Origin of the sequence: Nocardia panacis (assembly GCF_003598715.1) — a bacterium.
Classification (GTDB): domain Bacteria; phylum Actinomycetota; class Actinomycetes; order Mycobacteriales; family Mycobacteriaceae; genus Nocardia; species Nocardia panacis.
Window position 1 is genome coordinate 1 of sequence record NZ_QZFU01000044.1, and the last position, 55,349, is coordinate 55,349.

General features: G+C 68.2%; 51 protein-coding genes. 24 read left to right on the forward strand and 27 right to left on the reverse strand.

The window, feature by feature from the left end; translation table 11 throughout:
• Positions 1-326 precede the first annotated feature (326 nt).
• Positions 327-791 carry a transcriptional regulator NrdR gene (nrdR, locus tag D5S18_RS30260; protein WP_120044552.1) on the forward strand — a complete coding sequence of 155 codons (465 nt, stop codon included), beginning with the start codon at positions 327-329 and terminating at the stop codon, positions 789-791.
• 21 nt (positions 792-812) lie between these two features.
• On the opposite strand, the gene hrpA is transcribed toward nrdR, so the two are convergent.
• The gene (gene hrpA, locus D5S18_RS30265; RefSeq protein WP_120044553.1) at positions 813-4,886 is read right to left on the reverse strand and encodes an ATP-dependent RNA helicase HrpA; all 4,074 of its coding nucleotides are present in this window, start codon (positions 4,884-4,886) and stop codon (positions 813-815) included.
• A 366-nt stretch (positions 4,887-5,252) separates the two neighbouring features.
• Here hrpA and D5S18_RS30270 point away from each other — a divergent pair, with 366 nt between their 5' ends.
• Complete coding sequence (locus D5S18_RS30270) at positions 5,253-6,476, forward strand: aminotransferase family protein (RefSeq protein WP_120044554.1); 1,224 nt, start codon at positions 5,253-5,255, stop codon at positions 6,474-6,476.
• A 105-nt stretch (positions 6,477-6,581) separates the two neighbouring features.
• On the opposite strand, the gene D5S18_RS30275 is transcribed toward D5S18_RS30270, so the two are convergent.
• Positions 6,582-7,316 carry an SDR family NAD(P)-dependent oxidoreductase gene (locus D5S18_RS30275; protein WP_158608034.1) on the reverse strand — a complete coding sequence of 245 codons (735 nt, stop codon included), beginning with the start codon at positions 7,314-7,316 and terminating at the stop codon, positions 6,582-6,584.
• A 196-nt stretch (positions 7,317-7,512) separates the two neighbouring features.
• Here D5S18_RS30275 and D5S18_RS30280 point away from each other — a divergent pair, with 196 nt between their 5' ends.
• The 4 genes from D5S18_RS30280 to D5S18_RS30295 all read left to right on the forward strand — a co-directional run bounded on the left by D5S18_RS30280 (position 7,513) and on the right by D5S18_RS30295 (position 10,282).
• Positions 7,513-8,535, forward strand: coding sequence for an AraC family transcriptional regulator (locus D5S18_RS30280; protein ID WP_239004095.1), 1,023 nt, complete (start codon positions 7,513-7,515; stop codon positions 8,533-8,535).
• A 97-nt stretch (positions 8,536-8,632) separates the two neighbouring features.
• Entirely contained in the window at positions 8,633-9,223 is a 591-nt protein-coding gene (locus tag D5S18_RS30285) for a DUF5134 domain-containing protein (protein WP_158608035.1), read from the forward strand.
• A 221-nt stretch (positions 9,224-9,444) separates the two neighbouring features.
• Positions 9,445-9,987: a sigma factor gene (locus tag D5S18_RS30290; RefSeq protein WP_158608036.1), complete on the forward strand. Its 543-nt coding sequence runs from the start codon at positions 9,445-9,447 to the stop codon at positions 9,985-9,987.
• Complete coding sequence (locus D5S18_RS30295) at positions 9,980-10,282, forward strand: RskA family anti-sigma factor (protein WP_120044558.1); 303 nt, start codon at positions 9,980-9,982, stop codon at positions 10,280-10,282. Before D5S18_RS30290 ends, D5S18_RS30295 begins: the two co-directional genes overlap by 8 nt.
• A 33-nt stretch (positions 10,283-10,315) precedes the next feature.
• Here D5S18_RS30295 and D5S18_RS30300 read toward each other — a convergent pair whose 3' ends face one another.
• Positions 10,316-10,990, reverse strand: coding sequence for a PhzF family phenazine biosynthesis protein (locus D5S18_RS30300; protein ID WP_120044559.1), 675 nt, complete (start codon positions 10,988-10,990; stop codon positions 10,316-10,318).
• A gap of 157 nt (positions 10,991-11,147) precedes the next feature.
• Here D5S18_RS30300 and D5S18_RS30305 point away from each other — a divergent pair, with 157 nt between their 5' ends.
• The 3 genes from D5S18_RS30305 to D5S18_RS30315 are packed head-to-tail and all read left to right on the forward strand — an operon-like array spanning position 11,148 to position 14,410.
• The gene (locus D5S18_RS30305) at positions 11,148-11,594 is read left to right on the forward strand and encodes a helix-turn-helix transcriptional regulator (RefSeq protein ID WP_120044591.1); all 447 of its coding nucleotides are present in this window, start codon (positions 11,148-11,150) and stop codon (positions 11,592-11,594) included.
• A 5-nt stretch (positions 11,595-11,599) separates the two neighbouring features.
• The gene (locus D5S18_RS30310; RefSeq protein ID WP_120044592.1) at positions 11,600-12,010 is read left to right on the forward strand and encodes a VOC family protein; all 411 of its coding nucleotides are present in this window, start codon (positions 11,600-11,602) and stop codon (positions 12,008-12,010) included.
• Between the two features lie 33 nt (positions 12,011-12,043).
• Positions 12,044-14,410, forward strand: coding sequence for an ATP-binding cassette domain-containing protein (locus tag D5S18_RS30315; RefSeq protein WP_120044560.1), 2,367 nt, complete (start codon positions 12,044-12,046; stop codon positions 14,408-14,410).
• An 8-nt stretch (positions 14,411-14,418) separates the two neighbouring features.
• Here D5S18_RS30315 and D5S18_RS30320 read toward each other — a convergent pair whose 3' ends face one another.
• From D5S18_RS30320 to D5S18_RS30330, 3 genes are all read right to left on the reverse strand, one after another.
• A complete protein-coding gene (locus D5S18_RS30320) occupies positions 14,419-15,960 on the reverse strand; it encodes a S10 family peptidase (RefSeq protein WP_203236993.1) in 1,542 nt (513 codons plus the stop codon).
• A 155-nt stretch (positions 15,961-16,115) separates the two neighbouring features.
• Positions 16,116-16,655, reverse strand: coding sequence for an alkylhydroperoxidase, AhpD family (ahpD, locus tag D5S18_RS30325; RefSeq protein WP_120044561.1), 540 nt, complete (start codon positions 16,653-16,655; stop codon positions 16,116-16,118).
• 57 nt (positions 16,656-16,712) lie between these two features.
• Entirely contained in the window at positions 16,713-17,300 is a 588-nt protein-coding gene (locus tag D5S18_RS30330; RefSeq protein ID WP_120044562.1) for a peroxiredoxin, read from the reverse strand.
• Between the two features lie 103 nt (positions 17,301-17,403).
• Here D5S18_RS30330 and D5S18_RS30335 point away from each other — a divergent pair, with 103 nt between their 5' ends.
• Positions 17,404-18,324, forward strand: coding sequence for a hydrogen peroxide-inducible genes activator (locus D5S18_RS30335; RefSeq protein WP_120044563.1), 921 nt, complete (start codon positions 17,404-17,406; stop codon positions 18,322-18,324).
• Positions 18,321-18,722 carry a gamma-glutamylcyclotransferase family protein gene (locus D5S18_RS30340; protein WP_120044564.1) on the forward strand — a complete coding sequence of 134 codons (402 nt, stop codon included), beginning with the start codon at positions 18,321-18,323 and terminating at the stop codon, positions 18,720-18,722. Before D5S18_RS30335 ends, D5S18_RS30340 begins: the two co-directional genes overlap by 4 nt.
• A 1-nt stretch (position 18,723) precedes the next feature.
• Here D5S18_RS30340 and D5S18_RS30345 read toward each other — a convergent pair whose 3' ends face one another.
• From D5S18_RS30345 to D5S18_RS30370, 6 genes are all read right to left on the reverse strand, one after another.
• The gene (locus D5S18_RS30345; RefSeq protein ID WP_120044594.1) at positions 18,724-19,968 is read right to left on the reverse strand and encodes an MFS transporter; all 1,245 of its coding nucleotides are present in this window, start codon (positions 19,966-19,968) and stop codon (positions 18,724-18,726) included.
• A gap of 123 nt (positions 19,969-20,091) precedes the next feature.
• Positions 20,092-20,412, reverse strand: coding sequence for a hypothetical protein (locus D5S18_RS30350; RefSeq protein ID WP_120044565.1), 321 nt, complete (start codon positions 20,410-20,412; stop codon positions 20,092-20,094).
• A gap of 186 nt (positions 20,413-20,598) precedes the next feature.
• The gene (gene speD, locus D5S18_RS30355; protein WP_120044566.1) at positions 20,599-21,801 is read right to left on the reverse strand and encodes an adenosylmethionine decarboxylase; all 1,203 of its coding nucleotides are present in this window, start codon (positions 21,799-21,801) and stop codon (positions 20,599-20,601) included.
• An 8-nt stretch (positions 21,802-21,809) separates the two neighbouring features.
• Positions 21,810-22,910 carry a type III PLP-dependent enzyme gene (locus D5S18_RS30360; RefSeq protein ID WP_120044567.1) on the reverse strand — a complete coding sequence of 367 codons (1,101 nt, stop codon included), beginning with the start codon at positions 22,908-22,910 and terminating at the stop codon, positions 21,810-21,812.
• Between the two features lie 167 nt (positions 22,911-23,077).
• Positions 23,078-25,576: a DEAD/DEAH box helicase gene (locus D5S18_RS30365; protein ID WP_120044568.1), complete on the reverse strand. Its 2,499-nt coding sequence runs from the start codon at positions 25,574-25,576 to the stop codon at positions 23,078-23,080.
• 79 nt (positions 25,577-25,655) lie between these two features.
• Positions 25,656-26,609 (reverse strand): PAC2 family protein, encoded by a 954-nt coding sequence (locus tag D5S18_RS30370; protein ID WP_120044569.1) that lies wholly within the window; start codon positions 26,607-26,609, stop codon positions 25,656-25,658.
• A gap of 271 nt (positions 26,610-26,880) precedes the next feature.
• On the opposite strand from D5S18_RS30370, the gene D5S18_RS30375 reads away from it, so the two are divergent.
• Together D5S18_RS30375 and D5S18_RS30380 are read left to right on the forward strand one after the other, a co-directional pair.
• Complete coding sequence (locus D5S18_RS30375; protein WP_239004096.1) at positions 26,881-27,603, forward strand: sensor domain-containing protein; 723 nt, start codon at positions 26,881-26,883, stop codon at positions 27,601-27,603.
• Positions 27,604-27,758: 155 nt separating this feature from the next.
• Positions 27,759-29,186 carry a DUF4192 domain-containing protein gene (locus tag D5S18_RS30380; protein ID WP_120044571.1) on the forward strand — a complete coding sequence of 476 codons (1,428 nt, stop codon included), beginning with the start codon at positions 27,759-27,761 and terminating at the stop codon, positions 29,184-29,186.
• Between the two features lie 29 nt (positions 29,187-29,215).
• Here the strand turns inward: D5S18_RS30380 and galE are convergent, their stop codons facing one another.
• Together galE and D5S18_RS30390 are read right to left on the reverse strand one after the other, a co-directional pair.
• Positions 29,216-30,199 carry a UDP-glucose 4-epimerase GalE gene (galE, locus tag D5S18_RS30385; RefSeq protein WP_120044572.1) on the reverse strand — a complete coding sequence of 328 codons (984 nt, stop codon included), beginning with the start codon at positions 30,197-30,199 and terminating at the stop codon, positions 29,216-29,218.
• Between the two features lie 3 nt (positions 30,200-30,202).
• Positions 30,203-30,889 carry an iron-dependent transcriptional repressor DtxR gene (locus D5S18_RS30390; RefSeq protein WP_120044573.1) on the reverse strand — a complete coding sequence of 229 codons (687 nt, stop codon included), beginning with the start codon at positions 30,887-30,889 and terminating at the stop codon, positions 30,203-30,205.
• A 141-nt stretch (positions 30,890-31,030) separates the two neighbouring features.
• Between D5S18_RS30390 and D5S18_RS30395 the strand changes: the two genes are divergently transcribed.
• From D5S18_RS30395 to D5S18_RS30410, 4 genes are all read left to right on the forward strand, one after another.
• Positions 31,031-32,257 carry an acetoin utilization protein AcuC gene (locus tag D5S18_RS30395; protein ID WP_120044574.1) on the forward strand — a complete coding sequence of 409 codons (1,227 nt, stop codon included), beginning with the start codon at positions 31,031-31,033 and terminating at the stop codon, positions 32,255-32,257.
• Entirely contained in the window at positions 32,250-35,081 is a 2,832-nt protein-coding gene (locus D5S18_RS30400; protein ID WP_439651192.1) for a bifunctional acetate--CoA ligase family protein/GNAT family N-acetyltransferase, read from the forward strand. Before D5S18_RS30395 ends, D5S18_RS30400 begins: the two co-directional genes overlap by 8 nt.
• A gap of 188 nt (positions 35,082-35,269) precedes the next feature.
• Positions 35,270-35,626 (forward strand): ArsR/SmtB family transcription factor, encoded by a 357-nt coding sequence (locus tag D5S18_RS30405; protein WP_120044575.1) that lies wholly within the window; start codon positions 35,270-35,272, stop codon positions 35,624-35,626.
• Entirely contained in the window at positions 35,623-36,552 is a 930-nt protein-coding gene (locus D5S18_RS30410) for an NAD(P)-dependent oxidoreductase (RefSeq protein ID WP_120044576.1), read from the forward strand. The genes D5S18_RS30405 and D5S18_RS30410 overlap by 4 nt, the downstream gene beginning before the upstream one ends.
• Positions 36,553-36,816: 264 nt before the next feature.
• Here D5S18_RS30410 and D5S18_RS30415 read toward each other — a convergent pair whose 3' ends face one another.
• The 5 genes from D5S18_RS30415 to D5S18_RS30435 all read right to left on the reverse strand — a co-directional run bounded on the left by D5S18_RS30415 (position 36,817) and on the right by D5S18_RS30435 (position 41,156).
• Positions 36,817-37,785, reverse strand: coding sequence for a sigma-70 family RNA polymerase sigma factor (locus D5S18_RS30415; protein WP_120044577.1), 969 nt, complete (start codon positions 37,783-37,785; stop codon positions 36,817-36,819).
• Positions 37,786-37,970: 185 nt separating this feature from the next.
• Positions 37,971-39,479: a DUF7782 domain-containing protein gene (locus D5S18_RS30420; protein WP_120044578.1), complete on the reverse strand. Its 1,509-nt coding sequence runs from the start codon at positions 39,477-39,479 to the stop codon at positions 37,971-37,973.
• Positions 39,480-39,582: 103 nt separating this feature from the next.
• Positions 39,583-39,903, reverse strand: a complete 321-nt coding sequence (locus D5S18_RS30425; RefSeq protein WP_120044579.1) for a type II toxin-antitoxin system PemK/MazF family toxin — start codon at positions 39,901-39,903, stop codon at positions 39,583-39,585.
• Positions 39,900-40,124: a hypothetical protein gene (locus D5S18_RS30430; RefSeq protein WP_239004097.1), complete on the reverse strand. Its 225-nt coding sequence runs from the start codon at positions 40,122-40,124 to the stop codon at positions 39,900-39,902. Before D5S18_RS30430 ends, D5S18_RS30425 begins: the two co-directional genes overlap by 4 nt.
• 24 nt (positions 40,125-40,148) lie before the next feature.
• Entirely contained in the window at positions 40,149-41,156 is a 1,008-nt protein-coding gene (locus D5S18_RS30435; protein ID WP_120044597.1) for a GlxA family transcriptional regulator, read from the reverse strand.
• A gap of 118 nt (positions 41,157-41,274) precedes the next feature.
• Between D5S18_RS30435 and D5S18_RS30440 the strand changes: the two genes are divergently transcribed.
• Positions 41,275-42,552 (forward strand): MFS transporter, encoded by a 1,278-nt coding sequence (locus tag D5S18_RS30440; protein WP_120044598.1) that lies wholly within the window; start codon positions 41,275-41,277, stop codon positions 42,550-42,552.
• 101 nt (positions 42,553-42,653) lie between these two features.
• Here D5S18_RS30440 and D5S18_RS30445 read toward each other — a convergent pair whose 3' ends face one another.
• Positions 42,654-43,007: a DUF3099 domain-containing protein gene (locus tag D5S18_RS30445; protein ID WP_120044599.1), complete on the reverse strand. Its 354-nt coding sequence runs from the start codon at positions 43,005-43,007 to the stop codon at positions 42,654-42,656.
• 156 nt (positions 43,008-43,163) lie between these two features.
• Between D5S18_RS30445 and D5S18_RS30450 the strand changes: the two genes are divergently transcribed.
• A complete protein-coding gene (locus tag D5S18_RS30450) occupies positions 43,164-43,400 on the forward strand; it encodes a DUF3039 domain-containing protein (protein ID WP_120044600.1) in 237 nt (78 codons plus the stop codon).
• On the opposite strand, the gene D5S18_RS30455 is transcribed toward D5S18_RS30450, so the two are convergent.
• Positions 43,373-44,302, reverse strand: a complete 930-nt coding sequence (locus tag D5S18_RS30455; RefSeq protein WP_239004098.1) for a YihY/virulence factor BrkB family protein — start codon at positions 44,300-44,302, stop codon at positions 43,373-43,375. The two genes, D5S18_RS30450 and D5S18_RS30455, sit on opposite strands and share 28 nt — an antisense overlap.
• 327 nt (positions 44,303-44,629) lie before the next feature.
• On the opposite strand from D5S18_RS30455, the gene D5S18_RS30460 reads away from it, so the two are divergent.
• Entirely contained in the window at positions 44,630-46,327 is a 1,698-nt protein-coding gene (locus D5S18_RS30460; RefSeq protein ID WP_203236998.1) for a DEAD/DEAH box helicase, read from the forward strand.
• A 46-nt stretch (positions 46,328-46,373) separates the two neighbouring features.
• On the opposite strand, the gene D5S18_RS30465 is transcribed toward D5S18_RS30460, so the two are convergent.
• Positions 46,374-46,967, reverse strand: coding sequence for a TetR/AcrR family transcriptional regulator (locus D5S18_RS30465; protein ID WP_120044582.1), 594 nt, complete (start codon positions 46,965-46,967; stop codon positions 46,374-46,376).
• Between the two features lie 109 nt (positions 46,968-47,076).
• Here D5S18_RS30465 and D5S18_RS30470 point away from each other — a divergent pair, with 109 nt between their 5' ends.
• Positions 47,077-47,817, forward strand: coding sequence for an SDR family NAD(P)-dependent oxidoreductase (locus D5S18_RS30470; RefSeq protein WP_120044583.1), 741 nt, complete (start codon positions 47,077-47,079; stop codon positions 47,815-47,817).
• 3 nt (positions 47,818-47,820) lie between these two features.
• On the opposite strand, the gene D5S18_RS30475 is transcribed toward D5S18_RS30470, so the two are convergent.
• Both D5S18_RS30475 and D5S18_RS30480 read right to left on the reverse strand, forming a co-directional pair.
• Positions 47,821-48,363 (reverse strand): hypothetical protein, encoded by a 543-nt coding sequence (locus tag D5S18_RS30475; RefSeq protein ID WP_120044584.1) that lies wholly within the window; start codon positions 48,361-48,363, stop codon positions 47,821-47,823.
• The gene (locus D5S18_RS30480) at positions 48,363-50,135 is read right to left on the reverse strand and encodes a DEAD/DEAH box helicase (RefSeq protein ID WP_120044585.1); all 1,773 of its coding nucleotides are present in this window, start codon (positions 50,133-50,135) and stop codon (positions 48,363-48,365) included. The genes D5S18_RS30475 and D5S18_RS30480 overlap by 1 nt, the downstream gene beginning before the upstream one ends.
• A 131-nt stretch (positions 50,136-50,266) precedes the next feature.
• On the opposite strand from D5S18_RS30480, the gene D5S18_RS30485 reads away from it, so the two are divergent.
• Positions 50,267-51,040, forward strand: a complete 774-nt coding sequence (locus D5S18_RS30485; protein WP_203236995.1) for a TetR/AcrR family transcriptional regulator — start codon at positions 50,267-50,269, stop codon at positions 51,038-51,040.
• Between the two features lie 60 nt (positions 51,041-51,100).
• Here the strand turns inward: D5S18_RS30485 and D5S18_RS35980 are convergent, their stop codons facing one another.
• Both D5S18_RS35980 and D5S18_RS30495 read right to left on the reverse strand, forming a co-directional pair.
• Entirely contained in the window at positions 51,101-51,295 is a 195-nt protein-coding gene (locus tag D5S18_RS35980; RefSeq protein WP_029903635.1) for a DUF7455 domain-containing protein, read from the reverse strand.
• A gap of 520 nt (positions 51,296-51,815) precedes the next feature.
• Positions 51,816-52,493, reverse strand: a complete 678-nt coding sequence (locus tag D5S18_RS30495) for a phosphatase PAP2 family protein (RefSeq protein WP_120044586.1) — start codon at positions 52,491-52,493, stop codon at positions 51,816-51,818.
• A 159-nt stretch (positions 52,494-52,652) separates the two neighbouring features.
• Here D5S18_RS30495 and D5S18_RS30500 point away from each other — a divergent pair, with 159 nt between their 5' ends.
• Entirely contained in the window at positions 52,653-54,032 is a 1,380-nt protein-coding gene (locus tag D5S18_RS30500) for a sensor histidine kinase (protein WP_120044587.1), read from the forward strand.
• Here the strand turns inward: D5S18_RS30500 and D5S18_RS30505 are convergent.
• Positions 54,029-54,700, reverse strand: a complete 672-nt coding sequence (locus tag D5S18_RS30505) for a response regulator transcription factor (protein ID WP_120044588.1) — start codon at positions 54,698-54,700, stop codon at positions 54,029-54,031. The genes D5S18_RS30500 and D5S18_RS30505 overlap by 4 nt on opposite strands.
• Before the next feature lie 96 nt (positions 54,701-54,796).
• Between D5S18_RS30505 and D5S18_RS30510 the strand changes: the two genes are divergently transcribed.
• Positions 54,797-55,162 carry a DUF952 domain-containing protein gene (locus D5S18_RS30510; protein ID WP_120044589.1) on the forward strand — a complete coding sequence of 122 codons (366 nt, stop codon included), beginning with the start codon at positions 54,797-54,799 and terminating at the stop codon, positions 55,160-55,162.
• Positions 55,163-55,349 lie beyond the last annotated feature (187 nt).

The following is a 55,349-nucleotide window of genomic DNA, read 5'->3' on the forward strand; positions in this document are numbered from 1 at the left end:
GAGCGGTTTGTCTTGGCGGACAAGATCTCTCTACCAGTAGTTCCGCTGTCCTACTCTCATGCCCCCACGCGCACGACAACACGATCCACTTGACACCCAGCCCAACCCACTAACTGAGCGGCATTGGGCCTAGGCCACGTGGGGCCTAGTGCATAGCTGTCGGTTACCGGACAGGTATCCTCGAAATGCTATGGAGGTATACCGCGTGTCAACAGAGGTATACCTGCTCGCGGGTTCAGACCCCTGTACACGAGCTCGCTGGACCGATCGCCCCGATCGTGTGTCGGCCCGGTCGCGAGCGAGCGAATCGACAAAGGATCTCCCGGATGCATTGTCCGTACTGCCGACACCCTGACTCACGGGTGGTCGACTCGCGCGAGACCGAGGAAGGCACGGCCATCCGCAGGCGACGTTCCTGCCCGCAGTGTGGACGACGCTTCACCACGGTCGAGACCGCCATCCTGTCCGTCGTCAAACGCAGCGGTGTCACCGAACCGTTCAGCCGCGAAAAGGTCATTCGCGGTGTGCGCCGCGCCTGTCAGGGCCGCGAGGTCGACGACGACGCCCTGAACCTGCTGGCCCAGCAGGTGGAGGACGCCGTGCGCGCCAAGGGCTCCCCCGAGGTGCCCAGCCACGAGGTGGGCCTGGCCATCCTCGGCCCGCTGCGCGACCTGGACGAGGTGGCCTACCTGCGCTTCGCCTCGGTCTACCGCTCGTTCACCTCCGCCGAGGATTTCGAGCGGGAGATCACCGAGATGCGGCGCGTCCGTGCCGCCGCCGCGACCGAATGAGTTCGATCCGGTCGAACGGCGCTACCGGATCGTGGCGATGGCCTTCTCGATGCGCTTGGCGGAGACCGGATAGGGCGTCCCGAGGCGCTGGGCGAAGAGGCTGACCCGGAATTCCTCGATCATCCACCAGATCTCGGTGACGGCAGGGGAACCGCGGCGCGCCTCGGGCAGATTCGCGGTCGATCGGTCGTAGGCGGTCAGGACGCGGTCGAGTTCGACCATGCCCTGGCGGTCGCGCACGGCCGAACCCGGCAGCGCTTCCAACCGGATCAGTGCGGCCTGGAGATAGCGGGGGAGTTCGGCGAGTCGGGCCGCGCCCCACTCCGAGAGGAAACCGGGGAACACCAGCTCACCGAGTTGGTGGCGGACATCGTCGGCGATATCCCGCTCGGCGGTGTCGGCGAGCGCGGTCGAAACCCGGTGCGCCGCCGCGAGAATCGGCACCACCAGCCGGACGTAGCGGGCCACCGCGGCGGTGAGTTCGGGCCGGATGCGGGCCACCAGGGCATCGAAGCGGTCCGGGCTGCGCACCGGTCCGCCCGCCGCGGCGATGAGCTCATCGGCCGCGGCGGCGCGACAGTCCTCGATCAGCGCGTCCAGCGAGCCGTACGGATTCTGGCTCAGCGCCAGGCGTTCGGCCGGGCGCAGTGCGGCGGTGACGGTGCGCACCGAAGTGGGAATGGCGTGCAGCACCAGCGCCCTGGTGCCCGCGCGCATCGCGTTCGCCTGCGCCGCCGGGGAACTGAGCACCCGCACGGCCACACCGTCGCCCTCGGGAACCAGCGCGGGATAGCCGGTGACGGTCTGTCCGCCGACCTCGCGCCGCACCGATTCATCCAGGCTGCCCAGCGATTCCGAGGTCCACACCGTGGTCGCGGACCGCTCCGAGGCTGCGGCGGCGGCCGCGACAGAGGCGGAAACCTGTTCGGCCAGTCGCGTTTTCAGCGCCGCCAGACTCTTGCCGGAGGCGACGTCGGCGCCGGAGGCGTCGGTGGCGGCGAAGGTCATGCGCAGGTGATCGGGGAGCGCGGTGGGATCCAGATCCGCGGCGGTGATGGTGACCGCGCCCAGCCGCGACAACTCTCGCGCCAGTCCGGTCCGCAGCGGTTCGGCGCGCGGGGTGAGCGCGGCCAGCGCGGCGGCGGCGAAATCCGGTGCGGGAACCACGCTGCGCCGCAATGTCTTCGGCAGCGTCTTGATCAGCGCGGCGGCCAACTCCTCGCGCATGCCCGGCACCAGCCAGTCGAAGCCGACCGCCCGCACGTGGGCCAGTTGCGCGATCGGAATGCGCACGGTGACACCGTCTTCGGCCTGACCCGGTTCGAATTGATAGGTGAGCGGGAAACTCAGCTCGCCCTGCCGCCAGGCGTCCGGGAAGTCGGTCGGGTCCAAGGCGGCGGCTCCGGCATTGACGACGGTCTCGGCCGAGAAGTCCAACTGTGTCGGATCCTGGCGCCGCGCGGTGCGCCACCAACTGTCGAAATGGCGCACCGAGACGATATCGGCCGGGATGCGCCGGTCGTAGAACTCGAACAGCACCTCGTCGTCGACCAGGATGTCGCGGCGGCGCGCCCGATGCTCCAGATCGGCGACATCCTCGAGCAGCGCGCGATTGCGATGGAAGAACTCGTGTCTGGTCTGCCACTCGCCTTGGACCAGCGCGTGCCGGAGGAACAGTTCGCGGGCCAGTTCCGGGTCGATGCGGCCGAAGTCGACCGCCCGCCCGGTGACCAGCGGGATCCCGTACAGCGTGACCCGCTCGTAGGCCATGGCCGCACCCCGCTTGGCCGACCAGTGCGGTTCGGAGTAGGTGCGCTTGACCAGATCGCCGGCGAGCCGCTCGGCCCATTCCGGTTCCACCCGCGCGGCCATCCGGCCCCACAGGCGGGAGGTCTCCACCAGTTCGGCGGCCATCACCCAGCGCGGCGGCTTCTTGGCCAGCGCGGAGCCGGGGAAGATCATGAATTTGGCATTGCGCGCGCCGAGGAATTCACGGGTCTCGGCCTCGCGCACGCCGAGGTGCGAGAGCATGCCCGACAGCAGGGCCTGATGGATACCCGTTGCGTCCCAGGGTAATTCGTCGGAGACTTCCCCTACCGCAGCTGGAGGCTTCGCGCGGCCCGCCGCGGCGGCGCGACCCTTTCTCGCGCGTTCGTCACTCTTGGCAGTCCCTGTGTCACCGCCGGTTTCGCGCGGCTCGCGATCCTCGACGGGATGCAAGGTCCAGCCGAGGCTGCGCGTGATGGTCCGCAACTGCCCGTGCAGATCCTGCCACTCCCTGATCCGCAGATAGTGCAGGAATTCCTCGCGGCACATCCGGCGGAACTGATTGGACGACAGCGCCTTGCGCCGCTCGGCCAGATACTCCCACAACCGCAGGTAGGCCAGGAAATCGGAGTTCTCCACCACGAACCGGGCGTGTTTGGTGTCGGCGGCCTGCTGGAATTCCACCGGGCGCTCGCGCACATCCTGGATCGACAGCGCCGCCACGATGATCAGCACATCGGCCAGGTTGCCGGTGCGGTTGGCCTGCACCAGCATTCGCGCCATGCGCGGATCCACCGGCAACTGCGCCATCTCCCGGCCGATCTCGGTGAGCGTCAGGCCCGCCTCGGCCTCGCCTGCGGCACCGCCCGCCGCGCGCGCGAGCGCACCCAACTCCTCGAGCAGCGCGACACCGTCGCGAATGGCCCGCCGGTCGGGCGCCTCGACGAACGGGAAGCCCTCGATATCACCGAGCCCCAGCGCCGTCATCTGGAGGATGACCGCGGCGAGGTTGGTGCGCAGGATCTCCGGTTCGGTGAAGGCGGGCCGCGCCTCGAAATCGTCCTCGGCATACAGACGAATAGCGATACCGTCGGCGACCCGGCCGCAGCGACCCGAGCGCTGCCGCGCCGAGGCTTGGGAAATGGGTTCGATGGGCAGCCGCTGCACCTTGGTGCGCATCGAATAGCGCGAGATGCGCGCCGTGCCGGGATCGATGACGTAGCGGATACCGGGCACCGTCAGCGAGGTCTCGGCGACATTGGTGGCCAGCACCACGCGTCTTCCAGTGTGCGACTGGAAGACCCGGTGCTGCTCGGCCGCCGAGAGCCGCGCGTACAGCGGCACGATCTCGGTGCGCGGCAGCTTCAGTTCGCGCAGCGCGTCGGCGGTGTCGCGGATCTCGCGTTCCCCGGAGAGGAAGACCAGCACATCGCCGTCGCCTGCGGCGAACAATTCGTCGACCGCGTCGGCGATGGCGTCGGTGGGATCGCGGTCGAGGACCGCGGTGTCCTCGTCGTCGGGATCGTCGGTGGCCGGAAGCTCCAGCGACAGTGGGCGATAGCGGATCTCGACCGGAAACGAGCGGCCCGAGACCTCCACGATGGGCGCGGGTTCGCCCCGCTCGTCGGCGAAGTGCCGGGCGAACAGTTCCGGATCGATGGTGGCCGAGGTGATGATCACTTTGAGATCGGGCCTGCGCGGCAGCAACTGCTTGAGATAGCCGAGCAGGAAGTCGATATTGAGGCTGCGCTCGTGCGCCTCGTCGATGATGATCGTGTCGTAGCGGCGCAGCAGTCGGTCGCGCTGGATCTCGGCGAGCAGGATGCCGTCGGTCATCAGTTTGATCAGTGTGCGCTCGGAGGCCTGATCGGTGAATCGGACCGTATAGCCGACGATATCGCCGAGTTCGGTGTGCAGTTCCTCGGCGATGCGCTCGGCGACGGTGCGGGCGGCGAGGCGGCGCGGCTGGGTGTGCCCGATGACGCCCCGGATGCCGCGCCCGAGTTCGAGGCAGATCTTGGGGATCTGCGTGGTCTTGCCCGATCCGGTCTCGCCCGCCACGATCACCACCTGGTGGGCGGCGATGGCCGCGGCGATATCATCGCGCCGGGCCGAGACGGGGAGTTGCTCGGGATACTCGATGGCGGGGACCGCCGCGCGCCGGGCCGCCACTCGCGCCTCGGCGGCGGCGATCTCGGCTTCGACGGCGGTCAGGTCGCCGCCGCGGGCGCGGTCGAGGCGGCGTCGCAATCGGTGTTCGTCGCGCAGGGTCACCGCGTCCAGACGGGTGCGTAGCTCGCGGAGACTCACGTCGGCTGTCCTGGTCATTGCGCTCCCAGCCTAGCGAAAGATCCCCTGCGGTTCGCAGCGCGGCCCGGTGCGGGTGGTGGCGGTGTTCGAAACGGGTCCTCGGCAGGGCCAAGCCTACGGTTCGAGCGCGGCGCGCCCGGATTGCGCGCCCGCCTAGGCGATCTCGTTCTTATTCCGGTGCGGCGTGCCCGAACGTGGTTCGGCGGCGGTGGATTCGGTCCAGGCCGGTTCGGCGCGCAGGCACTCGTCCTCGATGAGGCGTAGTCCGGTTGCGTCTCGGCGCGTTCGAGTGCGTGGAACGGGTCGTCGTCCGCGGCAAGATCTCGCTGCGAGTCGGTAACCCGGTTCGTACTGTGACGCCACCTGCCTGGTAAGGGTGGAGGCATGGATGCGCTATGGCATGGATTCGCCGATATGGGGGCCGTCACCCGTGACGGTGTGTTCGCGGTCGCGCGCGGCGAGGGCGCCTACGTCTACGACGCGGCGGGCGCCCGCTACCTCGACGCCACCGCGGGGCTGTGGTTCACCAATGTCGGGCACGGCCGCGGCGAGATCGCGGATGCCGTCGCCGCCCAGTTGCGTCGGATCGCGCACTACTCCAATTTCGGCGATATCACCGAGCCGGTGACCCAAGCGCTGGCCGAACGGCTCAGCGCCATCGGGCCGGTTCCCGGCAGCAAGATCTTCTTCACCTCCGGCGGCTCCGACTCGGTGGACACCGCCGCCAAACTCGCCCGCCGCTACTGGCACGAACTCGGCCGTCCCGGCAAGACCATCGTCGTCGGACGGCAGCGCGCCTATCACGGCATGCACGTCGCGGGTACCGCGCTGGCGGGCATCCCGGTCAACCGGGAGGGCTACGGCGAACTGATGCCCGACACCCGCACCATCGCCTGGGACGAGGCCAAGGCGCTGCTCGCCCTGATCGAGGAGGTGGGCGCGGAGCGCATCGCCGCCTTCTTCTGCGAACCGATCATCGGCGCGGGCGGGATCTACCTGCCGCCCGAGAGGTACCTCGCCGAGGTGCGCCGCATCTGCCGCGATCACGACATCCTCTTCGTCGCCGACGAGGTCGTCACCGGATTCGGGCGGATCGGCGGGTCCTGGTTCGCCTCGACGCGTTTCGGTCTGGAACCGGACCTGATGACCACGGCCAAGGGCCTGACCTCCGGTTACCTGCCGATGGGCGCGGTATTCATCGCCCCGCACATCGCCGAACCGTTTTTCGCGGGCGGCGTCTGGTGGCGGCACGGCTACACCTACGGCGGACACGCGGGTTCCGCCGCCGCGGCCATGGCCAACCTCGACATCATCGAGCGTGAGGGCCTGCTCGATGCCGCCGCGCGCCTCGAGACGACCCTGCACGCGAAGCTGGCCCCGCTGGCCGAGCACCCCCGCGTCGCCGAGATCCGCAGCGGCGTCGGCGCGGTGGCCGCCGTGCAGCTCGCCGATCCGGCCGAGGGCCTGTCCATGGTGAAAACCCTACGTGCCCACGGTATTTCGGGTCGGGCCGCAGGCCAGGGCGCGATGCAGATCTCGCCGTCGTTCGTGATGACCGACGAACAGGTCGACGAACTCGTCGCCGGATTCGTCGCCGCGCTGGGCTGAGTTCGCGGGTATTCGGCGAAACCTGGTCGGCGCCGAGCTCACGCGGCGCGACGTGAGCTCGGCGCGGACCGTGCTTCACCGAAACCCGCTATTGCACAAACCTGTTCAACCCAACAGGGCGGGCGTCCGCGCCCCGAGCAACCGGCGCGCTGCCTCGCGCACGGCCGCGCCGCGCGCCGCGCCCGGCCTGCGCACGGTGATGAGTCCGCCCAGTTGGCGCGCCACACAGGCGACGACGGTGTCCGCCACCGCCTCGGTATCGCAGACCGCCCCGGCGGCCACCGTGCTGACCGTGACCCCGTGTTCGGCGAACTCTCGATCCAGCGCCGCGCCCAATCCGACGACGCCGTGCCTGGTGGCGGTGTACACCGCGATCCCGAGCGCGCCGGGCACGCCCGCGGCGGTGCCGATATTCACGATCTGCCCGTGCCCTTGTTCGACGAAACGCGCTGCGGCGAGCCGAGTTCCGGTGATGACCGCGCGCAGGTTCACATCGATCTGCCGATCGGCCTCCGCCTCGGTCTCGGCGAGGAACGCGCCGCCGGTCGGCACGATATCGGCGGCGTTGACCACCACATCGAGTCCGCCGAGTTTGCGGTCCGCGCAGGTGAGAAAGCCCGCGAACCCAAGGGAATCGGTGACGTCGAGGGGAAGGCCGACCACCGTGCCGCCATGGATGCGGACGAGGTGATCGGCGAGGGCACGCACGGATCCGCTGTCCATGTCCCCTATCGCGATATCGGCCCCCTCGGCCAGGAATGCCAGTGCGGTCTCGCGTCCGATGCCGTGCGCGCCACCGGTGATCGCGACGCGTTTGCCCGCAAGTGTCTTTCTGGACATATGTTTTCGCCTGCCTCCTTCTGCCCTAGACGCTAGGTGGTCGCCACCGCGTCGTTCCATGCGATAACGGGTCACGCTGTTACGGTTACCGGCCACCTCGGCAACCGGGAGGGCATGGAAAGCGGCTGTGCGGATGTCCTTTCGATGTCCGGCCAAAACCTTGCCGATTTCGGCCGGCGGAGGAAACCATGGGGTGGTGGCCGCTTGGGAATGGCGGCGGTCGGTGGACAATGCGGTGATCCTGGTGGAGGTTGCCGAGGATCACGGGCTCGGTCGCACCGACTGCCTGCGCGACACCGGTATCGATCCGATCCTGCTCGAGACCCCCGGTGCGGAAATACCCGCGTCCCAGGAGATTTCACTGGCCCGCAATATCGTGACCGCCCTCGGCGACGAGTACGGCCTCGGCATCGAGGCGGGAACCCGCACCCGCATCACCACTTTGGGTATCTTCGCCCTCGCGGTGATGAGCAGCCCCACCCAGCGCGCGGCCATCGAGGTGGCCATGCGCTATTTCAGCCTGATGACCTCCTTCGCCCGCGCCTGGCACCGGTACGAGGGCGATGAGATGCTGCTCTACCTCGACGACAGGGATGTGCCGCGCGAGGTGCGCGGTTTCCTGCTGGAGCGCGATGTGTCGGCGCTGCTGACGAATTGGCTGCTCGTCTTCGGTGCGCCGCCGCCGGTCAAGCGGGCCGAGATCGCGGCCGGACTGCGCGAGCGGATCCGGCCCGCGCTGGAGGATTTCGCCATCCCCAATTCCGAGGGTGTCGGCCCGCACCTGGCGGTGTTCGACACCACGCAGATCGACGGTCCGATGCCGCACGCGAGTCCGCTCACCGCGTTGCTGTTCGACGAGCGGTGCGCGGAACTGCTGGAGCGGCGCGGGATGCGACAGGGGGTGGCGGGCGCGGTGCGGCAGATCCTCATGCACCGCATGAACGGTCGCATCACCCAGCAGGATGTGGCCGCCACCATGCATATGAGTCTGCGCACCATGCGTCGCCGCCTCGCCGACGAGGGCACCTCCTATCGGCGGTTGTGCGCGCAGACCTTCGGCAGCCTCGCCGAGGAACTGCTGTCCACCGGGCTGACCGTCGAGGATGTCGCCTATCGCATGGGCTATTCCGGTGCGCCCAGCTTCTCCAACGCGTTCAAACAGTGGCGCGGGATCTCGCCGGGGCGCTTCGCCCGCGAGGCGGGGGCGCGCGCCCGGTGAATTCGGCGCGCGCGTACCGGATTCGGGAATACCGATGCCGGGGTGTCGCCGGGTCGGATGCGAGCATGGTGGGCGATGCGGTGAAAGGCGGTGCGGTGTGGCGGAGTTCGTCGAGCACTACGGTGCGCTGCGATGGACGGCGCTGCTCGCCTTCGTCGCGGCGGGCGCGATGGTCGGCGCGCGGTTGCGACCGGTCCGTCCCGTCGCGGTGAATTCCGGTTCGGTGCTTGCCGATTCGGCGGTTTGCCGGGAGTCCGACGCGGCGCACCTGCTGATGTGCCTGGTCATGATCGTCATGCTGATCTTCCCCCGCGCCCATGCCCTCGGCAATGTGCTCACCGCCATGACCGTGGCCTATGCCGGATTGCTCGTCGCGCGCCTCGCCGAGTGGCGCGGCGCCGCCCGGCCGGGAGCCCGCCATCGGGCGCTCGCCATCGGCTATCACGTCCTCGCGGCGGCGGCCATGTGGTACGCCATGTCCGGTCATTCCACTGGTGGTCCCGCGCTCGTTCCGACCGCGCTTCTCGTGGCCCTCTTCGTCATCGACGCCTGCGTCGGCCTCTACAGTGCCGTCGCTGCCCGCCCCTTGCACTGGCCGCACCCTGTGCCCGGCCGCTGGTCCCTGCTTTCGCATATCGTCATGGATCTCGGCACCGCCTACATGCTGGTGGCCGCCATCTGGCGCTGAGTCGCCCGTGATTCAGCCCGCTGAGTGGCCGAGTTCATTTGCCCGCATCGGTCCGATGCGCGGCCGAATTGATCTCGCCCGGTGCGCATTCGAATCAGTAGACGCGGCAACCGAATTCGACCCGAAATGGGTGATGCCCCGGCGATTCCAGGATTTCGGACGAATCGGGTCGACAGACCAATCCGGACGCGATCGGCCACCGAACATTCGGTATGGCGGGCATGGAGTCGGCAAGGCGTGGCGGTGGCCGGATCGCGCGGGAGCGCGCGACGGTGGACGAGCGGCTGCGTCGACTGCTGCGCGCTGCCGGAGCGGGCGATCGTGCGGCGTTCCGGCGCTTCTATCGGATGACAGCGCCGCGGGCATACGGGTTGGCGCTGCGGATATCGAATGATCGGGCGGTGGCGGAGGAAGTGACGCGGGAGGTGTATCTGCGGATGTGGTCGGCGGCACGACAATCCGCGGTGGACGGTGCGGCCGAGTGGGGCGGCCCGATGGGGTGGGTGATCGCGCTGACCCATCGGGCCGCGATCGAGCGGCTGCGCGACGCGGCCGAATTCGGCTGTGGGTCAGGGCATTCGATCTCCGATCCGGCCGAGTGGCCGGGGGCGCGGACGGGTGATCGGGCGATCCTCGGACCGATCTATTTCGGGGGCCGAACCTATCGCGAAGCGGCCCAGCGTCTTTCGCTGCCGGTCGCGGTGGTGCGGGCGCGTCTGGTAGCGGTGCTGTCCGGACTGGCGGGGGAGTGCGCGGATGGTTGAGCGAGCCCGCCCCGATTCGGGCCTGTTGGATCTGGCCTATCCCTACGCGCTGGACGCGGTCGCCGAGATCGAGCGCCGACATATCGAGTCCCGGCTCGCCGCCGCCGACCCGAACATCAGATATGCCTTCCTGGAGATCGTGCGCACCACGCGGGAGGTGCTGGCGCGCCTGGCGGTGCTCTACGAGACCCGACCGCCTTCCCGGCTGGAGTCCCGCGTCATGGCAGCGCTCGACACCAGGCCCGTCCCGCCGTGGCGGCGCGGATTCGGGTTGTTCCGGCTGTCCTCGCGGTGACCTCGCGCGCCGCGTCGGACCTTGCCCGCCGCGTCAGACCTCGACGGGTGCGGCGGGCACCACTCGGCCGCCCAGGCGCACCCACCCGTCGGAATCCCATTCGGTGAACAACTGCGAACCGGTGCCCTGGGTGATCTTCAGTCCGCGGCGCAGCAGCGCGGTGATGGCGACGGCCGCCGCCCCGGTGGCCTGGTCCTCGGCGATGCCGAGACCGGGGGCGAACATCCGGGAGCGGATCTCGCCGCGTGACTCGTCCACCCAGCACCAGACGTAGTGCTGGCCCTCCGAATAGTCCTCCGAGCGCAGGGCCAGCACCTCCTCGGCGGCGCCGACCTCGGCGAAGGTGAACCTGGGCGCCCATTCGGCGCGCGCCCGCACCCAGGTGAGCCCATCGGTGAACTGGGCCGCGACCGGACCCGCGGGCACCTCCAGGGTGTGCACCACCTGCCCCTGCTCGGCCAACCACCACGCGGTGCCCACGGTGGGGTGTCCGGCGAATGGTAGTTCGATGGTGGGGGTGTAGATGCGCACCCGCGCCACCCCGTCCACCGCGTCGGCGACGAAGACCGTCTCGCTGAAGCCGAGCTGCTCGGCGGTGTGCTGGCGCGCATTCTCGGCGATCTCGCTCGCCCGCGCCACCCCCAGTTCATTGCCGAATTGACCGGCCGCATCGGTGAATACGCGTACCACATCAACCTGTGTGCCCATGCCGTCAAAGCGTACCCGCGCGAGGAAAGCGCCTATACGACCGTTTGGTGTCGCCGACGTCGAGCCGCCGCTCTTCCCTTGCCGAGTACCTGGGCGACCATGGCATCGGGGCGCGCGAATCTCGACCGAGTCCGGCCCCGTGTGGCACGATGCGCAGGTGAGCAGCACCCCAGCCGAGCAGCGCCTGCGGGATCTGGCCCGCCTGCGTCGCGTCCGCGACCGCATCGACCGGGAGTACGCCCAACCGCTCGACGTCGAGGCGCTGGCCCGCGACGCGCACATCTCGGCAGGCCACCTGAGCCGCCAATTCCGGGCCGCCTACGGCGAATCGCCCTACGCGTACCTGATGACCCGCCGGATCGAGCGCGCCATGGCCCTGCTGCGGCGCGGCGATCTGAGCGTCACCGAGGTCTGCTTCGCGGTCGGCTGCTCCTCGCTGGGCACCTTCAGCACCCGATTCACCGAATTGGTCGGTGTACCGCCAAGCGTCTACCGGCGCGAGGCGGCCGACGCCACCGAGGGCATGCCCTCCTGCGTGGCCAAACAGGTCACCAGACCGATCAGGAATCGAGAAGCATCGGCAACCGAGCCGCAATTAGCGTGAAAGCCATGGACATCACCATCAATGCCAGCTTTCTCCCGCAGGACGACCCGGCCGCCGCCCTCGCCTTCTACCGCGATCTGCTCGGCTTCGAGGTCCGCAAGGACGTCGGATACAACGGCATGCACTGGATCACCGTCGGTCCCGTCGATCAGCCCGATACCGCCATCGTCCTGTACCCGCCCGCCGCGACACCGGGTCTCACCGAGGACGAGCGCCGCACCGTCACCGAGATGATGGCCAAGGGCACCTATGGCAGCATTCTGTTGGCAACCAAGGATGTCGACGACGCCTTCGAGAAGTTGCAGGCGGGCAGCGCCGAGGTCGTCCAGGAACCCGCCGATCAGCCCTACGGGGTGCGCGACTGCGCCTTCCGCGATCCGGCGGGCAATCTCGTCCGCATCCAGGAAGTGCGCTGAGCCCACCCATCCGCGAACCCTCCAGGGAGATCAATGAGCCCCGCGCGCGCATCGCACCTCGCCGACAGTCACGACCTGATCCGCGTGCACGGCGCGCGGGTGAACAATCTCAAGGACATCAGCCTCGAGATACCCAAACGGAGGCTGACCGTCTTCACCGGCGTCTCCGGATCGGGTAAGAGTTCGCTGGTGTTCGGCACCGTCGCCGCCGAATCGCAGCGCCTGATCAACGAGACCTACAGCGCCTTCGTCCAGGGCTTCATGCCGACGCTGACCCGCCCAGAAGTCGACGTGCTCGACGGTCTGACGACCGCGATCATCGTCGACCAGCAGCGCATGGGCGCGGATCCGCGCTCCACGGTGGGCACCGCCACCGACGCCAACGCCATGCTGCGCATCCTGTTCAGCAGACTGGGCACACCGCACATCGGCTCGCCGCAGGCGTTCTCGTTCAATGTCGCCACCGTGCGGGGCAGCGGCGCGATCACCGTCGAACGCGGCAACAAGCGGGCCGAGAAGCGCACCTTCGAGCGAATCGGCGGGATGTGTCCGCGCTGCGAGGGGCGGGGCGCGATCTCCGATATCGATCTGACCCAGCTCTACGACGATTCGAAGGCGCTCTCGGAGGATCCGTTCACGATTCCGGGCTACACCGGTGACGGCTGGGTGGTCCGGGTGATCCGCGAGTGCGGATTCTTCGATCCGGACAAGCCGATCCGCAAGTTCACCAAGCGCGAGTCGCACGACTTCCTCTACCGGGAGCCGACGAAGGTCAAGATCAACGGCATCAACCTGACCTACGAGGGTCTGGTCCCCAAGATTCAGAAGTCGATGCTCAACCGGGATCAGGAGACGCTGCAACCGCATATCCGCGCCTTCGTTGAGCGGGCGGTCACCTTCACCACCTGCCCGGACTGCGCGGGCACCCGACTCAGCGAGACGGCCAGATCCGCGCGCATCGACGGGATGAATATCGCCGACCTGTGCGCGATGCAGATCAGCGATCTGGCCGACTGGGTCCGCGACCGCGCCGATCCGTCGGTCGCGCCGCTGCTGACCAGCCTGCGCCACACCCTGGACTCCTTCGTGGAGATCGGGCTCGGCTACCTCGCGCTGGAGCGCCCGTCGGGCACCCTGTCGGGCGGGGAGGCGCAGCGGGTGAAGATGATCGGACATCTCGGATCCTCGCTCACCGATATCACCTATGTCTTCGACGAGCCGACGATCGGGCTGCACCCGCACGATATCGAGCGGATGAACAAGTTGCTGCTGCGCCTGCGGGACAAGGGCAATACCGTGCTCGTGGTCGAGCACAAACCGGAGACCATCGCCATCGCCGATCACATCGTCGATCTCGGTCCCGGCGCGGGTTCCGGCGGCGGCGCCATCTGCTTCGAGGGCACGGTGGCCGGTCTGCGCAAGAGCGGCACGATCACCGGCCGCCACTTCGACGATCGCGCCGCGCTCAAGAAGACGATGCGAAAGGCCAAGGGGTCATTGGCGATTCGCGGCGCCTCCACGCACAACCTGCAGGAGGTCGACGTGGATATCCCGCTCGGCGTGCTGGTGGTGGTGACGGGTGTGGCGGGCTCGGGCAAGAGTTCACTCGTGCACGGCTCGATGCCCAAGGACGCGGAGGTGGTCTCGGTGGATCAGACCGCCATCCGGGGTTCGCGGCGCAGCAATCCGGCCACCTACACCGGTCTGCTCGAACCGATCCGCAAGGCCTTCGCCAAGGCCAACGGGGTGAAACCCGCGCTGTTCAGCGCCAATTCGGAAGGCGCGTGCCCCAACTGCAATGGTGCGGGCGTGGTCTACACCGATCTGGGCATGATGGCCGGGGTCAGCACCGTCTGCGAGGAATGCGACGGCAAGCGCTATCAGGCCGCTGTCCTCGAATACCACTTCGGCGGTCGCGATATCAGCGAGGTGCTCGCCATGTCGGTCGACGAGGCCGCGGCGTTCTTCGGTTCCGAGGCCGCGCGACTACCGGCGGCCCATGCCATTCTGACGCGGCTGGTCGAGGTCGGTCTCGGCTATCTCGGTCTGGGACAACCGCTCACCACACTGTCCGGCGGTGAGCGGCAGCGGCTGAAGATGGCCACCCATATGGCCGACAAGGGCGGTATCTACGTCCTCGACGAGCCAACGGCCGGGCTGCATCTCGCCGATGTCGAACATCTGCTCGGCCTGCTGGACCGGCTGGTCGACGCGGGCAAATCGGTGATCGTGGTGGAACACCACCAGGCCGTGATGGCGCACGCCGACTGGATCATCGACCTCGGTCCCGGTGCGGGCCACGACGGTGGCCGGATCGTCTTCGAAGGCACCCCCGCCGAACTCGTCGCCGGACGCGCCACCCTCACCGGCGAACACCTCGCCGATTACGTGCGTGTCTGACCAGGGTCCTACTCCGCGCGCAGCGACAGGACCCGGCTCAGCGCCGCCCTGTCGCTGACCACATCGTGATACAGCGCCACCAGATCCTGTTTGAGCGCGGTGCGCGAATGACCGTCGAGGTAGACCATGTGCCCCGACTGGTAGAAGCGGATGGTCAGGTTCCGGCGCACCGCGGGATCCTGCAGCGGCATCGCCGCGAGATCCAGCACGGTCTGGTGGAACGGGGTGACGAAATCGAAGTAGCCATTGGCCGAGAGCACCTTCAGGTCCACATTGATCGCCATGACGGCCGCCAAATCGCCTGCGGTGTAGAGGGATCCGGCAGGCTGCTTGGCACCGGTCGGGTCGGTGTGCGTGAAATCCCAGCCGTGGAAGACCTGATCGTTGAGGTCGGTGAACGACGAGTTCGAGGTGTACTTCAGTTGTTCGTTGAGATACCAGTTCCACATGGCGGTGTAGACGCCGGAGACGGCGGCCATGGTCGGATCGTTGCCGCCGGAATTCGGGTCGACCCGGCCCGCGATACCGGAGTCGATTCCGGTGACCCGGCCGTCATAGGCGCCGAGCGCGAGATTCCGGTCGGCCAGCAGCGCGGTGAGGAACGGGTATCCGATGAGCAGACTCCACGAGGTGAGCGTCGTCTTGTCGATGCCCGTGTACGCGGCGAGCTGGTCGACCGTGGCCGGGTCCGGCTTCGGGAAGGCCTGCAGCGCCGCCAGATACGGTCCATCGGCGAAGTCCTCGACTTGCGCGGCGAAGGCGGCGAGCTCGGTCGGCGGTGGGGTGACGCCGAGCCGCCGGTGATACCAGGCGTCGGCGGCGGCCGTCGGCAGCAGACCGATCGGATTGCCGACCTGCCGATAGTCCAGAATCGATGACAGCAGCGTGATGCCGTTCAAATCGACGCCGTCCTCGTGCAGTCGATAGGCGACCACACAGCTGCGCGGCGTGCCGTAGGACTCGCCGAACAGGAATTTGGGGGAGTTCCACCGATTGTTCTTGGTGAGGTAGCGCTTGATGAAATCCTTGATGGATTCCGCGTCCTGGTCCACACCCCAGAATTCCCGATTCCGGTGCGGGGCGACGGCCGCGGAATATCCGGTGCCCACCGGATTGATGAACACCAGATCGCTGCGGTCGATCAGGCTGTCGGGATTGTCCTCCATCGAATACGGCGCGGGCGGAGTGAAATCCGGCAGTTTGGTCTTGATGCGTCGCGGCGCGAACGAGCCGAGCAGAACGAACACCGCCGATGAACCCGGACCACCGTTGTAGAAGAAGGTGACCGGTCTGTCCTCCTCGCGGGCGCCGTCCTCGGTGAAGGCGACATAGAACATCTTCGCGTTCGGCTGCGAACTGCTCGGATCCACCGTCACCAGATGGCCCGCCGTGGCCGTGTAGGCGATATCGCGGCCACCGACGGTAATCGAATGATGGGTGACGGCGGCCGTTTCGGCGGTGTCGGTGACATTGTCGTCCGGACCGTTCCCGTAGATCACCGGATCGAAGAAAGGCTGATCGGGATTCGGGTTCTGCTGCTCTGTGCTCATGGCTTCTCGCATCCCCAAGACGACTGGAATACCAGGCTACAAGCTTTTTCGGCTCGGCAGGGGTGAATGGTCCGGCTGCCGGAACTCTGTCCGGTCGGTGAATTCGAAACGGCCCCTATCCGGAATGGATAGGGGCCGAATCGATTTCGTTCGGATCAGACCGCCGCGCTCGCGAGAGCCTCGGTGGACTGCACGGCCTGACCCACGCCCGCCACAATGCCCGCGGTGCGCAGCGCCTCGAAGATCACCTCGCGCGACACACCCGCGTCGCGCAGTTCCTTCTCGTGGGCGACCAGGCAGTGCTGGCAGCCGTTGACCGCCGACACCGCGAGCGACCACAACTCGAAATCGTTCTTGTCCACACCGGGATTGCCGATGATATTCATCCGCAGCCCGACCCGCAGATCGTCGTAGCGGCCGCCGAGGAAGGAGCGACTGCGGTAGAACACATTGTTCATCGCGCAGATGGAGGCCGCGCCGAGCGCGGCGTTGTACGCCTGCTCGGACAGGATATCGGCCGCCTCCTCGGCGATCTCGCGCAGTGTACCCGCCGAGCGGGTGGCCGCGGCCGCCGCCAGCAGGACGCCCCACAGCTGCTGCTCGTTCAGCACGGTGGTGCGTGCGATCGAGGACAGATTGAGCTTGAGGTCCTTGGCGTACTCGGGCAATGAGTTCTTCAGGTTCTCAATGCTCATACTGGACGATTCCTCTTCTCTCTGGCCAGAATCCGGGTCGGCCGGATTCTCGGCGGGTCAGACGCTCGCGGCCAGCAGTTCGCCCGCGTTGATGGTCGGGTCGCCCTTCTTCCAGTTGCAGGCGCACAGCTCGTCGGACTGCAGCGCGTCGAGCACCCGCAGCACCTCGTCCACATTGCGGCCCACCGAACCCGCGGTGACCGAGACGAACTGGATCTCGTTGTTCGGGTCCACGATGAAGGTGGCCCGGTCGGCGACGCCGTCGGAGTTGAGAACGCCGGTGGCGGCGACCAATTCGCGCTTGAGATCGGAGACCATCGGGAAGGGGAGGGTCTTGAGGTCCTCGTGCTGGGCGCGCCACTGGAAGTGCACGAACTCGTTGTCCACCGAGACGCCGAGCACCTGGGCGTCGCGGTCGGCGAATTCCTCGTTGAGCTTGCCGAAGGCGGCGATCTCGGTCGGGCAGACGAAGGTGAAGTCCTTCGGCCAGAAGAACACGATGCGCCACTTGCCCGCGTGATCGTCGCTGGTGATTTGCGTGAAGTAGTCCTCGGGCTGCTGAGCGTCGACCTTCGACAGATCGCCGCCGATCACGGCGGTGAGGTTGTATGCCGGGAATTGGTCGCCGATGGTCAGCAGTGCCATGCTCGTCTCCTCGTCATGTTCGGTTAGCTGGAAAGCTCCACGGTGATCTTGCCGGACCGGGTGCTGAAAGGTAAAGGTGATTGGTCGCACTAGACTGATAGGCGTGACTGATCAAACTTATCAGCCCACCCTGTCACAGCTGCGTGCGTTCGTATCGATCGCGGAATACCGTCACTTCGGGACCGCGGCGACCCGGCTCGGTGTGAGCCAGCCCACGTTATCGCAGGGACTGGCCGCCCTGGAGCACGGGTTGGGACTGCGGCTCATCGAACGCAGCACCCGGCGGGTTCTGGTCACCGCCGCCGGAAAAAGGTTGCTGCCGCAGGCAATAGCCACACTCGAGGCGGCGGACCGATTCATGGCCTCGGCCTCGGGCGACGGACTCGGCGGCACCCTGCGCCTGGGTATCATCCCGACGGTAGCTCCCTATGTGCTGCCCCGGCTGCTGCCCGCCCTGCGCGAGCGGGTGCCCGCGCTGATCCCGCAGGTCATCGAGGATCGCACCGCACACCTGCTGGACGGACTGCGCACCGGACTGCTCGACGTGGCGCTGCTCGCACTGCCGACCGCGACCCACGGTTTGCTCGAGATCCCGCTCTATACCGAGGAATTCGTGCTCGTCACCCCGCGCGGACATGCGCTGGCGGGCCGCCGCGACCTCGCGCCCGCCGCCCTGGAATCCCTACCGCTGCTACTGCTGGACGAGGGCCACTGCCTGCGCGATCAAACCCTCGAGCTCTGTCGCGGGGCCGAGGTGCATCCGGCCGCCGTCGGCGATACCCGCGCCACCTCGCTGACCACCGTCGTGCAGTGTGTCGCGGGCGGTCTCGGTCTGACCCTGATCCCGGAGATGGCGGTCGCCAGCGAAACCGCGCGCGGCACACTGGATACCGCCCACTTCGCGGTGCCCGCCCCCGGTCGCACCCTCGGCCTGGTCTTCCGCGCCTCCACCGCCCGCCGTGATGACTTCACCCGATTGGCCGACATCATCCGCGAACACCGTCCCGCCGGAGCCACTGCATGAATCCCGAGCAGCGGCATCCGCTATTCGCCTACGGCACCCTGCGATTCCCGCAGGTGCTGACCGGACTGCTCGGTCGCCACCCGGCCGCGACGCCGGTATCGGCGCCGGGGTGGCGCGCGGCCGAACTGCCCGGCCGGGTCTACCCCGGTCTGGTTCCCGACGCGGACGCCACCACCTCGGGCATCCTGCTCACCGACCTCACCGCCGACGAATGGCGTGTGCTCGACGCCTTCGAGGACGCCGAATACGTCCTGCGCACGGTGCCGGTGACGCCGGGGGATCGCCTCGCGTCGGCCTACGTCTGGACTGCCGAATACTCCGAGACGACTTGGCGCGCCGAGGAATTCGCCGCCACGCGACTGGCCGCCTTCCTGCGCCGCCAGGTGGAATCCGACTGAATCAGTCGAGCGCGCGCCGACCCGTCACCGGACCCCATACCCAGATCAGGGCCGTCATCAGCGTCAGGGCGGCGGTGATGATCGCGAACACCGGACCCGACCCGTGACCGTCGAGGATGGGCAGCAGCACGAACGGCAGCACCGCCGTGCTGACCTTCGACAGCGAGTAGGTCACACCGGAGGCGGTGCCGCGCACCGAAGTCGGGAAGGACTCCGGCAGATAGGCGTGCAGTGCGTCGGAGAACACATTGCTGGCCAAGGTGAAACAGCCGCCCGCGAACAGGATGAGCGGCACCGAGGTGGCAAACCCGAACAGCAGACCGAAGACGGCCATCAGCATGCCCGTCACCATCACCAGATATTTGCGCTCCACCCGCTCCATGAGTGGGACCGCGATCAACGAGCCGAGCGGATAACCCAGATACGTCACCGCCAGATAGCTGAGCGAGGTGACGACTGCGAAACCCTTGGCCTGCAACACCAGAACGGCCAGCGTCCCGAAACCGTAGTAGCCGAACACCTCCAGGATCATCACGGCCGAGAACAGCGCGGTGCGACCGGTATACGGCGCGCGCACGATCGCCGTGAAGGGTGCGGCCGCCTGCGCCCCCTGCGCGCGCCGGGCCAGCCACTTCGGCGACTCCGGCATCTGCCTGCGCGCTACGACCACCACCGCGGCGCCGAGTCCGCCGATCACGAACAACCAGCGCCACCCGTCCATACCCAAGGGCCGCAACGGAACCAACCACTTCGCCAGGAATCCGACGCACGGCACGGCGCAGAAGCCGATCGTGTACGCCAAGGCGATCATCCGTCCGCGCACCTGCGCGGGCATCACCTCGGACAGGTAGGTGTCCGACACCGTCATCTCCGCGCCGATGCCCAGACCCGCCAGGAAGCGAGTCGCCATGAGGAACACCACATTCGGGCTGAACGCGCCCAGCAGCGTGAACCCCGAATACAGCGCGATATTCACCAGGAACATGCGGCGACGGCCGAAGACATCCGAAAGCCTGCCGATGGTGATCGCGCCCAGGAACTGACCGACGAAGGCCGAGGCCAGGATTCCGCTCAACTCGAAGGTCGACAGGTGCAACTGCTGCTTGAGCACGCCGGTGATGGTGCCCGCCAAGAACAATTCGTAGAGATCGAAGAACAAGCCGAATCCGACCAGAACGACGAGTTTACGATGAATAGGTCGGACCGGCAGCTCGTCCAGCCGCAGGTCATCCACTGAACCAGCCATCCGCACATGCTCGGCGATGACGGCGGCAACGGCAACTCGGGTCGCCAACTCTGAAGACAATCTTAGGAATGCCCCCACCGCGCCGAAACCGTGCCATCGGCTCCGCAACACCGAAAGTCGATGTCAACCAAGCCATTTCAACAGCACCATCACACCGACGTTGACCAGTGCGCCGATCGCCGCGACATCGGCCCCGAGGGTGGTGCGCTGATCGGCCACCTCGAAGGTGTGTCGCTGCTCGGCCATTTTGGCCTCATAGGTGAAGGATCCGGATTCGTCGGCACAGGAGGTGCCCGGCAGCATCGGTGTCGCACCGCAATTGGGGACGCGATTCGGATCCGCCGTCGACCCGAACAGCCCAAGCGCCAACACGACCAAGCCGATGAGGGCCGCCATGGCGGCCACGGTCCGCAGCGTCGGCAGCACACCACCCGAACCGGTCATCGCGCCCCCCGTTCTCCTCGGATTCGTCGGCTGAAATCATGGTGCGCCTTCGGCTTACGATCCGTCCCGGATTCGGCGACACGTCGCAGGGGTCGTTCGGTTCGGTCGGCCATCGCCCACGTGATACGCGAAACGCACCGTCTCCCAAGGATTTCCCGAGGGGGACGGTGCGTTCCGCAGCAGTCGCTACACGCGCAGCGCGTGCGGCTCGATCGCGCCGCGCACCAGGGCGCGGGCGTCGATCGTCTCCGGGCGGTAGGGGAGCACGGCCAAGCGATCCGTCATCGCCGCGACCGGGTCATCGATCCGCTCATTGAGCCCGAACAGGAACGTCCACTCGTGCTCGTCGCTGCCGTACTGGACGACAGTGCCGAACTGCTCGTGGAATCTGGCCCACGACCGCTTCAGGGTTTCGTTGCGCCACATGGTGGCACAACCCGCCTGCGCGGTCAGCACGCCGCCCGGCGCCAGCAGCGCGCGACAGCGGGACAGGAACTCCGACTCGTAGAGGCGATTGTGCTGTGCCTCCTCGACCCGCTCATCGGGCAGATCGATCACGACGACGTCGTAGCGCGTCCCGTTCTCGGCCGCCTTGGCCAGGAAATCCCAGCCATCGGCGTAATGCACCTTCACCGGACCCTCGCCCTTCACGGCCAGCGTCAGCTCATCGCTGGTGTAGCCGTAGGGCAGATGTTCGGCACACAGCTCCACCTCGAGCTGATCGATATCGACATGATCGACGTGGGAAGCCCCCGCCGCCACCGACATCTGACTCGCGACACCCTCACCGGAACCGATGATGAGCACCCGCTCCAACTTCTCGGCGAGCACGAAGGCCGGAACCATCATGGCCTCGTGATAGGTGACCTGGGAGAACTCGGTGGACTGGCGGTCGTCATCGGAGAACAGGCTCACACCCTGGTCGGTCCGCGCGATCACCATGTGCTGGAACGGGGTGTTCGTATCGACGATCACCTCGTGCAGATCCCAGATGCGGGTCAGACCCGCACCCACCGGCTCCTCGATCTTCGTCGACCCGTGGCCGCGCTTGATCACCTGCATACGCACATCGCCCGGATTCAGCCGCTCGCGCAGCAGATCGACAGCTTTCGTCGCACCCGCGCCAATACTGCCGCAGGTGAAGACGTCGACGAAAATGTCGCCGGACTCCGGATAAGTGTGAATCGAGGCGTGGGACTCCGACAACAGCGCGAGGACGGTCACCCCCTGCGGATCGAACTTTTTATGTACGACATCGCAGATGGTGACACCCGCACCGATCAGAGCTTCACGCAACGCCGATTCGAGTCGTTCGAGATCGTCGCAAAGGGCTGCGTCGACACCACCGAACTCGGCCAGCACATGCCAGCCGGTGAATTCCGCCGTCATGGGCAAACTCACTCTCGCTCAGCGCCCGAGACATGAACGGTCAAGGGCGGAAAACCATTGAATGACACCGACGAATAGCTCGCGGTATAGGCGCCGGTGTCGAGAATCTGTACTCGATCGCCGGCTCGCAGCGTGGTCGGCAGAAGGACTTGCGTGCGTTGATACAGTACATCGTCTCCGTCGCAGGTCGGACCGGCCACCACTGCCTCGTCTACCGGATCTCCGTCACGTTCGGTGCGGAAACGGTAGGCGATGTATTCGTTCTCGGTCTCGGCCATGCCGTTGTAGCGGCCGATATCGAGATATATCCAGCGCCGCCCATCGGGGGCGGCGCGCACGCCGATGACCTCGGCATGGATCGTGCCCGCCGAACCCACGAGCGCACGGCCGGGCTCGACAACGAGTCCGGCGGTCTCGGGCAGGTATTCGGCGGCGGCGTCGGCGATGACCGGCGCGAGAACATCGAGTCCGGGAGCCCGATCGGCATACGAAATCGGAAGGCCCCCACCGATATTCACCGATGCTACCGGAATTCCCTTGTCCGCCAAGCCCTCAGCGATCCGACCGGCCTGCTCGATGCCGATCCGCCAAGCGGCGGGATCGGTCTGCTGGGAGCCGACATGGAAGTAAGGGCCGCCCACGCGCAGGCCGAGATCGCGAGCGCGCACCAGCAGCCGCAGCGCGTCGGTGGGCGTACAACCGAACTTCGCGCCGAAAGGCGTGGTGGATTGCGGGGCCGCCGACAGGAAGCGGCACTCCACCTCCGCACCCGGCGCGTGCTCGGCGATGCGCAGCAGGTCGTCCTCGGTGTCGAAGGCGTAGCGGCGCACCCCTCGCGCGAAGGCATGCGCGATATCACGCGCCTTCTTGATCGGGTTGCCGTAGCACAATCGCTCGGGTGCGACACCCAACCCGAGACACTGCTCGATCTCACCGACGCTGGCCACATCGAACTCCGCGCCCTCGGCGGCGAGCAGTTCGATGATCTCCGACACCGGACTTGCCTTGACCGCGAAGCGGATTCGGGCCGACGGGAGCGCGGCGCGCAGCGCGCGGTAATTCTCGCGAACACGAGCCAAGTCGATGACGAGGTACGGGGATTCGGGCATGGTTGATCTTTCACGTGGGGCAGCAGCGGGGGAGAGAGTATCAGCGGCCCCTACCCAGATACGAATCCGTCAAACCACGTATCCGGCGGCGGGGCGCACGACCCGCGACCGCGGTGTCACGAGCCGGTGACCCCGCGCACGGCGGGGTCGCATCCGGCGGGAACGGATCAGCCTGCGTTCACAGCGATATCGTCGAAGACGACTTCACCCGCGGCATCCGATTCGGCGAGGTCGATGTCGGCGTCGAAGGACCAACCGTGGTCGTTCGACGGGTCATCGAGCACCTGCCGCACCCGCCAGAAGCCGGGTCTTCGCTCCACCTGGAACAGCTGCGGTCCGCGCGCGTCCGGACCGCAGCCGATCGAGTCGTATTCGGCGAAATAGGGTGCGAGTTCGGCGGCCCAGTCGGGCCCCGGACTCAGTTCGGCCAGCTCGTCCCAGCGGCGACGCGCCGCCAACTCGACCCGGCGGAACAGGGCATTGCGCACCATGACGCGGAAGGCGCGCTCATTGGCGGTGATCGGGCGCACCGCCTCGGCCCCGAAGGCAACCTGGTCGCTATCGGACTCCGCGCCAGGATTGGTCAACTGCTCCCACTCGTCGAGCAGGCTCGAATCCACCTGCCGGACAAGCTCGCCCAGCCACTCGGTGATGTCGTCGAGCTCCTCGGTGCGGGCGGCGTCGGGCACCGTGCGGCGCAGCGCGCGATACGCGTCGGCCAGATAGCGCAACACCACACCTTCCGAGCGGGCCAGCTCGTAATGCGAGATCAGTTCGGCGAAGGTCATGGCGCGCTCGATCATCTCGCGCACCACCGACTTCGGCGCGGGCGCGAACTCCGACACCCACGGATGTCCGGCCCGGTAGGTCTCGAACGCGGGCTCGATCAGCTCGGCCAGCGGTTTGGGCCAGCTGACCTCCTCGAGCAACTCCATACGCTCGTCGTAGTCGATCCCCTCGGCCTTCATCTCGGCGATCGCCGCACCGCGCGCCCGATGCTGCTGGGCCATCAGCAGCTGGCGCGGATCCTCCAGGGTGGATTCGATGAGGGACACCACATCCAGGGTATAGCTCGGCGCATCCCGATCGAGCAGATCCAGCGCCGCGAGGGCGAAGGGGGACAGGGGTTGATCGAGCGCGAAATCGCGCTGCAGATCCACCGTCAAGCGGGCTCGGCGGCCCTGGGAGTCCGGTTCGGCGAGCTGCTGGACCACACCCGCGTCGCGCAGCGCCCGATACAGCCGGATCGCGCGCAGAATATGCCTGCGCTGCGCCGGACGCGGCTCGTGATTGTCCTCCAGCAGATGCCGCATGGCGTCGAAACAGTTGCCGGGGCGGGCGATCACATTGAGCAGCATCGAATTCGTCACTGTGAACCGCGACACCATCGGCTCCGGCTGCGCCGCGACCAGCCTGTCGAAGGTCTCCTCGCTCCAGGAGACGAAACCCTCCGGCGGTTTGCGCCGCTGCACCTTGCGCTGCTTCTTCGGATCGTCGCCCGCCTTGGCGAGCAACCGGGCGTTCTCCACCTCGTGCTCGGGCGCCTGCACCACCACGGTGCCCATGGTATCGAAACCCGCGCGCCCCGCACGGCCCGCGATCTGATGGAATTCGCGGGCCTTGAGCCTGCGCGTGCGCACCCCGTCGAACTTCGTGAGCCCCGTCAGCAGCACCGTGCGAATCGGCACATTGATACCCACCCCGAGGGTGTCGGTGCCGCACACCACCTTCAGCAGCCCCTCCTGCGCCAATCGCTCCACCAACCTGCGGTATTTCGGCAACATCCCGGCGTGGTGCACGCCGATGCCGTGCCGGATCAGCCGCGAGAGCGTCTTGCCGAAACCCGAAGCGAAACGGAATTCGCCGATGGCCGAGGCGATCGCGTCCTTTTCCGCACGCGAAGCGAAGTTCACGCTGGTCAGCGCCTGTGCGCGCTCCAGGGCCGCCGCCTGGGTGAAATGCACGACATACACCGGCGCGAGGCTGGTGGTGACCAGGTCTTCCAGCGTCTCGGTGATAGGGGTGCGCACATAGGAGAAAATCAACGGCACCGGACGCTGCGAACCCGCCACGATCGCGGTCGGATTTCCGGTGCGCCGCTCCAGATCCGTCTTGAAGAAATCGACCTCACCCAAAGTGGCCGACATCAAAAGGAATTGGGCGCGCGGCAATTCGAGCAGCGGCACCTGCCAGGCCCAACCGCGATCCGGATCGGCATAGAAATGGAACTCGTCCATCACCACCTGGCCGACCTCGGCGGCCGCGCCCTCGCGCAGTGCCAGATTCGCCAGGATCTCCGCGGTCGCGCAGATGATCGGGGCATCCGGATTGACCGCCGCGTCACCCGTCACCATGCCGACCCGCTCCGGGCCGAACACCTCGCACAGCGCGAAGAACTTCTCCGAGACCAACGCCTTGATCGGGGCGGTGTAATAGCTGCGCAGCCCCCGCGTCAGCGCGAAAAGGTGCGCGCCGACCGCGACGAGAGACTTCCCGCTGCCCGTCGGGGTGGCCAGGATGACATTGGACCCCGAGGCCAACTCCAGCACCGCCTCGTCCTGCGCGGGATACAGCGGCGTGCCCTGCTCGGCGGCCCACATGCCGAACGACTCGTAGAGCGCGTCGACATCTGTCCCCGGAATCTCCAGCAGCTCGGTCAGATCCACTCCGACAAGGTTACGGCGTGGGCGCGGACGCGTTCACCTCGGCAGTCCGGCGCGGGGCCGGGCGGGGCTCAGGCCCTGCCTACCGCTGCTCGCCGGACTCACCGCCGAAGCCGCCGTCGTAGCCGCCCTGCTCGGCGAGGAAACGCTCGAACTCCGCACCCAACTCCTCACCGCTGGGCAACTCGCCATCGCCGACCAGCAGACTGGACTGCTTCTCCTGAGCCGTCACGAAGCTGTCGTACTGGCGCTCCAGCGCGTGCACCACCGTCTCCACCTCGGAATTGCCCGCGATGTGCTCATTGACCTGCTCGCGCACCCTGGCCGCCGCCTCGCCGAGCGCGGCCAGCGGCAACTCCAGGCCCGCGTTGTCGGCCACATGCTCCAGCAGCGTCTGCGCGGCCTCCGGATAGGCCGTCTGCGCCAGATAGTGCGGCACGTGCACCGAGAATCCGACCGATTCGTGGCCGTGCTGCGCCATCCGGAACTCCAACAGCGAGGACGCGCTACCCGGCACCTGCAACTCGCCCGGCCAACGCTGATGCTCGGAGATCAGATCCCGATCCGAGGAGTGCGCGGTGATGCCCAACGGACGGGTATGCGGAATCGCCATCGGAATGGCGCTCAACCCGATGGTGCGGCGCACACCCAACTGCTCGGCCAGCAGCCGGACCGCCGTGGTGAACTTCTCCCACCGCAGATCCGGCTCCAACCCGGCCAGCAGCAGGAACGGGGTGCCCGCCGTATCGCGCAGCGCCCACAGATTCAGCTCGGGCTCGGCATAGTCGGCGAAATGATCCGTCTTGAACGTCATCTGCGGCCGGCGCGAGCGATAGTCGAGCAGCTCGTCCACATCGAACGAGGCGACCAGCTCCGACTCCAGGCTCTCGCGTAGATGGGTGGTGGCCAAGCGCACGGCGTGCCCCGCGTCGGTGAAGCCCTCCAGCCCGTGCACCAGCACCGGACCCGCGCCGTCGTCGGACGCCAACTGCGGAGCGGGGAACTCCAGTTCGTACATTCGCGACTCGTAGTCCATCGCGTGCTCCTTCCTGCGCGGTACACCCGGATAACGCCAGGGCGAATACTCCGGCGGCACCACCGTCCATTGTCCCCCATGGCGGCGACCTCCCCGCGCACGGCCGGACACCGACCAATACGTTCGGCAACAGCGCGGGCAGCGCACGCATTCCCGCAGCGCGCCCGGCGAAACGGATTTTCCGCGGCGGACTGGCCGCACCCGACTTCCCGCACCGGAGATTGCGGCGTGGCGGCGCCGACGGATATCGGGAGTTTGGCACAGTGGAGGCGTGACTGTGCCCATTTCGACGCGCCGGGGTCCCGGCGGGGGCGTGTCGACACGCGCGACGGGCGCGCTGCTGGCGATCTGCGCCATCGGATTGGCGGGCTGCGGCTCGGAGGTCTCCGGACATCCGGTCACCGCGGCCACCAGACATATTGGCGCCCAACTCGGTTCACTACTGCCCGCCGACGCGGACTACCCGGCGAACTACGGCGGCGGTTTGACGCTGCCACCGGAAGCCGCGGCACTGGCCACGGGCGACCTGGCGGGCGCGGGGCGCGGGGCCATCGTCACACCCGCCGGTTGCGCACCGCCGGAACAACAGTCCGGTCCCGATCGGACGGCCGTGGCCGTGGCGAACGACAACGTCGCCCGCGCCACCCTCACCGTGGTCTTGACCCGCACGGATAAACCCTTGTCGGCGTGGCGATCCCAGTTGCGGCAGTGCAAATCGTTCCGCGTCGACAAGGCGGGCGCGAAATCCACCGTGACGACCACGCTCGATCCGTCGCCCCCGGCGGATGCCGAGGACACCCTGGCCTTCCGGCGCACCGTCGCTCCGGAGGTGAGCCTGCCCGGCGTGGCCGCCACCATGCAGACCTCGGCGGGCCAGATCGGCGATGTGCGAATCTCGGTGGCCTATATGACGTTCGAGGGGCGCAAACCCGATACCGAGGCGCTGAACGCGCTGTTCACCGCGGCCTTGGCGAAGGTCGGGCGCGCGGCCTGAGCTCGACCCATCGAGCGTGGCGAGAATACCAGCCGGTCTGGCCCGCGTTCCCGGCCCGCGCCCGAGTTACCCACAGCGCGAGCGCTTTCCACAGGACAGCCGAATCCACTGGTCGTCGCGATCGATCGCACAGTAGGGGCGAGCACACTCGACCCATGACGACTCCCGCCTCCGCCGAACTCCGCTCCGCAGGGCCATCCGCCGGCCCGAGCGCATCTCCCGCGCTCCGCGCGGCGCCGTCCGAATCCCGCCCGCAGACCCGCGGATTCGGGCCGCGCGGAGTCGGGCTGGGAGGAGTCGGGCTGGGAGGATTCGGGCTGCGCGACGCGGGATGTTCCGCGCGGGAAGCGCCCCCGCCGTACCGCGCCCGCATCGCGCGCCACGCAGCGGGTGCGCGCTCGGCCTGTGCCGAGGGGGCACCGCGATTCGGGGCGCGGATTCCGCCGGGAGCGGTGCACATCCACAATCCGGGCGACCTGATCGCGGCCATGCCCGCGCTGGTGGGCTTCCCACCGGAGCGGTCGCTGATCATCGCCGTTCTGTGCCAGACAGCCGAATCGGGTTCGGCCGGTGCGGCGAGCCCGGTCGATGGGCCGGGTCCTGTGGAGGAGCCGGAGCTGATAGATGCCGTGGCGCGCTTCGATCTCGACCAGCCGCAGGGGAGTCTGCGCGCCGATATGGTCGCCCCGTACGTGGTGCAGGTGTGCGCGGGCGTCGGCGCGGCCCGTGTCCTGGCCATCCTGGTGGACGACAGGGGCGTCGTCCCGTTGGACGAGCGTCGAAGTCGTTCCGGTAGAGGCCCTTTCGGCGCACTGGCGCGGTCGCTGCGCCGTGAGCTCGCCGCCGATGAGATCGAGGTGGCCGACGCCTGGGCGGTATCGGCCTGCGAGCCGGGGCAGGTGTGGTGGAGTCTGCTCGGCCCGCGTCGCCACGGCATCCTGCCCGATCCGACCGCGTCGGCGGTGGCCATGTCGCAGGTGCTCGACGGCCGCCCGATCCGCCGCTCCCGCAGTGAGCTCACCGATCTGGTGGCCACCGACTCGCGCAGGCAGGCCGAGGTCGCCGCCCGGCTGGCGGAGGTGGGGGCCGCCGCAGGCGCCCGGTTCGAGCAGGCCGTCCGCCGCGGCGACCCCAACAGCTACAGCCGCTGCGCCCTCCAATACGTCCTGCGACAGATCGAAGGTATGGCGGTCGGATCCGAGCCCGACCCCTCCGAACTCGCGGAACTCGTTGCCGCACTGCGCGATCCCACCGTGCGCGACGCCATGTTCGCCCTCCCCGCCGGGGAGTACGCCGAGGCCGCCGAACGCCTCTGGATCACCCTGACCCAAACCACCGACGGGCCGGACCGCGCCGAGGCGGCCGCGCTGCTCGGCTACCACGCCTACACCAGGGGCGACGGCCCCTTGGCGGGCGTCGCCCTCCAGGCCGCGCGCGCCGCCGCCCCCGGCCATCCGATGGCCCAACTCCTGGAGACCTCGCTCTATATGGGCCTGCGCCCCGCACACCTGAAGCGCCTCGTCCGCTGCGGCTACGAGGCCGCCCTGGACCTGGGCATCAACCTCCGGCGCACCCGCTCATGATGGGCGCCATGGCGCGGCCGTTCGCGGGCCTACTGCTGGGCGGCGTGGGCGCGGGAGCCGAGACCCCGCAGGTATTCCCAGGCGTCGGCGACGATTTCGTCGAGGTCGGTGTGCTCGGGCTGCCAGCCCAGTTCGGCGACGGCGCGGGCACTGGAGGCGATGAGGGTGGCCGGATCGCCCGGCCGCCGGGGCGCCTCCACGGTCGGGATGGGCAGCCCGGTCACCCGACGGCAGGCGGAGATGACTTCGCGGACCGAGAATCCCGCACCGCTACCGAGATTGAAGAGGCGATGCGTCCCCGCCTCGGCAGTGTTCAGCGCCAGCAGATGGGCCAGAGCCAGGTCACGAATGTGGATGTAATCGCGTACGGCCGTGCCGTCGGCGGTCGGCCAGTCGGTGCCGAAGATCGAGATGGATTTGCGGTAGCCGGCGGCCACCTGGAGTACCAGCGGAATGAGATGCGTCTCCACCACCCGGTTCTCACCGAGACCGGCATACGCGCCCGCCACATTGAAGTAGCGCAGGCTGGTCGCGGCCAGACCGTGCGCGACGGCATAGGAGGTGATGGCGTGGTCGATGGCCAGTTTGGAGGCGCCGTACGGATTGGTCGGGCGGGTGGGCTCCTCCTCGGTGATCGGCACCCGCTGCGGCTCGCCGTACACCGCGGCGGTGGAGGAGAACACCAATCGGCCGACGCCCGCCGCGCGCATGGCCTCCAGCAGGGTCAGCGTCTTCACCACATTGCCGTGCCAGTACTTCTCCGGCTGCTCCACCGATTCGCCCACCAGCGACATGGCCGCGAAATGCAGGACACCGTCGAAGGTTTCGGCGGCCAGCAGCCGCGGCGCCACCTCGGCGATATCGCCCTCGACGAATCGCGCGCCCAGAGGCACGCCATCGGCATTGCCGGTCGAGAGATCGTCCACCACCACAACCTCGTGCCCGCTCTCCAGCAGGACCTTCGCGCAGACACCACCCACGTAGCCCGCGCCACCCGTAACCAGAAGTCGCACGCCTCAGACCAGTTTCACTTGGACGGCATGCGCCATCTCGTCGGACAGTTCGAATCCGGAATGACCGGGGACGGTAATGACCACGGCACCCGGCTTGGTCGCCACCGTGACGCGCGCGTCGGGCACCACACCCGCCTCGCGCAATTGGCCGATCACATCCGGATCGGTCTGAATGTGCTCGGCGAGGCGGCGCACCACCACCGCGTGGGTATGCCCGGCGGGCAGATCCGAGAGGCGGACCAACTTCTCCTCGACGGGCGATACCGGGACAACGCCCAATTCGTCCAGACCCGGAATCGGATTGCCATAGGGGGAGGTGGTGGGGTGGTTGAGCACCTCGACCAGGCGGCGCTCGACATCCTCGCTCATGACGTGCTCCCAGCGGCACGCCTCGGCATGGACGTTCTGCCAATCCAATCCGATGATGTCGACCAGCAGCCGCTCGGCGAGGCGGTGTTTGCGCATCACCGCGACGGCCATACCGCGGCCCTTCTCGGTGAGCTCGAGGTGGCGATCTCCGGCGACCAGCAGCAATCCGTCGCGCTCCATCCGCGCGACGGTTTGGCTGACCGTCGGGCCGCTCTGCTCCAGCCGCTCGGCAATGCGAGCGCGCAGGGGCACAACACCCTCCTCCTCGAGGTCGTAGATGGTACGGAGATACATCTCCGTGGTGTCGACCAGATCCTTCACCTTTTACCCCTTCGTCGTGCACGAATTCTACCTAGGCCCACCGACACCGCCGCGCGTCGGACTGGCGTGCGCACCACCGGACTCTTTCTACTGCATGACAACGGTGCGTGGGGGCGCAAACTTCCCGCTAGCGTTACCGATATGGCCACCGCGCGACGCGAATCGGGGGCGGTCGTCTGGACCGACCGCTTCCTCGACTACTCCTGGACCCCGGAGCACCCGATGAAACCGGTGCGTCTGAAGTTCACCATGGCCCTGGCGAAAAGTCTGGGATTGCTCGACGGTGTCGAGCTGCTCACCCCGGCCGCCGCAGGCACCGCCGATCTGCTGCGGGTGCATACCTCCGAATATATCGAGGCCGTCGGCCGTGTCCGCCCGCCGGAGGGTGCGCCGGGCTACGGCATTGTCGCACCGGACAATCCGCCGTTCCCGCATATGCACGAAGCGGCGTCGGTGCTGGTCGGCGGCACCCTGGCCGCCGCACGCGAGATCGCCGAGGGGCGCGCTCGGCGCGCGGTGAGCATCGCGGGCGGCATGCACCACGCCATGGCGGGGCATGCGGCCGGATTCTGCGTGTACAACGATGCGGCGGTGGCCATTTCGTGGCTGCTCGACCACGGCTTCGACCGCATCGCCTACGTCGATGTCGACGTGCACCACGGCGACGGCGTGCAGCGCGCCTTCTATGCCGATCCGAGGGTGCTCACGGTCTCGCTGCACCAGCATCCGGCCACCCTGTGGCCGAATACCGGCTGGCCGGAGGAGATCGGCTGCGACGCGGCCGAGGGCACCTCGATCAATCTGCCGCTGCCGCCGGGGACCGGAGATGCCCAGTGGCTGCGCGCATTCCACGCCGTGGCGCCCGGCGCGCTGGCCGCCTTCCGCCCGCAGTTGGTGGTCAGCCAATGCGGCGTGGATTCGCACCGCGAGGATCCGCTGGCCGACTTCGAACTCACCGTAGACGGTCAGCGCGCCGCCTTCCTGGCCATGCGCGAACTGGCCGATACCTATGCCGACGGGCGCTGGCTCGCGGTGGGCGGAGGCGGGTACGGGCTACTGCGAGTGGTGCCTCGAGCCTGGACCCATCTGCTCGCCATCGCCCTGGACCGACCGATCCCCACCGAAACGGTGATCCCACAGGACTGGCTCGACCAGGTCGCGGCAGTCGCGCCCGCGCTGACGCCCCCGCGAACGATGGGCGACGGTGGTGATATTGCCTACCGTCGCTGGGATGGTCCGGGCGGCACCGGGGAGACTGGGGACGTGCGGCTCGACCGCGCGCAACGCGCCATCGATACGGCCATCTTGGCCACCCGCCGGGCCACCTTCGGGTTGCTGGGCCTGGATCCGGAGGACCCCCGTGACTGATTCGACCCCGGTCGCTCCGGACAGTTCCGCTTCGGCCGGTTCGGCCGCTCCGGCCAGATCGACTCCAGCGGCCCCGGCCGGTTCGGCCGGTTCGACCCCAGCCGCTCCTGCGGGTTTGACCCCGGTCGCTCCGGTTTCCGCCGGGGTCGCTCCGCCGGTCCCGGATTCGCCGCACACCCCGGCGGTGCCGCCTCCTCCGCCGCAGCACTGGTTGGCCGATGTGCTCGCCTCCGATGGCGGTGTGGTCCGTTTGCGCGCGATCACCCCCGACGACGCCGAGCGTTTGCAACAATTCCACGCCGCGCTCTCCGACCGCACCCGCTATCTGCGCTACTTCGGTCCCTACCCGCGTATCTCACCGAAGGACCTGTACCGGTCCACCCATGTGGATCACCGCGATCGGGTGGGTCTGGTCCTGGAACTGGGGGAGTCGATCATCGCGGTCGGCCGTTACGAACTGCTGGATCGTCCCGGTCCGCGCGCGGCCGAGGTCGCCTTCGTGGTCGCCGACGAACATCAGGGCCGCGGGCTCGGCTCGGTCCTGCTCGAACATCTGGCCGGCGCGGCGGCCGAGAACGATATCGCCCATTTCGTCGCCGAGGTGCTCGCGGAGAACACGGTGATGGTCACCGTCTTCCGCGATGCGGGCTACCAGGTCGAACGCAGCAGGGACGGTTCGGTGCTGCATCTGGAATTCGCCATCGACCCCACCGAAGCCCTGCTGTCGGTGCGGGATTCGCGCGAGCGGGCCTCGGAGGCGCGCAGCGTCGGCAATCTGCTGCGACCGGGTTCAGTGGCGGTGATCGGCGCCACCCCCGCGCCGGGTCGCGTCGGCGGCACGGTATTGGCGAATCTGCTGTCCGGGGTGTTCCAGGGGCCGGTCTACCCGGTGAATCCGAATCGCAAATCGGTGCGCGGCGTGCGGGCCTACGCCACGGTGCGCGATATCCCGGACGAGGTCGACCTGGCCGTGGTCGCGGTGCCGCCGGGCGCGATCGCCTCGGTGCTCGACGACTGCCTGGCCAAGGGCGTCAAAGGTCTGGTCGTGCTCACGGCGGGGTTCAGCGAGACCGGTGCGGGCGGCGCCGCCCGCGAACGCGAATTGATCACCGCCGCACGGGGACACGGGATGCGGGTGGTCGGGCCGAGCGCCCTCGGCATCGCCAATACCGATCCCGAGGTCGCGCTCAACGCCACCCTCGCCTCGGTGCTGCCGGGCCGGGGTCGGATCGGCTTCTTCTGCCAGTCGGGTCCGCTGGGCGCGGCCATCCTCGGCGAGGCGGCGGCCCGCAATCTCGGCCTGTCCACCTTCGTCTCGGCGGGCAACCGCGCCGACGTCTCGGGCAACGACCTGCTCCAGTACTGGGATACCGCACCCGACACCGATGTGGTGCTGCTCTACCTGGAGAGCTTCGGCAATCCGCGCAAGTTCTCCCGGATAGCCAGGCGGGTGGCGCGCACCAAACCCATTGTGGCGGTGAGCAGCGGCCGGATGGCGGGCAATGCCACACCGGGCGATATGGACCGCACGATCGTGCGCGACCTGTTCGCCCAAGCGGGCATCGTCCAGGTGGATTCGATCTCCGAACTGTTCGACTGCGCGGCGCTGCTGGCCTATCAGCCGCTGCCCGGTGGATCCCGGCTCGGTGTCATCGGCAATAGCGCCGCGTTGAACTGGCTGGCCATGGATGCGGCGCGCGGCGAGGGGCTGCGGGTGCACGAGCCGGTCAATCTCGGCCCCCAGGCCACGCCGGGCGCCTACTTCGACGCGGTCCTCGCGGCGCTGCGCGATCCCGAGATCGACGCGCTGATCGTGGTTTTCGCACCGCCGGTGCCGGTAGCGGTGGCCGGATTCGCCGATGCCATCCGCAGCGCCACCGCCGCCGTGCCCGCGGCGGACAAGCCCATCCTCACCACCTTCGTCGCCGAACAGGGCATCCCGAATCTGCTCGCGGTGCGCGGACCAGGCGGTGGCACCGCGCGCGGTTCGATTCCGTCCTATCCCGATCCCGAACGCGCCGCCCGCGCCCTGGCCAAGGTGTGGCGCTACGCCGAGTGGCGCACCAAACCGATCTCCGCCGTGGTGCGTCCCGAGGGCATCGATGCCGAGCGGGCGCGCGGCTTGGTGGCGGATTGGACGCGCGACGGCGGTGGCCGCTGGCTGTCGGATCTGGAAACGGTGGAACTGCTGTCCTGCTACGGAATTCGGGTGGTGGAATTCCGTGAGGTGCGCACCGCCGACGAGGCGGTGGCCGCCGCCGAGGAACTGGGATATCCGGTCGCGGCCAAGGCCACGGGCCAATTGTGGCGCAGCAGACCGGATCTCGGCGGCGTCCGGCTCGACCTGTGGCGGCCCTCCGCGGTGCGGCAGGCCTACACCGACCTGGTGGAGATCTCCGGCGACCAGGTACTGCATATCCAGCGCATGGCTACCAAAGGCGTCGGCTGCGTACTGCGCGTTCAGGACGATCCGTCCTTCGGTTCGGTCATCGAGTTCGGGCTGTCCGGGATGATCATCGAACTGCTCGGCGATCGCGCCTATCGGGCGCTGCCGCTCACCGCCGACGAGGCGGTGGCGCTCATCGATGCTCCGCGCGCCGCGCCGCTGCTCTCGGGCACCGCCGTCAGTCCGCGCGTCGACAAGGCGGCACTGGCCGAACTGGCACAGCGCATTTCGGCACTGGTGGACGATATCCCGGAACTGCGCGAGGTCTCGTTCGACCCGGTCCTCGCCTCGCCCGCCTCCGCCGAGATCCTGTACGCGCGGGCGCGCATCGGTCCCGAGCCGAGCCGCTTCGACACCGGTCCCCGTCGATTGGGGTAGGCCCTGTGTCGGGCCTGGCTCCGTTGCGGACACGGCCGTGCCCGCCAGGGGCCGCGCCGACTATTCCCACCGGTGGCGGCGATTTCGGGGTGGCCGAGAGGGCCGGGTACCTCGGTATTCTCTGACGGCCGTCGTCGCCGCTGTGGCACCGTTCCGGCGTCGGCGACATCGACCGAACAGGGGCACCAATGCCGCAACGCGTGAAATCCAGCCGGACCGACCTGGTCTTCGGGGCGCTCGCCAGCCCGACCCGGCGGGAGATCCTGGCTCTGCTGCTATCGGGTGAGCAGTCGGTGCAAGCCATCGCGCAGTGTTTCGATATGGCTCGGCCCAGTGTGTCCGAACATCTGAAGGTCCTGCGCGACTGCGGGCTGGTCGGTGAGGAGAAGCGGGGCCGCCACCGCTTCTACCGGGTCGAACCGCAGCCGCTGCACGATTTGCAGTCCTGGCTCGCGCCCTTCGAGCATTTCTGGCGTTCTCGGACCCACGACCAAGGGGTGATGCTCGATACTGTGCCGAACGCGACGGCACAGGAGGGCGCATGACCGAAGCCTCGGATCTGTCGATCGGCTGGATCGGCGCGGGCCGCATGGGTGTGGCCATGGCCGCCCGGCTCGCGCCCGGTCACCGGGTCGCGGTGTGGAACCGCACCCGCGCCAAGGCCGAGCCATTGGCCGAACTGGGCTGTGTCATCGCCGACGAGATAGCCGAATTGCGCGACCGGGACGTGGTTTTCACCATGGTGTCCACCCCGGAGGTGCTGGCGCGGGTCCTGCTCGGCCCCGACGGACTGCTCGCCGATCCGGTCCTCGCGCCGCGCTATGTGGTCGACTGTTCAACCGTTTCGGCGGAAGCCTCGGCGGCGGTCCGCGCCGCCTGTGTCGAACGCGGCATCGGGTTCCTCGCCGCCCCGGTCAGCGGCAATGCGAAGGTTGTCGCGGCAGGCAGGCTCGCGCTGGCCGTCTCCGGTCCGCGCGAAGTCTTCGACGCCCTGCGACCCCTACTGCTCACTTTCGGTGCGTCGGTCACCTACGTCGGCGTGGGCGAGGCGGCGCGGCTGGTGAAGATCTGCCACAACCTGCTGCTCGGCGTGCTCACCCAGGCACTGGCCGAGGTGACGGTGCTGGCGGAGAAGGGCGGGGTGGCGCGGGCCGATCTGCTGGCCTTCCTCAATGCGAGCGTCCTCGGCTCGGTGTTCACCCGCTACAAGACCCCGGCCTTCGTCGAACTCGACTACACCCCTACCTTCACCCCGACGCTGCTGCGCAAGGATTTCGATCTCGGCCTGGCCGCGGCGCACGACCTGGATGTCCCTGTTCCGGTGGCCGCGCTCACGGCGCAACTCGTCCAAGCCGCTGTCGCCACCGGTCGGGTGAACGAGGATTTCGCGATCCTGCTGGATGTGCAGGCGCGCGCGGCCGGTCTCGTACTCGAGCCCGAGCACGCGGACGTGGATGACGGTCTCGGCTAGGCCCTGGGAGAAAGAAATCGCCGACCGGTTCGCGCGGAACCCGGAGGGGACGGGCACGCGCGGGCACCGGTCGGCGAGGGGGAGGTGACCGAAGGTCACCGGGTATTTGGTGTGCCGGATCGCGGCAGCGATGGCGAATTCCCCCAACCCCCTCCGGCTGAAGGTCGACTCACTTCGGCCGGAGTTCGATTCGCCTTGTCCGCCAAGCCGATTCGTCGGTGGCGGAGATCAATCGGGGCTGGCGGTGGCCGGCCCCGCATGGAACTAGCTCGCGTACGCCCGCAACCTGTCGGCCCGCTCACCCTTGCGCAGCTTGGACATGACCTCGCGCTCGATCTGCCGGACCCGCTCGCGGGACAGGCCGAACAGTTTGCCGATCTGATCCAGGGTGCGCGGCTGGCCGTCGTCCAGGCCGAAACGCAACCGGATGACCTGCTGTTCGCGCTCGTCCAGGGTGGCGAGCACGGAGCGCACATCGTGGTGCAGCAGCCCGGCGATCACGGCCGATTCGGCCGAGGTGGCCTCGGAGTCCTCGATGAAATCGCCGAGTGGGGCCTCCTCGTCGTTGCCGACCGGCATATCCAGGCTCACCGGGTCGCGGCTGTGATCGAGCAGATCGGAGATCTTGTCGACCGGGATACCGGACTCCCTGGCCAGTTCCTCGTCGGTGGCCTCGCGCCCCAACTGCTGATGCAGTTCCCGCTTGATCCGGGCCAGCTTGTTGACCTGCTCGACCAGGTGGACGGGCAGGCGGATGGTGCGGCTCTGATCGGCCATGCCGCGGGTGATGGCCTGCCGGATCCACCAGGTGGCGTAGGTGGAGAACTTGAAGCCCTTGGTGTAATCGAACTTCTCCATCGCCCGGATGAGCCCGAGGTTGCCTTCCTGGATCAGGTCCAGCAGGGGCATACCGCGACCGGTGTACCGCTTGGCGAGCGAGACGACGAGGCGGAGGTTGGCCTCGAGCAGGTGCGAGCGGGCCGCTTGGCCCTCGCGCACCAGCAGGGCGAGATCGCGCTTGCGCGGGGCCGACAGTCGCTTGCCGGTCTCCAGTAGGTGCTGCGCGTAGAGACCCGCCTCGATGCGCTTGGCCAGCTCGACCTCGTCGGCGGCCGTGAGCAGTGCGGTGCGGCCGATTCCGTTGAGGTACACGCGTACCAGGTCGGCGGCGGGGCTCTGGGCGTCGAGGTCCGATTCGCTGATGCGCACTCGAGTGGTGGCGGGGCTTGTCATGACTTGCCTCCTGTCGGTGGTGTCTCACTCCGAACAACGGACCCGACAGGGAGAAAGTTCCCGGAAACGATGCCGGTAAACCGGTCCTGAACTGCGGCTTTGATCACTTCCATCTGAGAAGTTCCTGAGAAGGCCACAGGTCGGGAACGCGGGTGATCGGCCGGTCTCCCCGGTTTGCCGAACCGTTACGCGGGATGCACCAAACCGTGTCGCACCAGTCCGGTGACGACGTTCAACGCGCCCGCGGCGAATTCGGGGGTCACCTCGACGCCCTCGGCGAGGGCGAGCAATTCCACCAGTTCGGACAACGGCAATCCATCCGGCCGCATTCCCGCCACCAGCGCGCTGGTGGCGGCATCCACCTCGTGCTGCCAGCGCGGGCCGTCGCCGCGATGCAGGCGCGCGACCCGTTCGGACCAGCCCACCTCGCCGGGCAGATAGACCCGCTCCAGTGCGGTGGCCGGATCGACCGCGAAACGCGAACTCCAGGCGAGGGTTTCGTCGGCCGCCGCATCGCGCAGCCAGGCCGAGCGGGCGAAGTAGCCGATGGCCTCCCCGCCGAGGGGGTCGTCGAAGCCGTGGGTCAGATCCTCGGCGAGCAGTTCGGTCGGTCCGTCGATGGCGCGCAGATAGACGAAACCGAAGCCGACGCCTTCGACATCGGCGGCGGTGAAGGCGTCGAGCCAGCGTTCGGCGCGGGCCTGGGCGGCCGGATCGCGCGGGTCGAGTCCGGCGTCGCGCAGCCAGGTGCCCACGTAGAGGGCGGGATCGGCGATGTCGCGCTGCACCACCCAGGCGTCGATGCCGTAGTCGGGCAGCCAGGACGAGACGCGGTGTCGCCAGTCCTCGCCGTCGATATGCGCCCAGGCGGCCAGCATGGCGGCGGTGCCGCCGGGGGCGAGCAGTTCGGGGGCCTGCGAGATGACCAGTTCGCTCGCGCCGTCGAGGGCCAGGCCGGAGTCGCGGTAGGTGTGTTCGATGCGGGCGGGGCCGACGACGAACGGCGGGTTGGCCACGATCTGGTCGAAGCGGCGGTCCGCGACGGGTTCGAACCAGGAACCCTCGAGCAGTTCGATTTCGATGTCATTGAGTGCGGCGGTGGCCTCGGCCAGCCACAGGGCGCGCCGGTTCACGTCGGTGGCGGTGACCGAGCGGGCGTAGGAGGCGGCGTGGACAGCCTGTACGCCGCAGCCGGTGCCCAGATCCAGGACCGAGCCGACCGGTTCGGTGGGGGTGGCGCGCAGCAGTGACAGGGAGGCGTGGCCGACGCCGAGCACATGGTCCTCGGTGAGGGTGCGGCGCCGCATCGAGTCGTCGAGATCCGACAGGATCCAGCGGGTGCCCGCGCCCGCGTCGAGCGGCCGCAGATCCAACGCCGCCCGCACCTCCCGGCCCGAACGATCCAGCAGACCGGCCGCGACCGCCCGATCCATCTCGACCGGCGCCAGCGCCGCCGCCACCTCCCGCTCCGGCATCGCATCCCCGAGCAGCAGCAATCGAATCAGCGTCCCCAACTCGCCCGCGTCGCGCGCGACCCGCCGCACCGGCACCGGTTCCGAACGCCCCAGCGCCGCATGAACTTCCGCCCCCAGCACCGCCAGCAGCCCATCCGCGTCATACCCGACCCGCTCCAACGCCGTCCGCAACTGCGGGCACAACGCCGTCAACAGCGATCCGGTGGTAGTCCGATTCATAGCCACCCGCCCACTGTGCCACCGCAACCTCCCAGCACCCGCGCACCCCCTCCCAACCACCGATCGTGGCGCGATGCCCCAGCGCCGAGGCGCGGTACATAAGTCAGAGCAGCCCGAGTTTGAGCATCAGTGCCTGGTCGAGGTCCGCTAGCTCGTCGCCGTCGAGGCTGCCTTTGAAGTCGCCGAATCGACTCGGATCGACGGTGTAGATCCGGTCGGTGAGAATTCTGGTCTTCACGCCGTCGACATCGATTTCCGGTCGATAGCTGGCAGGCCCGGCGCTGGTCGAGGTCATGGCGACGATCACGGTGGACGAGGCGAACCGATCCGACTGGACGATCACCGCCAAACGCCGGCCCTGCTGTTCGTGGCCGCGAGCGCCGGGTGCGGCCTTGATCTCGTAGATCGCGCCGCGAAAGATCATGCGATCCCCATATATCGCTGAATCGCGAGCATTTCGGCCTGGTCCGATTCATCGGCCGCGAGGCGTTCGGCATCGGCCGCGGCGCGCTCGAGGATCATTTCGCGGTAGGTGCGCAGCACGGCGTAGCGAACGGCTTCGCTGCGGTTGCCGTGGCCGTGTTCGGAGAGCGCGGAGAGGGCGGTTTCCATGGCTTCGTCGGTGCGAACGTTCAGAACTCCCATGGATTCAGCGTAACGCAATATGTGTTACATGCCTCGGTCGGTGGCCGGGGAGTTGTGTGGGGCGCGGAAGGATTTGCGGTAGGCGAGAGGTGGGATGCCCAGGGACAGGCGCATGTGGTGGCGGAGGGATGCGGCGGTGCCGATGCCCGCGCAGCGGGCGACGGCGTCGATGGGGAGGTCGGTGGTTTCCAGGAGGTGGCGGGCGTGGCGCAGGCGCTGCTGGAGCAGCCAGGCGCCGGGGGCCAGGGCGGTCTCGGCTTTGAAGCGGCGGGTGAAGGTGCGCACGCTCATGCGGGCGTTGGCGGCCATGGCGGTCAGGTCCAGGGGTTGATCGAGGCGGGTGAGCGCCCAGGCGCGGGTGCCGGCCGTGCCGTCGGATCCCGGATCGGGGACCTGGCGTTCGATGAACTGCGATTGGCCGCCCTCGCGCCACGGCTGGACCACGCAGTACCTGGCCGCCCGATTGGCGGGCTCGCTGCCGTGGTCGGCGCGAATGATGTGCAGGCACAGGTCGATTCCGGCCGCGAGTCCGGCGGCGGTCCAGATATTGCCGTCCTCGACGAACAGCGGATCCTCATCGAGCAGGACCCTCGGGTACAGCGCGCGGAAGGTATCGGCGAAGCTCCAGTGCGTGGTGGCCCGCCGCCCGTCGAGGAGTCCCATCGCGGCGAGCACGAAAGAGCCGGTGCAGATGGACATGATCCTGGCATCGGGTCGAACATCGGCGAAGGCCGCGACGAGCTCGGCGGAAACGGTGCCCTCGGTGCGCGGTCCGGGCAGCCTGGTCCCGGTGACGATGACCGTATCCGCCTCCGCCATGGCCTCCGGCCCGCATTCCGGCACGATCCCATAGCCCTGGGTGGTCGGCACCGGATCGGTGGACAGCGCGCACACCCGCACGTCGTAGAGCGGATTCCCGTCGGAGTCCACCGCCGCCCCGAGCACCAGCGGCGGGATCGCCAGATCGAATCCGATGACCTCCGGCAGCGCCAACACCGCCACTCTGTGCCGCGTGGATCCGGGATGTCTCATCGCACCGCGAAGCGGTCGGGCGTCGTGCGCATCGTTACCTCCGAGAATGGCTTGATATTGACGCATTGTGGCATTCAGGCCACTCGATGGAAAGATCCGCATCCGGCAGGCTGCTCCGGTGACCGAATTGCGAACGCCGATCACTCGGCCCACCAAGACTTCTCGCGGACCGCATCCGGCCTGGATGGTGGCCTGCGTCGGATTCGTCGCACTGATCGGCGCGGCCGGATTCCGGTCGGTGCCCGGTGTGCTGCTCGATCCGCTGCACGAGGAATTCGGCTGGTCGCACGGGACCATCGGGACGGCGGTCTCGCTGAATATGCTGCTGTACGGCCTGATCTCGCCGTTCGCGGCGGCACTGATGGACCGCTTCGGCATTCGGCGCGTGGTGGCGGGGGCGCTGGTGCTGGTGGCGGCGGGCAGCGGGCTTACCGTATTCATGACGCAGGCTTGGCATTTGGTGCTCACCTGGGGTCTGCTGGTGGGCATCGGGGTCGGCTCGATGTCGATGCCGTTCGTGGCCACCATCACCGGACGCTGGTTCGTCAAGCACCGCGGTCTCGTCACGGGGGTGCTCACCGCGGCGGGCGCGACCGGTCAGCTGGTGTTCCTGCCGATGGTCTCGTCGTTGGCGCACGCGCATGGGTGGCGGTTGCCGTCGCTGATCGTGGCGGGCGCCGCGCTGGCGGTGGCGCCACTGGTGCTGCTATTCATCCGTGACTATCCCAGCGATATGGGCGTCACCGCCTACGGTGCGGAACCCGACAGTTCCGTCGGGGTGCGGACCTCGGTGGCGGGTGGCGCGTCCCGCGCGCTCACCGTACTGGCCACTATCGCGCGCACACCCGGATTCTGGTTGCTGGCAGGCGGTTTCGCGGTCTGCGGCGCGACCACCAACGGCCTGGTCGGCACGCATTTCGTCAGCGCCGCGCACGATCACGGCATGCCGCCGACCACCGCGGCGAGCCTGCTGGCGCTGGTCGGGATCTTCGATGTGGCGGGCACCATCTTCTCCGGTTGGCTCACCGACCGGGTCGATCCGCGCTACCTGCTGCTCGGCTACTACACCCTGCGCGGCTTGTCGCTGCTGATCCTGCCCTCGCTGTTCGCGCCGGACACCCAGCCGAGCATGTGGGTGTTCATCATCTTCTACGGGTTGGACTGGATCGCCACGGTGCCGCCGACGGTCGCGCTGTGCCGGTCGCTGTTCGGCGACGACGGACCGGTCGCCTTCGGGTGGGTGTTCGCCTCGCATCAGGTGGGCGCGGCCATCGCGGCGATGGGCGCCGGCTTCCTCCGGGACCTGCAGGGCAGCTACGACCTGGCCTGGTATCTGGCGGGCGGGCTGTGTGGGGCGGCAGCGCTGATGTCCATCGGCATTCGGCGGACCATATAGTCGCCTCAGTCAGCGGGCCGCAGCGGTCGGGCCGTTGCGATTGGCCGCCTCGGTCGGCGGGTGGAAGCGATTGGCCGCCTCGGTCGGCGGATGGAAGCGAATCAGCCGTCGATCGCGTTGTGCGGGCGCGATTCCAGCGCGGTGCGGGGCCGATCCCAGCGGGAGGGTTCGTCCTTGGCGCGTGGCGGACGGTCGTTGGCGATGAGCACCGCGATCCACGGCAGCGGCACCGAGACGCCGATGATCAGCAGTGATATCAGCGCGCTGCCCCACATGCTGTAGGCGATGGCCGCCAGCACCAGGCACGGGATGCGGAAGGCCATGATGATGGTGTAGCGGCGCACTCTGGCGCGATGCTGATCCTCCAGCGAGGATTGGGCGTCGGTGATCAGGACGGGGTGTCGCTCGTCATTGCCGGGGAAGTATCCGGAGGATCGATCGGGGCGCTCGGGCATCGTGAGGTCCGGGTGCTCGCCTCGGCCGGGATTGTCGGCGGCCTCCGTTTTGCCCTCTCGGTCGGCTGCGCCGTGCTGCTGCATACACCGAGTCTCCCACTCCGGGATCACGGCCGCACACACGGTAGTGGGGCGCGATGCGGCAAAATGGAACTCGTGAGCACAGACACCATGGTCCGCCCCGATACGACCACCGACGAGTCGACCGGCGACGACATCCCCAAGTACTTCCACTACGTCAAGAAGGAGAAGATCGCCGAGAGTGCCGTGATGGGCACCATGGTGGTCGCCCTCTGCGGCGAGGTCTTCCCGGTCACCCGCTCGCCCAAGCCGGGCTCGCCGGTCTGCCCGGAGTGCAAGAAGGTCTACGAGGGGTTGCGCAAAGGCGAGTGAGGCGGATCGGATTCGCCGTCCTCCCCCTGGACCTGCCCGGTCATCCACTGCTTGACCTGGGTCATCCAGGTCGCTCGCGCGGGCCACAACTCCTGGACCGAGGCGTTGAATTCCGCGCCGAGTATGACGGCGAATCCGAGGAAGAACGTGAACAGCAGGAAGGCGATCGGGGTGGCGAGCGCGCCGTAGCTGACTCCGGTCTTGGTGATCCAGGCGAGATAGCGTCGCAGCCCCTCGCTGGCGGCCATGAAGAACACCCCCGCCACCAGCGCGCCCCAGAACAGCCGATGCCACGGCAGTGAGCGGTGCAGCGCCAGCTTGTACAGCGTGGTCAGTCCGACGATGAGCAGCAGTCCGACGCCCGGATAGTAGAACGCGTCCAAAAGCGCCAGCCCCGGTGCGCGCCAGGACTCGGGCAATACCCGCCCGATGAGCTGCGGCCCCAGCGCGACCAGCGGCAGGATGAATACGGCCGCGACCAGGAAGCCCAGGTAGAGCAGCAGTGCGAAGATGCGCTGCCATACCGGGTGGCGCGCGTCCTGCTGATCGTGCGCCTCGACGATGGAGTCGACGAAGGTGGCCATCGCCGAGGATCCGGCCCACAGCGACAGCACGAATCCGATCGACACCACCGCGCCGCGCCCGCGGCCGAGCACGTCGTGCACGGTGGGTGCGATGAGGTCGTTGACCACCGAGGGGCTGAACAGGTCCCGACTGAACTTGATGATCTTGGACTGGACGATATCGACGGTATCGGGTCCGAACCAGCCGCCCACATAGCCGAGGCTGCCGAGCAGTCCGAGCAGCAGCGGGGCCAGCGAGAGGGTTTGCCAGAAGGCCGCCGCCGCCGATTTGGTGAATATCGAGTCGTCCCAGGACTTCTCCGCCGAAAGCCGGATCAGCGCGAGGACGCGGCGCCCCGGCCGGGTCCGCGTCGCATCGCTTGCCGGTGGTTCGCGCGGCGGCGGATCGGTTCTGGGTAGCGGAACTTCGTCGTTCATGGTCCCTACAGCATCGCGCACTCGTATGGCACGCGCCGCGCCACACCGCGAACGTGTCGGCGAACGCTTCGTGTCCACCTACCGCATCCAGCGCCGATGCTGTGACGAACCTCGCGACCTCCGCGTCGGTTTGGCGACACACCGGACCGGGCGGCTAGTGTCTTCAGCGTGACTGGGTCGGGTGGCGCCGTTGCGGCGGAGAACGAATCGCCGAGCGCTACGCCAGCACTGGGCGGTGGTTCGCTGCGAGCCTGGCAGCGCCGCGCCCTGACCAGGTATCTGTCCACCAAACCGCGCGATTTCCTGGCCGTGGCCACGCCCGGCGCGGGGAAGACTACTTTCGCGCTGCGGGTCGCCGCGGAATTGCTGGCCGATCGCACCGTCGATCAGATCACCGTGGTCGCGCCCACCGAACATCTCAAGCATCAGTGGGCCGAGTCGGCGGCCAGGTCCGGGATCGCGCTGGACTCCAAATACTCCAATGCCACCGGTGGCACCTCGGGCGACTATCACGGCATCGTGGTGACCTACGCGCAGGTGGCCTCGCATCCGTCCCGGCATCGGGTGCGCACCGAAAGACGCAGAACCCTGGTCATTCTCGACGAGATTCACCACGCGGGGGATGCGAAGAGTTGGGGGGAGGCCACGGCCGACGCCTTCGGGGACGCGACCCGCCGCTTGGCCCTCACCGGAACCCCGTTCCGTTCCGACGACAGCCAGATTCCCTTCGTCACCTATGAACCCGGTGAACACGGGCTGCCGCAGTCGCGCGCCGATCACACCTACGGCTACGCCGAGGCCCTCGCCGACGGCGTGGTGCGGCCGGTGGTCTTCCTGGCGTACTCGGGTGAGGCGCATTGGCGCGACAGTGCGGGCGAGGAGTATTCGGTGCGGCTGGGCGAACCGCTCAATGCCGAGCAGACGGCCCGCGCCTGGCGCACCGCGCTAGATCCGGCGGGCGACTGGATCTCGGCGGTGCTGCGCGCGGCCGATATCCGCCTGCGGCAGAAGCGATCCTCGGGGATGCCCGATGCGGGCGGTCTGGTGATCGCGACCGATCAGGACCGCGCCCGCGACTACGCCGAACTGCTGGAACACATTTCGGGCGAGCGCCCCGCGCTGGTGCTGTCCGACGATCCCTCCTCCTCGGATCGGATCGCCGAATTCAGCAAGAGCACCCAGCCGTGGATGGTGGCGGTGCGCATGGTGTCCGAGGGTGTCGATGTGCCGCGCCTCGCGGTGGGCGTGTACGCGACGAGCGCTTCGACACCACTGTATTTCGCCCAGGCCATCGGACGTTTCGTGCGCGCGCGCAAACCCGGCGAGACGGCGACCGTCTTCGTGCCCTCGGTGCCGGTGCTGCTGGATCTGGCCGCGCAGCTCGAGGTGCAGCGCGACCACATCATCGGTAAACCGCATCGGGAGAACAACGCCCTCGACGACGAACTGCTCATCGATGCCAACAAGCAGAAGGACGAGCCGGGTCAGGAGGAGCGTTCGTTCGTCGCGCTGGCCGCCGACGCCGAACTGGATCAGGTGATCTACGAGGGTTCCTCCTTCGGCACGGCCACCTTCGCCGGCAGCGATGAGGAGGCGGATTACCTCGGCATTCCCGGTCTGCTCGATGCCGACCAGATGCGTCAGTTGCTGCGTGATCGGCAGGCCCGGCAGATCGCGGAGCGCGGTGAGCCGCGTGCGGAGTCCGCGCCGCAGGTCGCCACCGCCGCCGAGCGCGTCGCCACCGCCGATCGACTCGGCGAGTTGCGGCGCGAGCTGAACAGTTTGGTGGCCATGCATCACCACCGCACCAGCAAACCGCACGGTGTCATCCACGGCGAGTTGCGCCGCGAATGCGGCGGTCCGCCGACGGCGCTGGCGACGGCCGACCAGCTCGTCGAGCGAATCGCCGCGCTCCGGCGCAAATAGTCACAGTGCTCCGGCGCAAGTAGTCACAGCGTTGCGGCGCAAGTGGTTACGCGGGCCAGGCCGCCATGGCGTGGTCGATCGAATCGTTGAGTTCGGCCGGGTCCGCTCCGTCGCGGGCCTGTGTGGAGAGTCCGAACAGCACCGTGGTGTAGAAGCGTGCCAAGGCGGCGGTGTCGGCGCGTGCGTCCAGATCCCCTTCCGCGACACCGCGATCGAGTCGTTCGCGCACGTTTCGCACGGTCTGCCTGCGCTTGTCGGCGAGGAAGTCGCGAACCTCGGCATTGCGGTCGGTGTAGGCGGAGCAGGCCAGTACCACCATGCAGCCGTGCGGCACATCGGCTTTGGTGTAGGCGGCGGCGTTATCGCGCAGCATGGCCTCGATGCTCGCGCGGGCGGTCGGCTCCTCGCGCAGTGCCCGCGCGGTGTGGCTGCCCTCGCTTTGTCGGTAGAGGTCGATCGCCGCGCGGAACAGCGCCTGCTTGTCGCCGAAGGCGGCATAGAGGCTGGGGGAGTTGATGCCCATGGCCGAGGTGAGGTCGGTTATGGCGGTGCCCTCGTAGCCGTGCTCCCAGAAGACCTCCATGGCGCGGCGCAGTGCGACGGTTCGGTCGAAGTTTCGGGGGCGTCCTCGTGCGGCCATCCGCGGCTCCATTTCTGTATCGGCCACTAAATATACCGTCTTGACGGCGGGTGTGGTTCCGTGTTGAGCTATTTATGTATCGATCGGCACAGAAATTAGGAGAGAGTCGATGACGCAGTTGGCCGGCAAGGTGGCGCTGGTGACCGGTGGCAGCCGGGGGATCGGTGCGGCCATCGCCCGACACCTCGCGGCGCAGGGCGCGGACGTGGCACTCACCTATCGCAGCGGTGCGCAGGAGGCGAAATCGGTGGTGGCCGAGATCGAATCGCTCGGGCGACGGGCACTGGCCATCCAGGCCGACAGTGCCGACGCGGCGCAGGTACGCGCCGCCGTCGACCGGAGCGCGGCGGAATTCGGGCGGCTGGATGTGCTGGTGAACAACGCGGGCATCTTCCCGGCCAAACCCTTCGAGGAGTTCACGGTCGAGGAGATCGACAACGCCCTGCACATCCACGCCCGCGCCGCCTTCGTCGCCGCGCAGGCCGCGGTCGCCCACATGTCCGAGGGTGGCCGGATCATCAGCATCGGCTCCAACCTGTCCGAGCGCGCGATCTTCGATGGACTTGCCCTCTACAACCTGAGCAAATCCGCCCTCAACGGCTTCACGAAGGCTCTCGCGCGCGAACTCGGCCCGCGCGGGATCACCGTCAACCTGGTGCAGCCCGGTCCCACCGATACCGAGATGAATCCGGCGGGCGGCGGCCACGCCTCCGTGCAGCTCGGCTTCAACGCCCTCGGCCGCTTCGGTTCGGCCGAGGATATCGCGACCGCCGTCACCTATTTGGCAGGTCCCGGCGGTCGCAGTATCAGCGGGGCCACGCTCACCGTCGACGGCGGCACCAATGCCTGACGGTCAGGCGAAATAGTCCGCCGGGTTCAGGGAGTTGATCGGAACCCAGCGCGGAGTCTGCGCTGGAGCCTGCGGATCATCGTGCGCCGCTTCGAAATACCCCTGGACGCTCAGCGCGAGGCGGGGATCGAGATCCACCTGCCGCGCCATCTCGTAGAGGACCGCGAGCACGTGCAGGCAGCGCTGGGTGCGCGCCGAACACGAGCAGTCGATCCCGGCGAGTTCGGGCGCGGGGGAGCGGCCCGCGGCCACGGCGGCGCGATGCGCCTCATCGGTGAGCGTCGTGGCGTCGGCGACCAGGGTCGCGAGATCGGTCACCGCGCCGCGCGGCAGCGGGGCCACCTCCAAATGCGTGACCGACGCCCGGCCGCCGCGATGGATGGCGGCGCGCACGATCCTTCCCGAGATCTCCACGCGGACACCGCCGTTGCGGGCGATGCTGCGGGCGCGGGGCAGCAGGGGGTCCGGCCGGACGACCCGCAGCGGCTCCGCCAGGCGCACCCAGTCCATACCCCAGGCGGTGTAGCCGAATTCGTTGTCCGCCATCAGTTCTCCCGCTTGCGCCGGAGGATCTCGATCAGTTCGTCATCGTCGAGGCGGGCCAGGGCGGCGATGCCCTCGGCGTCGCCCAGATCGGTCAGCGCGGATTTGCGGTCGTGCATGCCCGCGATATGTTCCTCCACGGTGGTCGCCGAGGTGAGCGTGGTGATACTGACGGTGCGGGTCTGCCCGATCCGGTGCACCCGGTCGGAGGCCTGTGCCTCGACCGCCGGATTCCACCAGCGATCGAAGTGGATGACATCGGCCGCGCGGGTCAGCGTCAGCCCGGTGCCCGCGGCGCGCAGGCTCAGCACCAGCACGGGCGGTCCGTCCTCCGCCTGGAATCCGCTGACCAGCGCGGCCCGCTCGGACTGGTTCACCCCGCCGTGGAAGAACGGTGCGCGCACCCCGAACTGTTCGGCCAGATGACGCACCAGCAGGTCGCCGGTCTGCCGATACTGGGTGAATATCAAGGTGGGCGACTGGGTTTCGAGGTTGGTGGCCACGATATCGGCGCACAGATCGAGTTTGCCGGAGCGCCCGAGGAGCTCGGTCAGGTCGCCGGTGATCAGTCCTGGATGGTTGCAGACCTGTTTGAGTGCGGTGAGCGCGGCCAGTACGCGCCCCTGTCGTTCGATGCCCGACCCGAATCCGTCGTCGATGGCGCGCCCGAGCAGTTGATCGTAGAGCTTCTCCTGTTCGGCGGTCAGATCGCAGAGCAGGTCGGTGTGGATCTTGGGCGGCAGTGTCGCGGCGACCTGACTCTTCTTGCGTGCCAGTAGGACCGGTTCGATCGCGGCGCGCAGCCGGGCCGCCGCCGGGGCCGAACCCTCGTGGATGGGTCGGGCGAAGCGGCGGCGGAACTGGGTGCGATGCCCGAACAGTCGGGGCGCCACCAGATTCAGCAGTGACCACAGTTCTTCGAGATGGTTCTCCACCGGCGTGCCGGTCAGCGCGATCTTGGCCCGCGCGTCCAGCGCCCGCGCCGCCTCGGCGACCAGGGTGCGCGGATTCTTCAGCGCCTGCGCCTCGTCGAATACCGCCGTGGCCCAGGGTGTCCTGCGCAGCGCCGCCCCGTGCAGCCGCAGCATCGGATATCCGGTCACCACCACATCGCCCGGCCCGGCCGCGAGTTCCCCACCGCGCCAGGCGATTGCTCGCAGTCCGGGCGCGAACCGTCCGATCTCATGTCCCCAGTTGCCGACCAGCGAGGTCGGACACACCACCAGTTGTGGCCCCTCCTCGGCTCGACCGAGCAGGAATCCGATGGTCTGCACCGTCTTTCCGAGTCCCATCTCATCGGCGAGCACCGCCCCGCCGTGCGCTTCGGCGCGGTCGCGCAGCCAGCCGATGCCCCGAGCCTGATACGGCCGCAGTTCCGCTTGGAGTGTCGGCGCCAATTCCCGTTCGACCGAGCAGGTCCGGCGCAGGATCCGCACGGCCTCGGTTCCCGACAGGATCGAGGTCGCCACCGCGTCGGGCACCGCGTGCGCCGCGATCGGCAGCACCGGATAGTCGGCCTCCGGGTTGCGGACCTCCGCCCGCCATGCCAGCAGTGATGCGCCGGGTTCGGTTGACGCGGGGTCCGATTCGGGTGTCGCGAGCGCTTCGGCGGCGCCTGCCGCCAGCGCCGCCGGATCGACCAGCGCGCAGTCGATTTCGGCGACCTCGAGTGCGCCGTCGGGGCCGACGGGAACTACCAGCGGCAGCGTCTCGTGCTCGCCGAGCGCCGGGGCGGGGCCGGGGGTCGATTCGGTCCAGGTCCAGAGTGCGAACATATGACGGTCGGGCAGGTAGGTGGCTTGTGTGGGCAGAACGCACCCCTCTGATCGGCGTATTGTGTACGGAGTATCTCTTCAACGTACACAGTACTGAGTTTTGTTCCCGTGTTTCGTTCCCGAGGAGACCCTTGCCCGAATCCGCAGACCCGGCGGGGCAACTGCTCGCGCTGCTGTGGCGCGAATCACTGCCGCGCAAATCGGGCGGACGCGGCCCGAAACAGACGGTGAGCGTCGACGCCGTAGTCGCCGCGGCCGTGGCGCTCGCCGATCGTGCGGGCTACGCCAAGGTGTCCATTCGCTCGGTGGCCGCCGAACTCGACCTGCGTCCGATGAGCCTCTACACCTATATCCCCAGCAAAGAGGTGCTCGAGGCGCTGATGACCGATGCGGTGGCCGCCGAGGACGCGCCGATCCCGCCGGAGTTGCCGGTGCGCGAGCGCATGGCGGCCATCGCGCGTCAGGTGCGCGCGGAACTGCTGGCCCATCCCTGGCTGCTGGAGGTGTCGCCGTGGCGGGTGATCCTCGGTCCGTGGCGCATGCGCCGCTACGAGCGGCACCTGGCCGCGCTGGAAGGTGTCGGGCTGACGGATCTGGAGATGGATCGCGCGGTCGCGGTGCTGGGGGAGTTCGCGACGGGCAATGCCCGCATGGCCATCGCCGCCGAGCGGGCCGCCGCGACGGTCTCGGACGCGGACTGGTGGGCCGAGTACGGCCCGGCCCTCACCGCCCTGATGCCGGTCGAGCAGTTCCCGGTCTCGAACCGGGTGGGTGCGGCGGTCGGCGAGTACTACGGTGCGCCCGCGGATCCGGCGGGCGATTTCGATTTCGGTCTGAGCAGGCTGATCGACGGCATCCTGTCCGGTCGATCGGTCGGAAACGCCGACGGCGGGCGACCCCTGTGAGGTCGCCCGCCGCGGTTGTTCTGTTGTCCGATGCTGTTGTGTCAGGACGCGAGGAGTTGGTCAGAGCGCGGGAGCCGACTCCGTGTCGATCACGGCCTCGAGCTCACGCAGTCGATCCATGTGTTCATTCGCGTGGTGCTGGCAGAAGAGCAACTCGCCACCTGCGGGAAGTACGGCACGCACACGAGCGGCCGCTCCGCAGCGGTCGCAACGGTCGACCGCGGTCAGTGGGGTGCTTGTCAGGGTTCCTGGCATGACTCCTCCGTCCTGGCTCCCGGCACTCGGGCCGTTCGCCTGGTGTGGGGCCCGTGGTCACTCACCACGAGCTCGCTACCGCTACTTCCCAGCAGAGGTATGACTACTCTGTCAGACGTTCGGGACGGGGACTTTGTTCCCGTGGGTGATTCTTTGTGTTTTCGCTAACACGACCAGGGATTTCGCTGAAAGCGAACGCCGCAGGTCGCGCCCGGAACGCCCGGAGAACCACCACCTCGAGGGCTCATCCCCGACTGCGGGGACTCGATACCTGTTGCCCTGCATGGTTGCTGCAGATTGTCATATCGGCAGATTACCCGTGGGGTCCGACACTCACACTCGGGTTCAGCATCTTCTCAGCTCGATACCGTAACGGCCGCAATCGGACTGGACCATTTCCCGACGGAAGCCATAGGGGGTGAGCCGAATCCGCGAGCTGCCCCCCGAGCGGTCACGGCCGACCCCTCGTCGATCGACCGTGACCGCGCGGGTGGTCCGACACAGGGGATATCGGTGTGATCTACGTCTCTGTGACAACTGTTCTCGCAGTTGGGAAGGTCATCTCGTTCGTCTCGGGTGTGATCCTGTGCACGCGCCGGTGATAGGCGAGCAGGCAGATGGTCACCCAGAGACTGCCGAGGGTCCAGCCCGCGAGGATATCGGTGGGCCAGTGCACGCCCAGGCAGAGCCGGGAAAGGCCAACGGCCGCAACGAAGATTGGGGCCACAACGAGCAGGGTGGCGCGCGCGGCCGGTGCGCGCAGATGCATCAGGGCCACCGCGACCACGATGCCGACCACCGCCGCCGACCCCAGGCTGTGCCCGGACGGGAAGGACTGATTCGTCTCCTCGACGAGGTGGTAGCCGACCGGCGGCCGATCCCGACCGACCACCTGTTTGACGACGACCACCAGCGCCCCCGCCCCCGCCGTGGCCACGGCCACCAGCACCAGTTCCCGCCACCGCCGCGCGAGGAGCAGGATCAGGCAGGTCAGCGCGGCCAGTCCGGTCATGGCCAGGGTGCCGCCCAGATCGCTGAGGGCCTTGGCCGTCGAGACCAGCGCGTCGGTGCGCGACTCGACCGCCCGGTCGAACAGGGGGTGATCGATGGCCGTGAGCCCGCCGCCGAGCGCCACACTCGCGGCCAGCGCGCCGAACAGCACGGCGAGGGCGAGGGCGACCCAAACGGCAGGCGACATCTTTCGGCCGCGCGGGGTCGGTGCGGACCGGGGTCTGAGGTCTGGGGGATGCGATGTCACCCGGACACCATGGCATCACCTCGCTGTGAAATTGCTGAGGGCGCCCGCCGGGAACTCGCCGGAGGCGGTGTGCGGCGGTCCGCGCGGGTGTGGTCGAAGATGGCTGACATGTGGGAGCGGATCGGCGAGGTCTACGCGGCCGTGCGGCATCCGGCGCGCTGGGGTCTGCGGGTTCGGTCGGCGCTGATCTCGGGTGTGGCGGTCGCGGTGGTGCTGCTGCTCGGGTCGGCGGCGGTCCTGCTGCTGGTCTATCGTTCGCTGCTCGGTTCGGTCGACGCGGCGGTCGAGGCGCGGGCCTTCGATATCGTCGGTCAGCTGCGCGACACCGCACCGGATCGGCTGCCCGCCGCCGTGTTCGTCCCGTCGAATCATGTGGAGTTCGTCCAGGTGCTCGACGCGTCGGGGCGGGTGGTGCGGGCGTCGGAGGGTGCGCCGGATCGGGTGCCGCGCCTGGCGGCGGATCGGTCCATCGACTATGCCGCCGAGCCGGATTCGGATCTGCGGGTGGCGCGTCGCGCGGTGGACGATCGCTATGTCGTGCTGGTCGGCGCCGATATCGAACCGGTCGAGGAGACGCTGCGGAAGGTCGCGGTCGGACTGGCCGTGAGCGATCCGGTGATCATCGCGGTCGCCGCCGCGGCGGCCTATCGGCTGGTGGGTCGGTCGCTGTCCTCGGTGGAGGCGATCCGGGCCAGGGTCGCCGGGATCGGCGCGGACCGACTCTGCGAACGGGTTCCGGTGCCGCCCGCCCGCGACGAGATCGCCCGGCTCGCGGTGACCATGAACGCCATGCTGGACCGGGTCGAGGCCGGTCAGGGAGCACAGCGCCGGTTCGTCGGCGATGCCTCGCACGAATTGCGCAGTCCGCTGGCCACGGTCATCGCGGCCCTGGAGTTGGGTCTGGCCCATCCGGAGGTGCTCGACCGCGAGTTGATCGGGCGCACGCTGCTGCCGGAGGCCGAGCGGATGCGGCGACTGATCGAGGATCTGCTGACCCTCGCCGCCACCGACGAGCACGGGATGACCCTGCGCACCGGCGATGTCGACCTCGACGACCTCGCGGGGACAGCGGCGCAGGCGCTGCGGCAGCGGGGTGGGATCGAAGTGCGCACCGAGTTGACCCCGACCCGCCTGCGCGGGGATGCGGGCGCGCTGGAACGGGTGGCGCGCAACCTGATCGACAACGCGGGCACCCACGCTGCCGCCGTCGTCCGCGTCGTCACCGACCGCACCGACGACCACGCCCGCCTCACCGTCTCCGACGACGGTCCGGGAATTCCGGTGGCGCAACGGGTCCGGGTCTTCGAGCGGTTCGTCCGCCTGGACACCCACCGCGCCCGCGACACCGGCGGCACCGGACTCGGGCTGGCCATCGTCGCGCAGATCGTCGCCGCGCACGGCGGAACCGTCACCGTCGGTGACGCGGCCCTGGGTGGTGCGGAATTCACTGTCCTGCTCCCGCTTTCACCAGGGGATTAATCCTCCCGCAGGAGATATCCGACGCCGCGGTGGGTTTCGATGGTGGTGCGGCCGAACGGCGCGTCGATCTTGCGGCGCAGATAGCCGATGTAGACCTCGACCACATTCTCCGGACCGGAGTAGTTGGCGTCCCAGACGTTGCGCAGGATATCGGTCTTCGTGCGGACCGTGCCCTTGTTGCGCAGCAGGTATTCCAGCAGCCCGAATTCCCGTGGGGTGAGGTTCAATTCGACCGTGCCGCGCCGCACCGCGCGCCGGGCCGGATCCAGGTGCAGATCGCCCGCCGACAGCACCGGGTCGCGCCGTGCCGGACCGCGCCGCAGCAGCGCGCGCAGGCGGGCGGTGAGCACCACGAAGGAGAACGGTTTGGTGAGATAGTCGTCCGCGCCGAGGTCGAGGGCGTCGGCCTGCTCGTGATCGCCGTCCTTCGCGGTGAGCATGAGCACCGGGGTGCGCACCTCGGCGGCGCGCAGCCTGCGCAGCACTTCGTAGCCGCTGAGGCCGGGCAGCATGATGTCGAGCACGATGACGTCGAAGCGGTCCTCGGTGGCCGAGAAGAGTCCGTCGGGTCCGGTCGCGGCGACCTGCACCACGAATCCCGCCAGTTCGAGGCCGCGGCGCACCGTTTCGGCCAGTCGCGGCTCGTCCTCCACCAGCAGCACCCGCACGGCCCCGAACTCCCTTGGTTCGCCCCTGGAAAGCAATTGCCGCGCACGACGCTAACCGACCCGACGCCGAGGCTCGCGACCGGTACGGTTGGGCCGATGCGCCCCACCCCGATGCCGGACACGCTGGTGCACCTGTGCACCGCGACCGAGTGGCACTCCGCCCGCCCGACCGGTGCGTACCGCGCGCCATCCCTGGCCGAGGTCGGTTTCATTCACCTGTCCGCGCCGAACCAGGTGCATCTGCCTGCCAACCGGTTGTACGCGGGTCGGCGCGATCTGGTGCTGCTGCGGCTCGATCCGGCCCGCCTCGGCGCGCCGGTCGAATGGGAGCCGGGGGTGCCCTCCGATCCCGAGTCGATGCTGTTTCCGCACCTGTACGGTCCGCTGCCGGTGGCGGCCGTTCGCGCGGTCGAGGAGTATCTGCCCGGCCCTGATGGTGTCTTCGCTGCGCTGGAGCGCTGAAACCTGCTCGGCGACGGTCGGATTCAGGACAAGGCCCCTGTCCGAGAAAGGGCCTAGGCGCAATGCCGCTCAGTTAGTGGGTTGGGCTGGGTGTCAAGTGGATCGTGTTGTCGTGCGCGTGGGGGCATGAGAGTAGGACAGCGGAACTACTGGTAGAGAGATCTTGTCCGCCAAGACAAACCGCTCA

What these genes read in the sequence shown, in the direction of transcription:
- D5S18_RS30410 (WP_120044576.1), top strand. Translation starts at nt 35,623, where the DNA reads ATGACCGAAGCCTCGGATCTGTCGATCGGCTGGATCGGCGCGGGCCGC.
- D5S18_RS30380 (WP_120044571.1), top strand. Translation starts at nt 27,759, where the DNA reads ATGACGACTCCCGCCTCCGCCGAACTCCGCTCCGCAGGGCCATCCGCC.
- D5S18_RS30415 (WP_120044577.1), bottom strand. Translation starts at nt 37,785, where the DNA reads ATGACAAGCCCCGCCACCACTCGAGTGCGCATCAGCGAATCGGACCTC.
- speD (WP_120044566.1), bottom strand. Translation starts at nt 21,801, where the DNA reads ATGACGGCGGAATTCACCGGCTGGCATGTGCTGGCCGAGTTCGGTGGT.
- D5S18_RS30405 (WP_120044575.1), top strand. Translation starts at nt 35,270, where the DNA reads ATGCCGCAACGCGTGAAATCCAGCCGGACCGACCTGGTCTTCGGGGCG.
- D5S18_RS30500 (WP_120044587.1), top strand. Translation starts at nt 52,653, where the DNA reads ATGGCTGACATGTGGGAGCGGATCGGCGAGGTCTACGCGGCCGTGCGG.
- D5S18_RS30290 (WP_158608036.1), top strand. Translation starts at nt 9,445, where the DNA reads ATGGAGTCGGCAAGGCGTGGCGGTGGCCGGATCGCGCGGGAGCGCGCG.
- D5S18_RS30295 (WP_120044558.1), top strand. Translation starts at nt 9,980, where the DNA reads ATGGTTGAGCGAGCCCGCCCCGATTCGGGCCTGTTGGATCTGGCCTAT.
- D5S18_RS30425 (WP_120044579.1), bottom strand. Translation starts at nt 39,903, where the DNA reads ATGATCTTTCGCGGCGCGATCTACGAGATCAAGGCCGCACCCGGCGCT.
- D5S18_RS30275 (WP_158608034.1), bottom strand. Translation starts at nt 7,316, where the DNA reads ATGTCCAGAAAGACACTTGCGGGCAAACGCGTCGCGATCACCGGTGGC.
- D5S18_RS30435 (WP_120044597.1), bottom strand. Translation starts at nt 41,156, where the DNA reads ATGAGACATCCCGGATCCACGCGGCACAGAGTGGCGGTGTTGGCGCTG.
- D5S18_RS30300 (WP_120044559.1), bottom strand. Translation starts at nt 10,990, where the DNA reads ATGGGCACACAGGTTGATGTGGTACGCGTATTCACCGATGCGGCCGGT.
- D5S18_RS30465 (WP_120044582.1), bottom strand. Translation starts at nt 46,967, where the DNA reads ATGGCCGCACGAGGACGCCCCCGAAACTTCGACCGAACCGTCGCACTG.
- D5S18_RS30330 (WP_120044562.1), bottom strand. Translation starts at nt 17,300, where the DNA reads ATGGCACTGCTGACCATCGGCGACCAATTCCCGGCATACAACCTCACC.
- D5S18_RS35980 (WP_029903635.1), bottom strand. Translation starts at nt 51,295, where the DNA reads ATGCCAGGAACCCTGACAAGCACCCCACTGACCGCGGTCGACCGTTGC.
- nrdR (WP_120044552.1), top strand. Translation starts at nt 327, where the DNA reads ATGCATTGTCCGTACTGCCGACACCCTGACTCACGGGTGGTCGACTCG.
- D5S18_RS30445 (WP_120044599.1), bottom strand. Translation starts at nt 43,007, where the DNA reads ATGCCCGAGCGCCCCGATCGATCCTCCGGATACTTCCCCGGCAATGAC.
- D5S18_RS30270 (WP_120044554.1), top strand. Translation starts at nt 5,253, where the DNA reads ATGGATGCGCTATGGCATGGATTCGCCGATATGGGGGCCGTCACCCGT.
- D5S18_RS30475 (WP_120044584.1), bottom strand. Translation starts at nt 48,363, where the DNA reads ATGGCGGACAACGAATTCGGCTACACCGCCTGGGGTATGGACTGGGTG.
- D5S18_RS30310 (WP_120044592.1), top strand. Translation starts at nt 11,600, where the DNA reads ATGGACATCACCATCAATGCCAGCTTTCTCCCGCAGGACGACCCGGCC.
- D5S18_RS30340 (WP_120044564.1), top strand. Translation starts at nt 18,321, where the DNA reads ATGAATCCCGAGCAGCGGCATCCGCTATTCGCCTACGGCACCCTGCGA.
- D5S18_RS30315 (WP_120044560.1), top strand. Translation starts at nt 12,044, where the DNA reads ATGAGCCCCGCGCGCGCATCGCACCTCGCCGACAGTCACGACCTGATC.
- D5S18_RS30370 (WP_120044569.1), bottom strand. Translation starts at nt 26,609, where the DNA reads ATGGACTACGAGTCGCGAATGTACGAACTGGAGTTCCCCGCTCCGCAG.
- hrpA (WP_120044553.1), bottom strand. Translation starts at nt 4,886, where the DNA reads ATGACCAGGACAGCCGACGTGAGTCTCCGCGAGCTACGCACCCGTCTG.
- D5S18_RS30420 (WP_120044578.1), bottom strand. Translation starts at nt 39,479, where the DNA reads ATGAATCGGACTACCACCGGATCGCTGTTGACGGCGTTGTGCCCGCAG.
- ahpD (WP_120044561.1), bottom strand. Translation starts at nt 16,655, where the DNA reads ATGAGCATTGAGAACCTGAAGAACTCATTGCCCGAGTACGCCAAGGAC.
- D5S18_RS30470 (WP_120044583.1), top strand. Translation starts at nt 47,077, where the DNA reads ATGACGCAGTTGGCCGGCAAGGTGGCGCTGGTGACCGGTGGCAGCCGG.
- D5S18_RS30345 (WP_120044594.1), bottom strand. Translation starts at nt 19,968, where the DNA reads ATGGCTGGTTCAGTGGATGACCTGCGGCTGGACGAGCTGCCGGTCCGA.
- D5S18_RS30350 (WP_120044565.1), bottom strand. Translation starts at nt 20,412, where the DNA reads ATGACCGGTTCGGGTGGTGTGCTGCCGACGCTGCGGACCGTGGCCGCC.
- D5S18_RS30510 (WP_120044589.1), top strand. Translation starts at nt 54,797, where the DNA reads ATGCGCCCCACCCCGATGCCGGACACGCTGGTGCACCTGTGCACCGCG.
- D5S18_RS30495 (WP_120044586.1), bottom strand. Translation starts at nt 52,493, where the DNA reads ATGTCGCCTGCCGTTTGGGTCGCCCTCGCCCTCGCCGTGCTGTTCGGC.
- D5S18_RS30430 (WP_239004097.1), bottom strand. Translation starts at nt 40,124, where the DNA reads ATGGGAGTTCTGAACGTTCGCACCGACGAAGCCATGGAAACCGCCCTC.
- D5S18_RS30480 (WP_120044585.1), bottom strand. Translation starts at nt 50,135, where the DNA reads ATGTTCGCACTCTGGACCTGGACCGAATCGACCCCCGGCCCCGCCCCG.
- D5S18_RS30395 (WP_120044574.1), top strand. Translation starts at nt 31,031, where the DNA reads ATGGCCACCGCGCGACGCGAATCGGGGGCGGTCGTCTGGACCGACCGC.
- D5S18_RS30320 (WP_203236993.1), bottom strand. Translation starts at nt 15,960, where the DNA reads ATGAGCACAGAGCAGCAGAACCCGAATCCCGATCAGCCTTTCTTCGAT.
- D5S18_RS30360 (WP_120044567.1), bottom strand. Translation starts at nt 22,910, where the DNA reads ATGCCCGAATCCCCGTACCTCGTCATCGACTTGGCTCGTGTTCGCGAG.